This window comes from Glycomyces terrestris (genome assembly GCF_003933745.1).
GTDB lineage: Bacteria > Actinomycetota > Actinomycetes > Mycobacteriales > Micromonosporaceae > Glycomyces > Glycomyces terrestris.
In genome coordinates this window covers 616,744-671,502 of the sequence record NZ_RSEB01000001.1, presented here as the reverse complement: position 1 = coordinate 671,502, position 54,759 = coordinate 616,744, and the positions used below count along the sequence as shown (strand labels likewise).

The 54,759-nt window shown below is 71.9% G+C and carries 60 protein-coding genes (1 of these 60 only partly in view); 39 read left to right on the top strand and 21 right to left on the bottom strand.

All coding sequences use genetic code 11. The features are described 5' to 3' along the window. Positions 1–16: 16 nt before the first annotated feature. Genes EIW28_RS03185 through EIW28_RS03175 form a run of 3 tightly spaced genes read left to right on the top strand, consistent with a single transcriptional unit; the run spans position 17 to position 1,710 of the window. Entirely contained in the window at positions 17–370 is a 354-nt protein-coding gene (locus EIW28_RS03185) for a YbaB/EbfC family nucleoid-associated protein (protein ID WP_125246253.1), read from the top strand. Continuing rightward, on the top strand, positions 371–691 hold the full coding sequence (locus EIW28_RS03180) for a type VII secretion target (protein ID WP_125246252.1): 321 nt from the start codon (positions 371–373) through the stop codon (positions 689–691). Continuing rightward, complete coding sequence (locus EIW28_RS03175) at positions 688–1,710, top strand: hypothetical protein (RefSeq protein WP_125246251.1); 1,023 nt, start codon at positions 688–690, stop codon at positions 1,708–1,710. The genes EIW28_RS03180 and EIW28_RS03175 overlap by 4 nt, the downstream gene beginning before the upstream one ends. A gap of 57 nt (positions 1,711–1,767) precedes the next feature. Here the strand turns inward: EIW28_RS03175 and EIW28_RS03170 are convergent, their stop codons facing one another. The 3 genes from EIW28_RS03170 to EIW28_RS03160 are packed head-to-tail and all read right to left on the bottom strand — an operon-like array spanning position 1,768 to position 5,128. Further along, positions 1,768–2,802: a HAMP domain-containing sensor histidine kinase gene (locus EIW28_RS03170; RefSeq protein ID WP_125246250.1), complete on the bottom strand. Its 1,035-nt coding sequence runs from the start codon at positions 2,800–2,802 to the stop codon at positions 1,768–1,770. After that, positions 2,799–3,467 carry a response regulator gene (locus EIW28_RS03165; RefSeq protein WP_125246249.1) on the bottom strand — a complete coding sequence of 223 codons (669 nt, stop codon included), beginning with the start codon at positions 3,465–3,467 and terminating at the stop codon, positions 2,799–2,801. The genes EIW28_RS03170 and EIW28_RS03165 overlap by 4 nt, the downstream gene beginning before the upstream one ends. 11 nt (positions 3,468–3,478) lie before the next feature. Further along, positions 3,479–5,128 (bottom strand): serine hydrolase domain-containing protein, encoded by a 1,650-nt coding sequence (locus EIW28_RS03160; protein WP_125246248.1) that lies wholly within the window; start codon positions 5,126–5,128, stop codon positions 3,479–3,481. A 265-nt stretch (positions 5,129–5,393) separates the two neighbouring features. Between EIW28_RS03160 and EIW28_RS03155 the strand changes: the two genes are divergently transcribed. From EIW28_RS03155 to EIW28_RS03135, 5 genes are all read left to right on the top strand, one after another. Next, the gene (locus tag EIW28_RS03155; protein WP_125246247.1) at positions 5,394–7,631 is read left to right on the top strand and encodes a rhamnogalacturonan lyase family protein; all 2,238 of its coding nucleotides are present in this window, start codon (positions 5,394–5,396) and stop codon (positions 7,629–7,631) included. Positions 7,632–7,819: 188 nt separating this feature from the next. Beyond that, positions 7,820–8,557, top strand: a complete 738-nt coding sequence (locus EIW28_RS03150) for a GAP family protein (RefSeq protein WP_125246246.1) — start codon at positions 7,820–7,822, stop codon at positions 8,555–8,557. Positions 8,558–8,652: 95 nt separating this feature from the next. Then, positions 8,653–10,353 carry an ABC transporter ATP-binding protein gene (locus tag EIW28_RS03145; RefSeq protein WP_125246245.1) on the top strand — a complete coding sequence of 567 codons (1,701 nt, stop codon included), beginning with the start codon at positions 8,653–8,655 and terminating at the stop codon, positions 10,351–10,353. After that, positions 10,350–12,062, top strand: coding sequence for an ABC transporter ATP-binding protein (locus EIW28_RS03140; protein ID WP_125246244.1), 1,713 nt, complete (start codon positions 10,350–10,352; stop codon positions 12,060–12,062). Before EIW28_RS03145 ends, EIW28_RS03140 begins: the two co-directional genes overlap by 4 nt. Before the next feature lie 83 nt (positions 12,063–12,145). Further along, positions 12,146–12,748 carry an RlpA-like double-psi beta-barrel domain-containing protein gene (locus EIW28_RS03135; RefSeq protein WP_197717036.1) on the top strand — a complete coding sequence of 201 codons (603 nt, stop codon included), beginning with the start codon at positions 12,146–12,148 and terminating at the stop codon, positions 12,746–12,748. 45 nt (positions 12,749–12,793) lie between these two features. On the opposite strand, the gene EIW28_RS03130 is transcribed toward EIW28_RS03135, so the two are convergent. From EIW28_RS03130 to EIW28_RS03115, 4 genes are read right to left on the bottom strand one after another with little or no spacing between them, the layout of a single operon-like run. Beyond that, complete coding sequence (locus EIW28_RS03130; RefSeq protein ID WP_125246243.1) at positions 12,794–13,072, bottom strand: DUF397 domain-containing protein; 279 nt, start codon at positions 13,070–13,072, stop codon at positions 12,794–12,796. Next, positions 13,066–13,440: a DUF397 domain-containing protein gene (locus EIW28_RS03125; RefSeq protein ID WP_125246242.1), complete on the bottom strand. Its 375-nt coding sequence runs from the start codon at positions 13,438–13,440 to the stop codon at positions 13,066–13,068. The genes EIW28_RS03130 and EIW28_RS03125 overlap by 7 nt, the downstream gene beginning before the upstream one ends. Before the next feature lie 30 nt (positions 13,441–13,470). Beyond that, positions 13,471–13,767: a DUF397 domain-containing protein gene (locus tag EIW28_RS03120; protein ID WP_125246241.1), complete on the bottom strand. Its 297-nt coding sequence runs from the start codon at positions 13,765–13,767 to the stop codon at positions 13,471–13,473. Positions 13,768–13,780: 13 nt separating this feature from the next. Continuing rightward, positions 13,781–14,581 (bottom strand): helix-turn-helix domain-containing protein, encoded by an 801-nt coding sequence (locus tag EIW28_RS03115; protein ID WP_125246240.1) that lies wholly within the window; start codon positions 14,579–14,581, stop codon positions 13,781–13,783. A 164-nt stretch (positions 14,582–14,745) separates the two neighbouring features. On the opposite strand from EIW28_RS03115, the gene EIW28_RS03110 reads away from it, so the two are divergent. The 13 genes from EIW28_RS03110 to EIW28_RS03050 all read left to right on the top strand — a co-directional run bounded on the left by EIW28_RS03110 (position 14,746) and on the right by EIW28_RS03050 (position 22,159). After that, positions 14,746–15,069 carry a hypothetical protein gene (locus tag EIW28_RS03110; protein ID WP_125246239.1) on the top strand — a complete coding sequence of 108 codons (324 nt, stop codon included), beginning with the start codon at positions 14,746–14,748 and terminating at the stop codon, positions 15,067–15,069. Beyond that, positions 15,062–15,418, top strand: a complete 357-nt coding sequence (locus EIW28_RS03105; protein ID WP_125246238.1) for a hypothetical protein — start codon at positions 15,062–15,064, stop codon at positions 15,416–15,418. Before EIW28_RS03110 ends, EIW28_RS03105 begins: the two co-directional genes overlap by 8 nt. Before the next feature lie 301 nt (positions 15,419–15,719). Then, entirely contained in the window at positions 15,720–16,172 is a 453-nt protein-coding gene (locus EIW28_RS03100; RefSeq protein ID WP_125246237.1) for a hypothetical protein, read from the top strand. Between the two features lie 11 nt (positions 16,173–16,183). Next, positions 16,184–16,840, top strand: coding sequence for a hypothetical protein (locus tag EIW28_RS03095; protein WP_125246236.1), 657 nt, complete (start codon positions 16,184–16,186; stop codon positions 16,838–16,840). A 159-nt stretch (positions 16,841–16,999) separates the two neighbouring features. Then, positions 17,000–17,422, top strand: a complete 423-nt coding sequence (locus tag EIW28_RS03090; protein WP_125246235.1) for a hypothetical protein — start codon at positions 17,000–17,002, stop codon at positions 17,420–17,422. A 2-nt stretch (positions 17,423–17,424) separates the two neighbouring features. Beyond that, entirely contained in the window at positions 17,425–17,754 is a 330-nt protein-coding gene (locus EIW28_RS03085) for a hypothetical protein (protein WP_125246234.1), read from the top strand. A gap of 1 nt (position 17,755) precedes the next feature. Beyond that, a complete protein-coding gene (locus EIW28_RS03080) occupies positions 17,756–18,250 on the top strand; it encodes a WXG100-like domain-containing protein (RefSeq protein WP_125246233.1) in 495 nt (164 codons plus the stop codon). 3 nt (positions 18,251–18,253) lie between these two features. After that, complete coding sequence (locus tag EIW28_RS03075) at positions 18,254–18,892, top strand: hypothetical protein (protein WP_125246232.1); 639 nt, start codon at positions 18,254–18,256, stop codon at positions 18,890–18,892. A gap of 24 nt (positions 18,893–18,916) precedes the next feature. Continuing rightward, positions 18,917–19,576, top strand: a complete 660-nt coding sequence (locus EIW28_RS03070) for a hypothetical protein (RefSeq protein ID WP_125246231.1) — start codon at positions 18,917–18,919, stop codon at positions 19,574–19,576. A 2-nt stretch (positions 19,577–19,578) separates the two neighbouring features. Continuing rightward, positions 19,579–20,109, top strand: coding sequence for an SUKH-4 family immunity protein (locus tag EIW28_RS03065; protein ID WP_125246230.1), 531 nt, complete (start codon positions 19,579–19,581; stop codon positions 20,107–20,109). Then, the gene (locus EIW28_RS03060) at positions 20,109–20,636 is read left to right on the top strand and encodes an SUKH-4 family immunity protein (protein ID WP_125246229.1); all 528 of its coding nucleotides are present in this window, start codon (positions 20,109–20,111) and stop codon (positions 20,634–20,636) included. Before EIW28_RS03065 ends, EIW28_RS03060 begins: the two co-directional genes overlap by 1 nt. 60 nt (positions 20,637–20,696) lie before the next feature. Continuing rightward, a complete protein-coding gene (locus EIW28_RS03055; RefSeq protein ID WP_125246228.1) occupies positions 20,697–20,999 on the top strand; it encodes a GNAT family N-acetyltransferase in 303 nt (100 codons plus the stop codon). Positions 21,000–21,160: 161 nt separating this feature from the next. Then, positions 21,161–22,159, top strand: a complete 999-nt coding sequence (locus EIW28_RS03050; protein ID WP_125246227.1) for an LLM class flavin-dependent oxidoreductase — start codon at positions 21,161–21,163, stop codon at positions 22,157–22,159. 51 nt (positions 22,160–22,210) lie between these two features. Here EIW28_RS03050 and EIW28_RS03045 read toward each other — a convergent pair whose 3' ends face one another. The 4 genes from EIW28_RS03045 to EIW28_RS03030 form a co-directional block, all read right to left on the bottom strand. Beyond that, positions 22,211–23,104, bottom strand: coding sequence for a carbohydrate ABC transporter permease (locus EIW28_RS03045; RefSeq protein WP_125246226.1), 894 nt, complete (start codon positions 23,102–23,104; stop codon positions 22,211–22,213). After that, positions 23,101–24,084, bottom strand: a complete 984-nt coding sequence (locus EIW28_RS03040) for an ABC transporter permease (RefSeq protein WP_197717035.1) — start codon at positions 24,082–24,084, stop codon at positions 23,101–23,103. Before EIW28_RS03040 ends, EIW28_RS03045 begins: the two co-directional genes overlap by 4 nt. After that, a complete protein-coding gene (locus EIW28_RS03035; protein WP_125246225.1) occupies positions 24,081–25,751 on the bottom strand; it encodes an extracellular solute-binding protein in 1,671 nt (556 codons plus the stop codon). Before EIW28_RS03035 ends, EIW28_RS03040 begins: the two co-directional genes overlap by 4 nt. A 240-nt stretch (positions 25,752–25,991) precedes the next feature. Next, positions 25,992–26,684, bottom strand: coding sequence for an NADPH-dependent F420 reductase (locus tag EIW28_RS03030; RefSeq protein WP_125246224.1), 693 nt, complete (start codon positions 26,682–26,684; stop codon positions 25,992–25,994). 441 nt (positions 26,685–27,125) lie between these two features. Here EIW28_RS03030 and EIW28_RS03025 point away from each other — a divergent pair, with 441 nt between their 5' ends. The 5 genes from EIW28_RS03025 to EIW28_RS03005 are packed head-to-tail and all read left to right on the top strand — an operon-like array spanning position 27,126 to position 31,868. After that, positions 27,126–28,166 carry a LacI family DNA-binding transcriptional regulator gene (locus EIW28_RS03025; protein ID WP_158630273.1) on the top strand — a complete coding sequence of 347 codons (1,041 nt, stop codon included), beginning with the start codon at positions 27,126–27,128 and terminating at the stop codon, positions 28,164–28,166. 40 nt (positions 28,167–28,206) lie between these two features. Further along, complete coding sequence (locus tag EIW28_RS03020; RefSeq protein WP_125246222.1) at positions 28,207–28,977, top strand: ThuA domain-containing protein; 771 nt, start codon at positions 28,207–28,209, stop codon at positions 28,975–28,977. Continuing rightward, entirely contained in the window at positions 28,974–30,086 is a 1,113-nt protein-coding gene (locus tag EIW28_RS03015; protein ID WP_125246221.1) for a Gfo/Idh/MocA family protein, read from the top strand. The genes EIW28_RS03020 and EIW28_RS03015 overlap by 4 nt, the downstream gene beginning before the upstream one ends. Positions 30,087–30,102: 16 nt before the next feature. Next, positions 30,103–31,245: a Gfo/Idh/MocA family protein gene (locus EIW28_RS03010; protein ID WP_125246709.1), complete on the top strand. Its 1,143-nt coding sequence runs from the start codon at positions 30,103–30,105 to the stop codon at positions 31,243–31,245. A gap of 59 nt (positions 31,246–31,304) precedes the next feature. Beyond that, entirely contained in the window at positions 31,305–31,868 is a 564-nt protein-coding gene (locus EIW28_RS03005) for a 3'-5' exonuclease (protein WP_125246220.1), read from the top strand. 46 nt (positions 31,869–31,914) lie between these two features. Here the strand turns inward: EIW28_RS03005 and EIW28_RS03000 are convergent, their stop codons facing one another. After that, positions 31,915–34,926 carry an alpha-mannosidase gene (locus EIW28_RS03000; RefSeq protein WP_125246219.1) on the bottom strand — a complete coding sequence of 1,004 codons (3,012 nt, stop codon included), beginning with the start codon at positions 34,924–34,926 and terminating at the stop codon, positions 31,915–31,917. Positions 34,927–35,208: 282 nt separating this feature from the next. Between EIW28_RS03000 and EIW28_RS02995 the strand changes: the two genes are divergently transcribed. Beyond that, positions 35,209–36,576: a hemolysin family protein gene (locus tag EIW28_RS02995; protein WP_125246218.1), complete on the top strand. Its 1,368-nt coding sequence runs from the start codon at positions 35,209–35,211 to the stop codon at positions 36,574–36,576. Further along, complete coding sequence (locus EIW28_RS02990; protein WP_125246217.1) at positions 36,573–37,601, top strand: hemolysin family protein; 1,029 nt, start codon at positions 36,573–36,575, stop codon at positions 37,599–37,601. The genes EIW28_RS02995 and EIW28_RS02990 overlap by 4 nt, the downstream gene beginning before the upstream one ends. Positions 37,602–37,640: 39 nt before the next feature. On the opposite strand, the gene EIW28_RS02985 is transcribed toward EIW28_RS02990, so the two are convergent. After that, complete coding sequence (locus EIW28_RS02985) at positions 37,641–38,243, bottom strand: dihydrofolate reductase family protein (RefSeq protein ID WP_125246216.1); 603 nt, start codon at positions 38,241–38,243, stop codon at positions 37,641–37,643. After that, on the bottom strand, positions 38,240–39,043 hold the full coding sequence (locus EIW28_RS02980; RefSeq protein ID WP_158630272.1) for a class I SAM-dependent methyltransferase: 804 nt from the start codon (positions 39,041–39,043) through the stop codon (positions 38,240–38,242). The genes EIW28_RS02985 and EIW28_RS02980 overlap by 4 nt, the downstream gene beginning before the upstream one ends. 114 nt (positions 39,044–39,157) lie before the next feature. Between EIW28_RS02980 and EIW28_RS02975 the strand changes: the two genes are divergently transcribed. The 3 genes from EIW28_RS02975 to EIW28_RS02965 all read left to right on the top strand — a co-directional run bounded on the left by EIW28_RS02975 (position 39,158) and on the right by EIW28_RS02965 (position 41,918). After that, complete coding sequence (locus EIW28_RS02975; protein WP_158630271.1) at positions 39,158–40,003, top strand: helix-turn-helix domain-containing protein; 846 nt, start codon at positions 39,158–39,160, stop codon at positions 40,001–40,003. A 71-nt stretch (positions 40,004–40,074) separates the two neighbouring features. Beyond that, positions 40,075–40,584, top strand: coding sequence for a SigE family RNA polymerase sigma factor (locus tag EIW28_RS02970; RefSeq protein ID WP_125246213.1), 510 nt, complete (start codon positions 40,075–40,077; stop codon positions 40,582–40,584). Further along, positions 40,584–41,918 (top strand): hypothetical protein, encoded by a 1,335-nt coding sequence (locus EIW28_RS02965; RefSeq protein ID WP_125246212.1) that lies wholly within the window; start codon positions 40,584–40,586, stop codon positions 41,916–41,918. Before EIW28_RS02970 ends, EIW28_RS02965 begins: the two co-directional genes overlap by 1 nt. Before the next feature lie 47 nt (positions 41,919–41,965). On the opposite strand, the gene EIW28_RS02960 is transcribed toward EIW28_RS02965, so the two are convergent. Next, positions 41,966–42,544: a TetR/AcrR family transcriptional regulator gene (locus tag EIW28_RS02960; protein WP_125246211.1), complete on the bottom strand. Its 579-nt coding sequence runs from the start codon at positions 42,542–42,544 to the stop codon at positions 41,966–41,968. A 117-nt stretch (positions 42,545–42,661) separates the two neighbouring features. Between EIW28_RS02960 and EIW28_RS02955 the strand changes: the two genes are divergently transcribed. The 3 genes from EIW28_RS02955 to EIW28_RS02945 all read left to right on the top strand — a co-directional run bounded on the left by EIW28_RS02955 (position 42,662) and on the right by EIW28_RS02945 (position 44,641). Further along, complete coding sequence (locus EIW28_RS02955; RefSeq protein ID WP_158630270.1) at positions 42,662–43,063, top strand: nuclear transport factor 2 family protein; 402 nt, start codon at positions 42,662–42,664, stop codon at positions 43,061–43,063. Between the two features lie 99 nt (positions 43,064–43,162). Continuing rightward, complete coding sequence (locus EIW28_RS02950) at positions 43,163–43,996, top strand: helix-turn-helix domain-containing protein (protein WP_187350561.1); 834 nt, start codon at positions 43,163–43,165, stop codon at positions 43,994–43,996. A 66-nt stretch (positions 43,997–44,062) separates the two neighbouring features. After that, a complete protein-coding gene (locus EIW28_RS02945; RefSeq protein WP_125246209.1) occupies positions 44,063–44,641 on the top strand; it encodes a dihydrofolate reductase family protein in 579 nt (192 codons plus the stop codon). A 106-nt stretch (positions 44,642–44,747) separates the two neighbouring features. Here EIW28_RS02945 and EIW28_RS02940 read toward each other — a convergent pair whose 3' ends face one another. Further along, entirely contained in the window at positions 44,748–45,452 is a 705-nt protein-coding gene (locus tag EIW28_RS02940) for a GH12 family glycosyl hydrolase domain-containing protein (protein ID WP_125246208.1), read from the bottom strand. A 264-nt stretch (positions 45,453–45,716) separates the two neighbouring features. Between EIW28_RS02940 and EIW28_RS02935 the strand changes: the two genes are divergently transcribed. Next, a complete protein-coding gene (locus EIW28_RS02935) occupies positions 45,717–46,604 on the top strand; it encodes a CPBP family intramembrane glutamic endopeptidase (RefSeq protein WP_197717034.1) in 888 nt (295 codons plus the stop codon). 12 nt (positions 46,605–46,616) lie between these two features. Further along, the gene (locus tag EIW28_RS02930) at positions 46,617–47,246 is read left to right on the top strand and encodes a TetR/AcrR family transcriptional regulator C-terminal domain-containing protein (RefSeq protein ID WP_125246207.1); all 630 of its coding nucleotides are present in this window, start codon (positions 46,617–46,619) and stop codon (positions 47,244–47,246) included. 131 nt (positions 47,247–47,377) lie between these two features. On the opposite strand, the gene EIW28_RS02925 is transcribed toward EIW28_RS02930, so the two are convergent. After that, the gene (locus EIW28_RS02925; protein WP_125246206.1) at positions 47,378–47,869 is read right to left on the bottom strand and encodes an SRPBCC family protein; all 492 of its coding nucleotides are present in this window, start codon (positions 47,867–47,869) and stop codon (positions 47,378–47,380) included. A gap of 134 nt (positions 47,870–48,003) precedes the next feature. Here EIW28_RS02925 and EIW28_RS02920 point away from each other — a divergent pair, with 134 nt between their 5' ends. Beyond that, positions 48,004–48,810 (top strand): hypothetical protein, encoded by an 807-nt coding sequence (locus EIW28_RS02920; RefSeq protein WP_125246205.1) that lies wholly within the window; start codon positions 48,004–48,006, stop codon positions 48,808–48,810. Between the two features lie 132 nt (positions 48,811–48,942). Here the strand turns inward: EIW28_RS02920 and EIW28_RS02915 are convergent, their stop codons facing one another. Then, positions 48,943–49,605 (bottom strand): NADPH-dependent F420 reductase, encoded by a 663-nt coding sequence (locus EIW28_RS02915; RefSeq protein WP_125246204.1) that lies wholly within the window; start codon positions 49,603–49,605, stop codon positions 48,943–48,945. A gap of 180 nt (positions 49,606–49,785) precedes the next feature. Here EIW28_RS02915 and EIW28_RS02910 point away from each other — a divergent pair, with 180 nt between their 5' ends. Continuing rightward, a complete protein-coding gene (locus EIW28_RS02910; protein ID WP_125246203.1) occupies positions 49,786–52,935 on the top strand; it encodes an AfsR/SARP family transcriptional regulator in 3,150 nt (1,049 codons plus the stop codon). Positions 52,936–53,029: 94 nt separating this feature from the next. On the opposite strand, the gene msrA is transcribed toward EIW28_RS02910, so the two are convergent. Continuing rightward, positions 53,030–53,584: a peptide-methionine (S)-S-oxide reductase MsrA gene (gene msrA, locus EIW28_RS02905; RefSeq protein ID WP_125246202.1), complete on the bottom strand. Its 555-nt coding sequence runs from the start codon at positions 53,582–53,584 to the stop codon at positions 53,030–53,032. Positions 53,585–53,683: 99 nt separating this feature from the next. Between msrA and EIW28_RS24070 the strand changes: the two genes are divergently transcribed. Beyond that, the gene (locus tag EIW28_RS24070; RefSeq protein WP_158630269.1) at positions 53,684–53,830 is read left to right on the top strand and encodes a hypothetical protein; all 147 of its coding nucleotides are present in this window, start codon (positions 53,684–53,686) and stop codon (positions 53,828–53,830) included. Here the strand turns inward: EIW28_RS24070 and EIW28_RS02900 are convergent. Together EIW28_RS02900 and EIW28_RS02895 are read right to left on the bottom strand one after the other, a co-directional pair. Beyond that, on the bottom strand, positions 53,808–54,362 hold the full coding sequence (locus EIW28_RS02900; RefSeq protein WP_125246201.1) for a hypothetical protein: 555 nt from the start codon (positions 54,360–54,362) through the stop codon (positions 53,808–53,810). The genes EIW28_RS24070 and EIW28_RS02900 overlap by 23 nt on opposite strands. A 332-nt stretch (positions 54,363–54,694) precedes the next feature. Next, a protein-coding gene (locus EIW28_RS02895) for a cellulase family glycosylhydrolase (RefSeq protein WP_125246200.1) crosses the window boundary here: on the bottom strand, positions 54,695–54,759 show its final stretch. It continues 1,993 nt past the right edge of the window; 65 of the gene's 2,058 nt are visible here — the last part of the coding sequence; its start codon lies beyond the right edge, outside the window; the stop codon is at positions 54,695–54,697.

Genomic DNA, 54,759 nt, shown 5'->3' with positions numbered 1-54,759 from the left:
ACCACGGAGGACGATTGTGCGCACGCCAGAAGAGATCATGCAGGACCTCGAGTCCCGCGTGGCCGTCATCCAGGAGCGGGCCGGGCGCGCCGAGGAGCTCCTCGCCGACTCCGCCGTCACGCTCGCCGACGAGGACGAGCTCGTCACCGTCACCGTCAACGCCGGAGGCAACCTCACCGGCCTGCGCTTCTCGCCCCAGGCGCGCGGCCTCTCCGGCACCGGCCTCGCCGACCTGGTCCTCCAGGTCTACAACCAGGCCCTGGAGGAGTCCGGCCGCAAGACCGCCGAGATCATGTCCACGCTCCTCGGCGAGGACTCCGAGGCCATGAGCGTCATCACCGGCTTCACCTCGCCCCGGACGGAGTCCTAGATGGTCAAGGTCGATCCCCAGACGCTCCGCGACCACGCCTCGCGCCTCGTCAACGGCCCCATGCCGACGGTCGTCCAGGCCGCCGACGCGGCCAAGACCGTGCGCCTGGGCGACGTGAACGCCTACGGCATCTTCTTCGCGCAGCTGATCCCGCCCGCGCTCGACCTGTTCCTCGACGACGGCTCCGAGACCCTCGACTCGATCGACGACCTCGGCACCGGGTTCACCATGGCGCTCCAGGCGACCGCGCAGCAGTACCAGACCGTGGACGAAGAGGTCGCCGCGATCTTCGACGCCCTCCAGAAGGAGCTCGACCGGTGAACGCGAACCCCCTCATCGAGGGCGAGACCCCGACGACGTTCCCGCAGAGCGCCAAGATCTTCTACGGCATCAGCAAGGCCGGCCAGGCCTACGGGAACGCGATCACCCAGGGCCAGGTCGACGTCGGCGACATCGCCTCCTCGACGTTCTCCCTCGGCCTCGACGTGCTCTCGTTCGTCTCCAACCCCTTCAAGCACCTCGTGCAGGCCGGCGTCTCCTGGCTGTTCGAGCACATCTCGTTCCTGCGCGAACCCCTCGACCTGCTCGCCGGGAACCCCAACGCCATCGAGGGCCTGGCGCTGACCTGGAACAACATCTCGATGGCGCTGCACGACGCGGCCACTGCCTGGGACGCCGAGCTCCAGACCGCCACCGACTGGGAGGGCGCGGACGCCGACGCGTACCGCCAGAGCGCCGCGGCCTTCGGCGGGGTCATCGCGGGCGCGGCCGACGGCGCCAAGTGGACGGCGAACCTCATCACCGGCGCGGGCGTCATCGTCGCGATCTTCCGCACCATGTTCCTGGAGATCATCTCCAACTTCATCGCCGAGGCGATCCTGTGGATCCTCTCCGCGCTCGCCACGGCCGGGTTCACCTTCGGCGCCACCGTGGCCGCCGCGGTGGCGCGCGTGGTCTCCAAGGCCGTCTCCGTCTTCGCCAGCCTCGTCGGCAAGCTCGGCCAGCTCACGTCGAAGCTCGGCCGCTGGGTCGCGTCCCTGCGCAAGTTCGGCGCCGAGTCGACCGGCCTGAAGAAGGCCCTCGACGGCGCCACCGACCACATGCTCAAGGGCGTCTCGACGGGCCTCATGCGCGGCGGCGGCAAGATCATGGACGGCGCCCAGAGCGCGCGGAACTTCTCGAACGTGCCGCTCATGAAGTCGCTCGACCCGCTCAAGAACAGTTGGAAGAACCCGATCGACAAGATGAAGACCGTCAAGTACACCGGGAACTCGACGGCCCAGGGCGAGAACATGATCAGCCAGATGGAGCAGGAGCGCGCCGCCAACGGCGGCCCGTGACGCCCCGCGACCGCACCCCCGGCCGGGGCCCCTCGCGGGCCCCGGCCCCTCCTTCCCTCAGCGCCCCTTGGGGAGCGTGAGCCGGAACCGGCAGCCTTCGCCCCCGTCGAGGAGCGCGACGTCGCCGCCGTGCGCCTGCGCGATCTGGCGCGCGATCGGCAGCCCGAGCCCGGTGCCCGGCGCGGACTCGCCGCGCCAGAACCGCTCGAACACGCGCTCGCGGTCGGCCTCGGGGATGCCCGGGCCCTCGTCGGACACCGTGAGCGACACCGCATCCGGGCCCGCGGCGACCTCCACCACCACGTCCGTCCCCTCTGGAGCGTGCTTGACGGCGTTCCCGACGAGGTTCGCCACCGCGCGCCGCACGCTCGGGCCGTCCACCGCGGCATCCGCGGCCGCATCGCCGGTCACGACCACCGGCGCGGGCGCGAACTCCGCGGCGACCTCCCGCGCCAGCGCCGCCAGGTCCACCGGCCGGCGGTCGATCACGCGGGCCCGCCCGCGCGCGTCCACGAGCAGCTCGTCCACGACGTCGCGCAGCCGGTGCGCGGCGCCGCGGCTGCGCTCCAGGCCCTCCCGGTACAGCTCAAGGTCCGGTTCGGGGTGGGCGAGCACCACGTCGGCGCCGGTGATGAGCACCGCGAGCGGCGTGCGCAGCTCGTGGCTGGCCTCCTCGATGAGCTGCCGCTGCACCGCCGCCGAGCGTTCGAGGCGGTCGAGCATCGAGTCGAACGCGGCCGCGAGCGCGACGGCCTCCGTCGTCCCCTGCGCGCTGCCGACGCGCAGGCCGAGGTCGGTGCCCTCGATCCGCTCGGCGGCGGCGCGGACCCGCGCGAAGGGCCGCACCGCCCGGCCGGCCCACCACCACGCGAGCGCGGCGGTGGCCGGCAGGAGCAGGACCACCGTGAGGACCGCCCAGCCGGAGGGGACGATCCCGGTGCGGGAGACGGTGCGCTCGACCCCGTCGGCGCCGACCTCGCCGTAGGACTCCTGGTTGATCGCGGTGACCGCGAAGACCAGGACCACCGGCAGGTAGCTGGCGAGGAACCCGGTGAGCGCCAAGCGGACGCGCAGCGACTTGAACACGGTCACCTCGCCTCCAGCCGGTAGCCGACGCCGGTCACCGTCGCGATGGGACCGGGCTCGCCGAGCTTGCGGCGCAGGCGGCTGAGGATGACCCGCACCGAGGCGGTGAACGGGTCGGCCTGCGCGTCCCACACGTGCTCCAGAAGGTCCTCAGTGGACAGGGTCTCGCCGGGGTGGTGCATGAAGTAGCGGAGCATCGAGAACTCCCTCGCGGTCAGTTCGAGCGCGGTCCCGCCGCGCCAGGCCCGGTGCGCGGCGGCGTCCAGGCGCAGGTCGCCGACCTCCAGGACGGCGTCGCGCACGTCGGCGCGGCGCGCCAGGGCCCGCAGCCGGGCGGCGAGCTCGGCGAAGCTGAACGGCTTGACCAGGTAGTCGTCGGCGCCGGAGTCGAGCCCGGCCACCCGGTCGTCGACCGCGTCGCGGGCGGTGAGCACGAGGACCCGCCGGGGCCGGCGCAGGTGCGGGTCGGACCCGAGCCGCCGCAGCAGCTCCAGGCCGTCGCCGTCCGGCAGCCCCAGGTCGAGGCAGGCCACGTCGAAGTCGTTGGCGCACAGCAGCTCCTCGGCCTCGGCGACCGAGGCCGCGAGGTCGACCGCGTACGCCTCGTTGCGCAGGCCCAGCGCGATCACCGGGCCCAGGTCGCGGTCGTCCTCGACCAGCAGAATCCGCACTCCGGCTCCTCTCAGTCCCGGGCGGCGGCGGCCTCGCCGGCCGGGCCGGCGACGGTCATCAGGTCCGCCTCGAAGACGACCCGCACGCCTTCCTCGACGCCGAACAGGTCGCGCCGGTACTCGCCGGCGCCGGTCGGGACCAGCCTAAACGTCGGCGGGTCGGCGTCGATGGCAAGGGCGCCGACGCCGCCGTGCTCGTCGAGGGCGTACCAGGCGAGCACCGGGCCCGACGCGGTCGCGAGCTCGACGTAGGTGCGCAGCTCGTCCTCGCCGGCCGTCCCGGCGAGCTCGACGCCCTCCACGGCCCCGAGCTCCGCCTCGATCGCCTCCAGCTCCTCCCGGCCGATCGCGGTCTCGCCGTTGAGGAGCGCGAGCACGGCCTCCTCGTGCGCGGCGACGTCCTCGGGCGCGAAGTCGGGGGAGGCGAACATGGCGGCCACCGCGTCGGCGCCCGCGGCGGCGACGTCGAGGCCGTCCTCGGCCGCGGTCACGGTGTACGTGCCGCCGGTGTCGAGCGTGTAGACGCCCTCCAGGGCCGCCAGCTCCTCGGGGTCGGCCTCGATGCGCGGCTCGGGCAGCGGGACCGGCTCGCCGGCCGCGACGGCGGGCACGATGAGCTCGGCGAGCTGCCCGGCGTTGATCCGCTCGGTGTTCGAGGTGACCGCGATGCTCACGCCCTGCTCGGGCAGCCAGGCGGCGACGGCGTTGTGCCCGGTGTCCCCGCCGCCGCCCGAGGCGGTGACGAGCGGGGTGCCGAAGACCTCGGCGCCGACCGCGACCCAGCCGGGGATCTCGGCGGTGCCGTCGCCGTAGTCGAAGCGGGTGGACTCCAGGACCTCGACGGCCGCGGGGTCGATGACCTCGCCTTCGAACAGCGCCCGCGTCCACTCGGCGAGCTCGCCGGTGGTCATCGCGAGGTCCCCGTTGCCGTCGAGCGCCCAGTGCGGGCCCGCGAACCCGCCGTTCTCGGTCGCGGGCGCGCCGTCGACCTCGCCGACCGCGCGCGGCCCGGGCGCGGCGGGCTCGCCGTCCCAGAACCCGCCGATCCGCTCGCCGCCGATGGTGAGGACCTCGGCGGCCATGTGGTCGCGGTAGGAGCCGGTGACCTCGTCGACGATGAGCGCCAGCAGCGTGTACCCGGCGTTGGAGTACATGAAGTCGCTGCCGGGCTCGAACGCCGATTCCAGCTCGCTCAGGTCCGCGATCGCCGCGTCCCGCTCGAGCGGCCGGTGGTCGCCGTCGCCGTGGTCGCCCGCGAGGCCGCTGGTGTGCAGCAGGAGCTGCTCGACGGTGGCGTCGGCGGCCGGGCCCGACAGGCCCGGCAGGAGCGCGCCGGCGGTGTCGTCCAGGGACAGCGCGCCCTCGTGCGCGAGGCCGAGGACGGCGGCCGCGGTGAAGCCCTTGCTCACCGAGCCGATGGCGAACACCGTCTCGTCGGTGTTCGGCGCGGTCCCGTCCGCGCTGCCGAACGCGGCCCGGCACTCCTGGCCGCCGCCGCTGATCGCGACCGCGCCGGCCCACCCGGCCTCGGCCCACTGCCCGAGGGCGCTCACCAGGTCCGGGTCGCAGTCCGCCGGCGACCCGCTCGGGCCGCCCTCCTCGACGGACGTGCACCCCGCGGCCAGCAGGGCGGCCGCGATCATCGCTGAAACTCGTCTCATGCCCCGGACCGTAGGCGCCGCGGTGTAAACCGGGGTTGAACGAGCGGGCCCCCGCTGCCGCCCGGCCCCGACGATCCCGGTAGAAATTCATATCCTTCGATGGATTGCGTTTGAAAGCGGATTCCGACTACACTGCCCGAAGGCAAATGAATCGATTCACTTCAATACATCTATGACTGCGCACCGTGTCGACCCGGCATGCACGCGGTGCGCCGACCGCCGCCCCGGCGGCCTCCACCCTCACCTCTCGACACGCGGAGCCATCATGCGCACCATCCGAAACCGGCGGCTGCGGAGCCTCTCGCTCCTGGCGGCGGCGGCCCTCGCGGCCACCACCGCCGCGACCGTCTGGGGCGTCGCCGACGCCGCCACCGTCCGCTACGAGGCCGAGACCTCCCCGGCGACCTGCGCCGGCACGATCGACTCGAACCACGCCGGGTACTCCGGCAGCGGGTTCTGCAACTCCAGCAACGCCGTCGGCGCGGCACTCCAGTTCACCGTCAACGCCCCCAGCGCCGGGACCGCGAGCCTCGCGATCCGCTACGCGCACGGCGGCACCGACACCCGCTCGGCCGACATCGCCGTCAACGGCGCCACCGTCCAGGCCGCGAGCGCGTTCCCCGCGACCGGCGCGTGGACCGCCTGGTCGACCAAGACCGTCAGCGTCCAGCTCAACGCCGGGTCCAACACGGTCCGGCTCGCCGCCGCCACCGCGGCCGGGCTCGCGAACATCGACTACCTCGAGGTCACCGACGGCGCGCCGCCGCAGCAGCACGGCCGCTACCAGGTCGAGGAGCTCACCCGCGGCGTCACCGTCGTGCCCTCGGGCGGCGGGAGCCTCGTCTCCTGGCGCCTCCTCGGCACCGACCCGTCGAACATCGCGTTCAACGTGTACCGCAACGGGACCCTGCTCAACGCCTCGCCGCTCACCGGCGCCACCAACTACCTCGACTCCGGCTCGGGCGCCTACACCGTGGCCCCGGTCGTCAACGGCGCCGTGGGCGCCCAGGTCGCGGCCGAGGCCGCCTTCAACTCCAGCGGCTACCGCGACCTGCCGCTCCAGCGCCCGGCCGGCGGCACCACGCCCTCCGGCGAGTCGTTCACCTACGAGGCCAACGACATGAGCGTGGGCGACCTCGACGGCGACGGCCGGTACGAGTACCTCGTCAAGTGGTACCCCTCGAACGCGAAGGACAACTCGCAGTCCGGGTACACCGGGAACACGCTCATCGACGCCTACGAGCTCGACGGCACCCGGCTGTGGCGGATCGACCTCGGCCGCAACATCCGCTCGGGCGCGCACTACACGCAGTTCCAGGTGTACGACTACGACTCGGACGGCCGGGCCGAGATCGCGATGAAGACCGCCGACGCGACGGTCTCCGGCACCGGGCAGGTCATCGGCTCCGCCACCGCCGACCACCGCAACTCCTCGGGCTACGTCCTCACCGGACCGGAGTACCTGACGGTCTTCAACGGCCAGACCGGGGCCGCGATGGACACCGTGACCTACAACCCGCCGCGCGGCACGGTCTCCTCCTGGGGCGACAACTACGGCAACCGGGTCGACCGGTTCCTCGCCGGCACGGCCTATCTCGACGGCGCCACGCCGTCGATGATCTTCGCGCGCGGCTACTACACGCGCTCGGTGATCTGGGCGGTGGACTGGAACGGCACCGACCTCACCACCCGCTGGACGTTCGACTCGAACTCGGCGGGCGGCCAGTACGCCGGCCAAGGGGCGCACAGCCTCTCGATCGCGGACCTGAACGGCGACGGGAACCAGGACGTCGTCTACGGCGCCATGGCCGTCGGCGCGAACGGGCAGGCGCTGTGGAACACCGGCTTCGGGCACGGCGACGCGCTGCACGTCTCGGACTTCGTGCCCGGCCGCGCCGGCCAGGAGGTGTTCATGGTCCACGAGTCGAGCAGCCAGCCGTCCTCGCACCTGAACGGCTCGAACGGCCAGATCCTGTTCCAGACCGGGGCGAGCGGCGACAACGGCCGCGGCGTGGCCGCGAACGTCCTCGCCTCCAACCCCGGCGCCGAATACTGGTCCTCGAACGTCTCGGGCCTGCTGAACGCCTCGGGCGCGAACATCGGATCGAAGCCCGCCTCGATCAACTTCCTGTCGTGGTGGGACGGCGACGGCGAGCGCGAACTGCTCGACGGCACCGCGATCACCAACTACCCGTCGGGGACGCTCCTGTCGGGCTCGGGGGTGCTGTCGAGCAACGGCACCAAGGCCACGCCGGCGCTGTCGGCGGACCTGTTCGGCGACTGGCGCGAAGAGGTCGTCTGGCGCACCGGCGACTCCTCCGCGCTGCGGATCTACGCCACGCCGCACCAGACGAACCTGCGCATCGCCACACTCATGCACGACGTGCAGTACCGGGTCGCGATCGCCTGGCAGAACACCGCCTACAACCAGCCGCCGCACCCGTCGTTCTACATCGGATCGGACGTGACGGCCTACCCGTGGCCTGACGTCCACACCCCCTGACCCGATGCGGGCCCGAGGCTCCGGCGCCCTTCCCGGAGCCTCGGGCGCTCAGGCGCCGCGGACCTTATCGGAAAGCGTTATCCAGCGCTAGTCCCACCTTCGGTCTGCCACCAAAGGCGCAGTCGCCCTTCCGAAGATCGATCCTGCGAACGAAGCGCGCCCGCCCCCCGCGTCCCTACGCTCGCACCATGGACCTCGCCATGGCCGCCTCGCTGGCCGCTCTCGCCCTCATCGACTCGACGAGCTTCGGGACGCTGCTCATCCCGATCTGGCTGCTCCTGGCCCCCGGCCGCGTCAAGGCCGGCCGGATGCTCGTCTACCTCGGCACGATCGCCGTGTTCTACTTCGCCGTCGGCATGCTCATCGTCCTCGGCGCGACCGCGTTCGTCGACGACCTCGGCGCGCTCCTCGACACCCGGCCCGCGATGTGGGCCCAGCTCGCCGTCGGCGTCGGCCTCGTGATCCTCAGCTTCCGCTTCGACTCCAAGAAGTCCAAGGAAGGCGGCGGCCGCATGGGCCGCTGGCGCGAGCGCGCCCTCGGCGTCGAGACCGCCGGCACCACCCGCACCCGCACCAGCGCCCTCCCGCTCGTCGGCCTCGCCCTCGGCGCGGCCACCCTGGAGGTCGCCACGATGCTCCCGTACCTCGCGGCCATCGGCATCGTCACCGCCTCCGGCATCGGCCCGGCCGCCACCACCGCCACCATGGCCGGCTACTGCCTCGTCATGGTCCTGCCCGCCCTGGCCCTCCTGACGGCCCGCCTCGTCGCCCGCAACGCCGTCGAACCCCTCCTGGTCCGCATCAACGACTGGATGACCAGGAACGCCGCCTCCACCACCGGCTGGATCGTCGGCATCGTCGGCTTCCTCGTGGCCCGAGACGCCGCCTGGCGCCTCGGCCTCCTCGAACAGCTCCTCAACCGCTGACCCGGGCCGGGAGGGGCGTGGGGCGGTTCACCTTGTGCTGGAAGTTAGCGTTGCCTAATATTCGGTGAACGTCCGCGTCCCCCAGACAGGAACTCATGAGGCTGCCCGTCCTGCTCCAGGCCCCCGCCGATCCCATTCCGGTGCGGCCCATCCGTATCGATGCCGACACCACGCCCAGGCGGCTGACGCTGCGGGTGATGGCCGCCGCGCCCCGGCAGATCTGGCCGGCGTCGATCCTGCTGGTCATGCACCAGATCGGCGAATCGCTCGTGCCGGTCATCATGGGCTTCGCCATCGACCAGGCCGTCGCCACCGGCGACCCCGTGCGGCTCGCCCTGTGCGTCGCCCTCCTCGGGGCCGACTTCGCGCTGCTCAGCTACAGCTACCGGTTCGGCTCCCGCTTCGGCCTGCTCGGGATCGAGGCCGTCCAGCACCGCCTGCGGACCCTCGTCGCCGACCGGCTCCTCGACCCCAAGGGCGTCAAGGGCCGCGCCGGGCTCCCCGGCGTCTCGCTCTCCATCGCCTCCTCCGACGTCACCAACCTCGCGCGGGCCGTGTCGATCGTGCCCTGGCCCGCGGGCGAACTCGCCGCCGTCCTGCTGTGCGGCACCGTGCTCATGGTCCTGTCCTGGGAACTCGGCCTCATCGTGCTCCTGGGCGTGCCGCTGCTGCTGTTCATCATGGACCGCGCGGGCGGCCCGCTGCGCCGCCGCAGCCACGACCAGTCCGCGCTCGCGGGCGAGGCCTCCGGCAAGGCCGCCGACCTCCTCGCCGGGTACCGGGTCCTCTCCGGCCTCGGCGCCCAGGCCGCCGCCGCCGACCGGTACCGCAAGGCCAGCCGCGACGCCCTCGACGGCAGCCTCCACGCCGCCGGCGCCCAAGGCGTCTACACCGGCTCCATGAACCTCGCCTCCGGCCTGTTCGTCGCCGGGCTCGCGCTCGTCGCCGGCCTCCGCGCCTGGAACGGCGACCTCACCATCGGCCAGCTCATCACCGTCGTCGGCCTCACCCAGTTCATCATGGGCCCCTTGGGCACCCTCGCCAAGAACGCCGGCACCGTCTGGGCCGCCGCCCTCGCCTCCGCCGAGCGCGTCCTCTCGATCCTCCAGCTCCCGCCCCACGACGCCGCCCACGGCACCGCGATCCCCGAACCCGGCGACGGCAAGCTCAGCCTCGCGGGCGTGCGCACCGCAAACCTCGACGGCCTCGACCTCGACGTCGCCCCCGGCGAATGCGTCGGCCTCCGCGCCGCCCCCGCCGCCGCTGCCGACCTCGCCGCGCTCCTCTCCGCCTCCGCCGAACCCGACGCCGGGACCGTCACCTGGCAGGGCCGGCCCTTCAGCGAGTACGACCTCGAAGCGCTCCGCCGCACCGTCCTCGTCGTCCCGCACCACGCCGCCCTCTTCGACGGCACCATCCTCGACAACGTCGGCCTCCTCACCGCCGACCGCGCCGCCGTCGACAAGGCCCTCGACGCCGCCGACTGCGCCGAGATCATCGACGCCGCCCCCGACGGCCTCCAGACCGAGGTCGGCGAGGACGGCCTCCGCCTCTCCGGCGGCCAGCGCCAGCGCATCGCCCTCGCCCGGGCCCTCGCCCAGGAGCCCCCGCTCCTGGTCCTCCAGGACCCGACGACCGCCGTCGACTCGGTCACCGAGTCGCGCATCGCCGAGCGCCTCCGCGAGGCCCGCGGCACCCGCTCGACCCTGCTCATCACCGACGCCCCCGCGCTCCTCGCCGTCTGCGACCGCGTCGTCGACCTCCGCACGCCCGACCTCCCCGAGGAGACCGCATGAGCGACGACACCCGCGAGACCCTCCCGCTCGCCACCGCCGCCCAGGTCCGCTCCGAGGTCCGCCTCGCCCTCAAGGGCGGCACGTGGAAGGTCGTCGGCGTCGTCGTCCTCCTCACCCTCGGCGCCACCGCCGGCCTCGCCACCCCCTGGGCCCTCGGCGACCTCGTCGACGTCGTCGCCGAATCCCAAGGCGCCGAACGCATCTGGCTCCTCGCCGCCACCATCGCCGCCGGGGCCCTGTTCGCCGCGCTCTTCGACGGCCTCGGCCAGGTCGGCGCCACCCGCCTCGTCGAGCGCGTCCTCGCCTCCACCCGCGAGCGCATGGTCGCCCGCGGCCTCGCCCTCCCGCGCGCCGCCCTCGAACGCGCCGGCGCCGGCGACCTCGTCTCCCGCGCGGGCGACGACGTCGCCGTCATCGCCGAGTCCGCCCCGCTCGTCGTCCCCGCCGTCACCGGCTCGGCCTTCACGATCGCGACCACCGTCGTCGGCATCGCCGTCCTCGACTGGCGCTTCGCGGTCACCGCGCTCGTCCTCGTCATCCCCGTCTACGTCTGGACGCTGCGCTGGCACCGCCGCAACGCCCCGCAGGTGTACGAGGCCGAGCGCGCCGCCATGGCCACCCGCGCCCAGCACCTCCTCGCCTCCCTGCGCGGCATCGAGACCGTCCACGCCTTCGGCCTCGCCCGCCCCCACGGCAAGCGCATCCTCCTCGCCTCCTGGGCCGTCAGCATCTGGTCCGTACGCGCCCGCACGATCATCAACGGCTTCTTCGCCCGCATCAACCTCGCCGAGTTCCTCGGCATGAGCTCGATCCTCGTCGTCGGCTTCTGGCTGGTGCGCGAAGGCCAGGGCAGCGTCGGCGCGGCCACCACCGCGATGCTGTTCTTCCTGCGCCTCTTCGGCCCCATCAACGAGCTCATGTTCGTCGTCGACGAGCTCCAGTCCTCGCTCGCCTCCATGCGCCGTATCGTGGGCGTCATCCACGCCGACGAGTACACCGCCGCCGAACGCCCGCAGCCGCAGGACGCCGCCGCCGACGCCTCCGGCATCCGCTTCGAGTACGTCCCCGGCCACCCCGTGCTCGACGGCGTCTCGCTGCGCATCGGCCCCACCGAGACCGTCGCCCTCGTCGGCTCCTCCGGCGCCGGGAAGTCCACGCTCGCCGCGATCGTCGCCGGCGTCCTCGACCCCGCCGCGGGCCGGGTCGCGGGCACGGCCGCCCTCGTCACCCAGGAGGTCCACGTCTTCGACGGGACCCTCCGCGAGAACCTCGACCTCGTCAAGCCCGGCGCGAGCGACGCCGAACTCGAAGCGGCCCTGCGCCGCGTCGGCGCCGAATCGCTCCTGAACCTCCCCGAGGGCCTCGACACCGGCATCGGCGACCGCGGCACCGAGCTCACCCCCGCGCAGGCGCAGTCGCTCGCGCTCGCCCGCGTCGTGCTCCTCGACCCGCCCCTCGCGGTCCTCGACGAGGCCACGTCTGAAGCGGGCAGCGCCGACTCGGCGGCCCTTGACCACGCCTCCGCGGCCGCCCTCGACGGCCGCGCCGGCCTCCTCGTCGCGCACCGCCTCGACCAGGCCGCCCGCGCCGACCGCATCGTGGTGATGGAGAAGGGCCGCATCGTGGAAGAAGGCGCCCACGACGACCTCGCAGCGGCCGACGGCCCGTACGCCCGCGCCTGGAGCCTGTGGACGAAGGGCCGCTCCTGACCGACGCCCCGGTGCGCCTGCGGCGGGGCCGCGCGAGCCCTCGCGCGGCCGCGCGGCTTGCGGCCGGGGGCCATACTCCGGTCATGCGACCCCTGATCCCGACCGCGCTTTTCGCGCTGGCCCTGACCGGCTGCACCGCAACGGAACCCGAACCGGGCTGGGAGGTCACGGTCTACTACACCGCCGTCGAGTCCTTCCACGACGGCGCGCCGGTCGCGGTCACCGGGTGCCCCACGATCGAGTGCGAGGGCGGTGACGACCCCCTCGGCAGCTACCCGGAGGACTTCGTGCAGGCCGTCGAGGACGAGGGCACCGGCCGCATCACCAGCGGCGAGCACGCGGGGGACTACCTCAACTGGTCCTACGACACCGGCTATTGGCTCGACACCGAGCCGCGCAATTCGCACGGCGACCCCTTGCGGCCCTTCGTCTCCGCCGCCGCCGACCCCGATGTGCTCCCGGAAGGCACCCGCCTGCGCATCGCCGACTGCGGCGACGCCGAGGACGTCACCGCCGAGGTGTGCGAGGAGCTTCAAGCCGCCGACTGGATCATCGAGGACGAGTTCACCCCCGGCCTCGGCGGCGAACACCACATCGACGTCTACCTGGGAGAAGAGGACCAGGCCGACTTCACCGAGACCGACTGGTACACCACGCTCGTCAACGCCCGCATCGAGTTCCCCTGACGTGGCCGAACGGGCACGGCCGAGGGGCGCCTCTACCGCGATGACTTATCGCCACCCCCAGACCGGGTGCCGAGCCTTGCACACTCTGTCTAAGCGTGTCGCCGCGACGAGGAACGCCGTCCAGTCGGCGGCCGAGGTCTCCAGGATCGGGGAGGACTCCCCGAGCTTGGTGTCCCGGACCTGGGCCACACCCTCGTGAGCGCGGGCTTCGACGCAGGCACCACCTTGGCCATTGCTGCGCGAGGACTTCTTCCACCGCGCTTCGAGGCACTGGCCCCCTTGGCCATTACTGCGCGAAGACTTCTTCCAGTTTTCGGTCAGCATCGCTGGTCTCCACTCATGTCAGCCGCTCGGCCATCGCGAGCGTGTCCGAGAATATGGCACCGACCCGATCCGTGGGCGGGATGTAACGCCCAACGGCCCCCGGTGACGCGGGGGCCGTCGGTCTTAATTCTGCCTAAGCGTGTCGCCGCAGCGAGGAACGCCGTCCAGTCGGCGGCCGAGGTCTCCAGGATCGGGGAGGACTCCCCGAGCTTGGTGTCCCGGACCTGGGCCACGCCCTGGTGAGCGCGGGCTTCGACGCAGGCGCCACCCTGGTTGTTGCTCTGTGAGGACTTCTTCCACCGTGCCTCAAGGCAGGCGCCACCCTGGCTGTTGCTTCGGGAGGACTTCTTCCATTCGTCTGTCAGCATCGCTGGTCTCCACTCATCTCAGCCGCTCCGTCATCGCGAGCATGTCTGAGAATATGGCACTGACCCGGTCCGTGGGCGTGGATGTAACGCCGGTTGGAAGCCGAACGGCCCCCGGTGACGCGGGGGCCGTTGGTCTTGCACTCCGTCTAAGCGTGTCGCCGCAGCGAGGAGCGCCGTCCAGTCGGCGGCCGAAGCCTCCAGGATCGGGGAGGACTCCCCGAGCTTGGTGTCCCGGACCTGGGCCACACCCGAGTGGGCGCGGGCTTCGACGCAGGCGCCACCTTGATTACCGCTGCGGGAGGACTTCTTCCAGTTTTCTGTCAGCATTGCTGGTCTCCACTCATCTCAGCCGCTCGGCTACTGCGAGCGTGTCTGAGAATACGGCACGCACCCGGTCGATTTCCTTCTTGGTCGCCTCGTAGTGCGCGCCGAAGGGACCTTCGTGGTACGCCACATCGCGCTCCTCTCCAACCTCGAACCCGATGATCATGTAGGGCCCTTCCATTGAGGGGTGAAAGCCATGCGGCGGCAGAAGGTAAACCTCGACATTCGCTCGCCTGTTGTCTTCCTGGAGCTGCTCTAGCTGGTCGTCGTAGACATCAGTCCCTTGCATCAAGTCGAGCGACTGCTGAGATTGAATCACCCTCAGCTTTGCCGGATTTGCGCTCTCCAGAACTGCCTCGCGGCGCTTGGCGCGAAGGTCGAGAGACGCTTCGATTTGTGTCAGCGTCAACTGGCCCCCGGTTTCCATGATGGCGCGGCCGTAGGCACGAGTCTGCAAGAGGCCCGTGACATAGGTGTCCTCGAAGATGTCGATCGAAGTCGCCAGCGGCTCAAGCTGTCGCAGCCGTTCGAACCATCTTGGCCCGTTGGACCGCCAGGTGTTAGACGAGCCCATCCGGATCTGCTTGGCCTTCGCTTCGGCCTCGGAGATCACGTACTCCGGCGCGCCGTACTTCCGGAGGAGCCAGCCGACGATCATCGGCTCCATGTACTGGAGCTTCCCAGTCTCGTATGAGCCGATGATGTCCTTTGTGGTTCCGATGTCGTATGCGGCCGCCTCCCGGCTGGTGTAGCCAGCTCTGATGCGCCAGCGAGTGAGGAGATTGCTGAGGTCGTCGTGCAAGAACCCTGCGCCCATGCGCATATTTTTCCAGTGTCGAATTCGTGGATGTCAAGCGCGAACCAAGGTGGAATTTCCACCAAGAATTCCACTTGGCCTGCCCGCCAGGATATTTCGGGCTGGAAGTCGTCGCTGACCTGCGCTTATGTTGGTCTTCACTGGTGGCTGAGAGGAGCTGTCCAATGGCTGACAAGGAAGTGCGGCGCGGTTCATTCGCCAAAGACGGATCGTGGTTCGACGTCTGCGCCTCGAACGCGGTCGCGCCCGAGGCGATGCGCGTCTACCCCGCAGGCGACCGGACCACCATCGCGCTCGTCGTCTCCGGCCTCAATTCCGGTGACCTGAAAGCGAGTTGGGGAAGCGGCTGGGGTGCCTACCCCGAGGAGTGGCGCGAGGAGTTCGAGGAACTGGCCTATCGCGCCTACGTCTCCCGCGACACCAGGCCGCGCCCCACACCGCGCGCCACACCGCGACCGGATCGTGTTGTGCGGGTGTGCAATGGCTAGTTCGACCGTGCCCGATGAGGACCCGTACAACCTCAGATCCGATGGGAAGCCCGGAATCGACGGCTACATCGGCGACTTCATCCGCGGCCCCGCCGTCTTCACGCTCTACTGCCTCGGCTCGCATCCGGCCGACCCCGCCAAGACCACCGAGTACCTGCTCGATGTGGACGACGGGGCCGGGCCCCGCGAGTGCTGCCGCTTCACCGACGAGGCCGAGCCCGTGACCGAGTGGGCCCCGACCTGGCGGGGCGACCCCTGGTGCCCGGACCTCTTGAAGCGCTGCAAGGAACTCGTCGCCGAACACGGGAAAGGCGACGAGGGCTCGGCGCGCTGGCGTCCGAGCGATTAGACCCGGCAGGGCGCGTCCCCCCAGGACCGCGCCCCGCCTCCCGCGCTCCCGCCGGCGGGCCTTCCCGCGCCGGCGAGGGAGCGCGAGAACCGAGCCAATGGTGGATGGCTCGGTCGGGGTCCCGCTGCATTCACTCGGCAGCTGGGACCAGGGCCGCGGCCTGCGGTGACGAGCAGGCCGCGGCCCTCTGCGCATCCCGGCCGCGATTCGGGCGGGAGGGGTCCCGGCCGGTCGGCGGTACAAAGGCGTTCCAGCGCAACGCGTCGGTGCACCACCGGCGACCCGCCCCGAGGAGCCCGCCATGACCAACCTGCCCCGAGAGGCGATCCCCAGCCTGCGCCGCATGCCCGGGACCGTGATCGCCGCGATCGTGCTCCTCAGCTTGAACGCCCTGTTCAGCCTGTTGAGCGGCCTGACCTGGCTCGCCCTCAGCCTCGTCCTCGGGGGCGTCCTCTTGGCCGGCGGCATTTTGTCGGTGGTGTTGATCGTGGGCCTGTCCCGCCGCAAGCGGTGGGCCCGAACCGCCGGGCTGGTCTTCGCCGCCGTCCTGACCGCGTTCTTCTTCGTCGAGGCCATGCGGACCGTCGGCACGGACCCGTCGAGCACCTCCGCGCTGTGGTTCTACTGGCTGCTGGTCTTCGTGTCCCTCTACCGGCGCAACACGATGCACTGGTGCGACGGCGGCGGCCCGGCGCAGACCCCGATCGCGGCCGCGGAGCGCGGGACGCCGAAGACCGAAGACGACGAAGCGTGAAAGGAACCGCCATGAGAACCGCCCTGTCCGCCGCAGCCGCCGCGGCGCTCCTCCTCACCGCCGCCTGCGGTGCCGAGGAGTCGCCGCCGAACATCGCCGGGGAGTACGTCGAGTCGAACGACGTGAAGAACGACGTGTACCCGACCGCGTCGACCGCCGAGGACCGGATGGCGAACCTCGCGTCGATGGGGCCGCCCGAGCAGATCATCGGCAGCCTGTTCTTCCCGGCCCCGTGCGCGGAGACGGACATCGAGGAGTGCTCGCCGGGCACCGACGCCTACGAGGCGATCGAGGACTTCGCGGGCAGCGATCCCGAGTTCTTCATGCGCTTCCTCCTCGTCAGGTACGAGGACACGAGCCTGGAGTTGATGCCCGTGTACGTGGCCCGGGACGGCGACGGCGAGACCGCGCTCATCGACATCGAAGGCGGGCGCTACGAGGACCTGGACGACTTCCGGCAGTCCAACGACCTGTTCGGCTCCGGCGACTGGATCATGACGGCGAAGGACATCACCGACGTCGAGGCCGACATCGACGTCGTCACGGTCACCGGCCGCACCGCCCCCGCGTGGATGCCGTGGCTCGTCGGCGCCGGCGCGGCCGCTGTCTTGGCCCTCGCCGCCGCGATCCTGGTCCGCAAGTTGCGGCACCGGGCCGGACCCGAATAGTCGCGCCGGTCGCTGCCGCTCGCCCCGCAGCGACCGGCGCCGCCCCTCCGGCAGCCCCGGTGACCTGGCCTCCCGCTCCACCTGGGCCGCTTCTGGACCGTGGCCGAGACGGCACCGGATGTGTAGGATGACATCCCGGCACATCAGTGAGGGAACATCATGGCGCAGTCGACTCCGGGGAGCCCGTTCGCGGACCTCCTCAAGCAGACCTTGGAGCTGTCCAAGCAGGTACAGGAGAGCCAGGACGCCGCCGCCGACGCCGAACCCGTGGTCGTCGAGCGCGCCGAAGGCCAGATCCAGGTCACCGCCAAGACCAACACCGAGATCGCGATCTACCTCAACCCGATCGCCTTCCGCATGGGCTCGGAGATCCTCGCCCAGGAGCTCGCCGCCGCGGTCAACGAATCGCTCACCACCCTCAAGGACCGCCAGCTCAGCGTCGGCAACCTCGACCTCGAAGCCGTCAACCAGCAGGTCGAGGAGATCAGCAGCCAGGCCACCGCGCAGCTCACCAACTTCATGGACGGCCTCATGCGCGCCCACACGGCCGCGGGCGAGGCCGAGCAGAGCCGGAAGGAGTAGCCGTGGCCGGCGGCATGCAGATCGACCCCGACCTCCTGGAGGACATCGGCACCAAGCTCGGCGCCCTCGGCGGCGAGTTCGCCACGATCGCCCAGGACTTCGTCGCGACCATGGAGGGCCTCTCCGAGGCGTACGGCTCCGACGAGACCGGCGGCCTCATCCTCGCCATCCACCAGGACATCCTGACCGCGTTCCAGGAATGCCTCCAGGACGCGAGCGCCGACATCGAGGCCGGGGCCCAGACCCTCGCCGACATCGGCGCCACCACCCGCGAACTCGACGACGCGGTCGCCAGCGCCTTCAGCGACATCCTCGGCGAGCTGGGGGCCTGACATGGTCATCAACCTGCCCTCCGAACTGGGGGAGATCCTCAACATCCTCGGCTTCGACTGGCCCATGTCCAATGAGGACCAGCTGTTCGAGATGGGCCAGGAGTGGATGAACGTCGCCTCCCGCATCGGCGACCAGCTCCAGCAGGCCGCCACCAGCGCCCAGGAGGCGTGGGTCCAGAACACCGGCGAGAGCATCGAGGGCTTCAAGCAGTGGTGGGAGTCCGACGACTCCCCGGCCGAAGCCCTCTACAAGGCGGTGGTCGGCGCGAACCTCGGCGGCGCGGCCCTCATGGTCTGCGCCGGGATCGTGCTCGCGTTGAAGATCGTGGTCATCGTCCAGCTCGTGCTGCTCGCAATTCAGATCGCCACCGCGCTCGCCGCCGCCGCGGCCACCTTCGGCATAGCCGGGGCGGCCCTGCCCGCCATCTACGCCTTGGGCCGCAAGATCATCGGCGACCTCATCCAAGAGGCGATCATGCGCCTGGCGATGGGCTAGCCGATGGCACGACGCAGCGCCGGCACCGCCGCCACCGCGATCGCGCGCCCCGCGATCCAGAAGCTCCTCAAGGGCCGCAGCCTCGAGTTCAAGCCCCGCGGCCACGCCGACCGGCCGGTCTTCAAGAAGGTCACCACCAACAACTACGCCGACGTGCCCAAGCCCTTCAAGAACGACAAGGGGCGCTGGGTCCTCCACGTCAAGCGGCACGAGGGCTGGAACCAGGCCGACTACCGCAGCAAGGTCGACTCGATGCGGCAGGCCGGCCAGAACGGGCAGCTGCGGTACGTCAAGGACACCAGCGCGAAGCGCACCGGCGCCCAGGGCAAGAAGCGCGACCTCGAAGAGGAGAACGCCGTCCGCGAGGCGATCCAGAAGGAGGACGCCGGCGACCTCCCCGGCGCCCAGGCCCACCTCGACGAGCGCCTGCGCACCCTCGACCGCCAGGAGGCCGACCACATCATCGAGCTCCAGATCGACGGCAAGGACGAGCTCGCCAACCTCAAGATGATCGACGCGACCACCAACCACGGCATGGGCGGTCAGCTCCGCAGCCAGATCGTCGCCGCGACCAACCAGGGCATGCAGCCCGGCGACCTCGTCGAGATCGTCGAAGTACCGGGTACGCTCCGCAACAGATAGCGGCAGGCTCGTCGAAGGGGGACCATGAGCACCGACCTCGCGCGCATCCGGCGGAAAGTGGACTACCTGCTCGCCCGCGACGACGTCGCCTTCGCGCGCAACGTCCTCGCGGACTGGGAGCCCGACGGCCTGCGCGAAGCGCTCGCCGACGAGGCCGCCCCGCCGGCCGACCGGCTCCTCAACGCCGTCGCCGGCCGCCGGTTCGGGCAGCTCTGGTTCTACCCCGAGGCCGACCGGCACGACCGGCTCGTGGACGAGTCCGAGACCCGCTGGCAGGGCGACCACGCGAAGTGGACCTGCGTCGGCGAGTCCGCGCTCGCCACCACCACCGCGATCCTGCTCCACGCCGAGACCGGCGCGGCCGTCCTCTACGACTCCGACGCCTGGGACTGGGACCTCCAGGACAACTTCGTGATCGTGCGGGACTCCCTGGCCGCGTTCGTGGACGAGGTCGCGCTCGACCTCGACTACCGGCGGCTGTACTACCAGAACTGGACCGAACTGGCGGTCGTCACGCACTCCGACGACCTCGAGTTCCCCGGGATCTACGGGGACCCTTGGTACCATCTGGTCCGGGAAATGCGAGCGGACCTCTTCGGCGGCCAGGCCGTCTCCAGGAGCAGGCGGGCCGAGCTGCTCCGCCGCATCGACGAATACTTCAGCGACGACGAGGACGAGGACTGAGCATGCCGACCCGCGAGCAGTACCTGGAACTGTGGGGCGAGGACAACACCGTCGTGCCGCCCCTCGCCGAGTGGCGGTCCTCCTTCTCGGCCCCGTCCTCCGCCTGGCCCGAGGTCGACCTCCTCCCGCTCGACATGTCGGTGGCGTTCACCGCCTACCTCGACGGCGAGTACGAGCTGTTCGACCAGTTCGAGGTCCGCTACGAGGAGGAGGGCGACTCGCAGGTCTTCGTCATCCTCGGCAAGCAGCCCGGGACCGCCACGAACTTCTTCGCGCTCGACCCCGACACCGGCATCGTCCACCTCATGGACCCCGAGGCCGTCACCCTGGAGCAGGTGAACGCCAGCTACGCGGTGTTCATGGAGTTCCTCTACCGCTTCGCGCAGTTCGTGGAGGCCGACGACGGCGAGGAGACCCGGCCCGCCCGCGCCGAGGTCCTGGAGCAGGAGCTCAGGGTCCTCGACCCGACCGCGTTCGCCGACCGCGAGCACTACTGGCCGATGCTGATGATGCTGCTCAAGGGCGAGCTGTAGTGGAGCTGTCGGACAAGTCGGCGTACGTCTGGTCGCCCGAGGACGTCATGGAGCTGCCCCGCCAGGGCCTCCTCGACCTCGGCGTCCCGGCCCGCGACCTGCCCGACGAGGACTGGGTGCCGCGCCGCCTCCTCGGGGTCTACGACGCCGACGCCGTCCCCGCGCCCCTGAAACCGTTCTCGGTGATCCAGCTCAAGGCCGGGACCGCCACGATCCCCATGAAGCTGGTGCTCCTCGGCGTCTTCCCCGTCTCGCCCGAACTGCTCTACGTGCTCGACCCCGACTCCTCCGAGGTCCTCCAGTTCGACCGCCGCAACCACGGCGTGCGCGGCGTCAACTCCTCGTACCGCTGGTTCGTGGAGTTCCTGTGGCAGTTCGAGTACGCGAAGAAGCAGGCCGGCGGCGCGAAGCTCCCCGAGGTGCTCAGCCCGGCGCTGCGCGCCATGCTCGGGTCGATCGACCCGTTCGCGTTCCAGGCCGAGCAGTGGTGGCCCGCGGTGTGGAGGGAACTGGCTCCTTCTGGGTAACCCGTGCGGGAAACCGCACTAGGGTGGTCGCAAAGACGCCCGCGACTCGAAGGAGCACTCATGGCCGTGGAAGTCACCGACGCCCCGGACCGGCAGCGCTGGGAGGCGCGCATCGACGGTGAACTCGTCGGATTCGCGCAGTACAAGCGGCACGACGGCGTGATCACCTTCTTCCACACCGAGGTCGAGCGTGAGGGCGCCGGGATCGGTTCCGCGCTCGTGCGCGCCTCCCTCGCCGCCGCGCGCGAGGCCGGCGAGCAGGTCCACCCGGTGTGCCCGTTCTACGCGGGCTGGATCGAGCGCCACCCCGACCACAAGGACCTCGTCCACGAGTCCGCGCCGCGCCTCGGCGAAGAGGACTGACCCCGGAACCGCTGCGCGGCAGCGGTTCTCGATCTCCCGTCTGATTCCCGGACCGGCCCGGTGACGAGCGTCATGCCGGAAGCGGACTCCGGTCCGGGATTGCGCGGGCGCCCCGGAGCGTTGCCCCAAGGGCGAACCCAAGCTCTGAAAGGCGGCCGTCCATGCCAGTAGCCCTGTCGATCCTCGACCTCGCCCCGATCGCGCCGGGCCGCACGGCCCGCGACAGCTTCGCGGCGAGCGTGGAGCTGGCCCGCGCCGCCGAGCGGAGCGGGTACCGGCGGGTCTGGTACGCCGAGCACCACAACATGCCGACGATCGCGTCGAGCGCGACGAGCCTGGTCATCGCCCACGTCGCCGAGCACACCGACGCGATCCGGCTCGGCGCGGGCGGCATCATGCTGCCCAACCACTCGCCGCTGGTGATCGCCGAGCAGTTCGGCACCCTCGAGACGCTGTTCCCCGGCCGCATCGACCTCGGCCTGGGCCGAGCGCCCGGCACCGACCGCCAGACCATGCGCGCGATCCGCCGCGACGCCACCTCCGCCGACACGTTCCCGCAGGACGTGCTCGAACTCCAGGGCTACCTGCGCGGCGAGTCCCGCGTCGAGGGCGTCCAGGCCGTGCCGACCGCGCCCACCGAGGTCCCGCTCTACCTGCTCGGCTCCTCCCTCTTCGGCGCCCAGCTCGCCGCGCAGCTGGGCCTGCCGTACGCGTTCGCCTCCCACTTCGCGCCCGACGCGCTCCACGAGGCCGTGGCCGTCTACCGCGAGCAGTTCCGGCCCTCCGCGCAGCTCGCCGAGCCGTACCTGATCGCGGGCGTCAACGTGTTCGCCGCCGAGGACCACGACGCCGCCGAGGCCCAGCGCCGCATCAGCTACCGCAACCGCGCCCGCGCGTTCATCAAGCGCGGCCCCGCCGGCGGGGGCGAGTTCAGCGACGACGAGATCGACGAGTTCCTGGCGTCCCCCGGCGGCGAGCAGCTCTCGGCCATGACCCGGTACACCGCCGTCGGGAACCCCGACGAGGTGCGCGCCTTCCTCGAGTCCTTCGCCGCCGCCACCGGCGCCGACGAGCTCATCACCGCCCACCACGCCGAGCGGGTCGAGGACCGCCTGCGCTCGGTCGAGCTGACCGCGAAGGCGCTCGGCGTCTCCAGCTAGCCCGCGCCGCCCCGGGCCGGCGTCCCGTTCGCGCCGGCCCGGGGCGAACGCTCAGCCCTTGACGGCGCCGATGATGACGCCCTTCTTGAAGTGCTTCTGCACGAACGGGTACATGATGAGCGCGGGGATGATCGCGACCATCACGATCGCCATCTTCACCGCGAGCGTCGGCGGCGCGCTGCTCAGGCCCGAGGCCTGCGGCAGCGGCGCCGACTCGACCACGTACGTGCGCAGCACGAGCGCGAGCGGCCACTTCGAGGTGTCGTCGAGGTACAGGAACGCGTTGAACCAGTTGTTCCAGTACGCGACCGCGTAGAACAGCGTCACCACCGCGATCACCGCCTTCGACAGCGGCGCCACGATCTGCCACAGGACCCGGAACTCGCCGGCCCCGTCGATCCGCGCCGAGTCGAACAGCTCCTGCGGGATGCTCATGAAGAACGCCCGCAGCACCACCACGTTGAACGCGGACACCGCCATCGGCAGGATGATCGCGAGGTAGCTGTCCCGCAGCCCGATCGCGCTCACCCACAGGTACACCGGGATGAGGCCGGGGAAGATCACGAACATCAGCAGCACCGAGAACAGCACGGTCTTGTGCCCGAACGAGCCCGGGCGCGAGAGCGAGTACGCGCCGAGGACCGACACGACCACGCTGATCACGGTGCCGACCGCGGTGATCCCCAGCGACACCAGGAGCGACCTGAGCACCACCGGGTTGCGGAACATCTGCTCGTACGCCTCGAACGTGATCCCGTCGCCCGGCCACACCACCAGGCCGCCGGCCCGGTTCACGGTCTCGGCGCTCGACAGGCTCGTCAACGCGATCGTGTAGAGCGGGAACAGGATCAGCAGCGCGATCACCACGATGCTCGCGCCCTTCGCCGCCTGGCCCGCGACCGTGGGCTTCTCCTCCCACGCGGCCCGTTTCACCTTGGCGCTCATGACTTCGAGTACACCCCCCGTTCGCCCAGCAGATGGGCGGCCTTGTTGGCGGCCAGGATCAGCACGAGCCCGACCACGCCCTTGAACAGCCCCGCCGCGGCCCCGTAGTCGAAGTCGCCGGTGCGGATGCCGCTGTAGTACACGAACGTGTCGAACACCTCCGAGGCCTGCGAGCCGACCGCGCTGCGCTGGAGGAAGAACTGCTCGAAGCCGACGTTCAGCGCGTCGCCGAGCCGCAGGATCAGCAGCAGCACGATCACCGGCCGGATGCCCGGCAGCGTGATGTGCCACAACCGCCGCCACCGCCCGGCCCCGTCGACCGCGGCCGCCTCGTACTGGTTCGGGTCGATCGCGGCCAGGGCCGCGAGGAAGATGATCGCCCCGAACCCGGCCTCCTTCCAGATCGCCTGCGAGGTCACCAGCAGGATGAACGTGTCCGGATCGGTCATCCAGTCCACGCCCTCGAACCCGTTGGCGCGCAGCACCTGGCTGAGCAGCCCCGCGCCGCCGAGCATCTGCTGGAAGATCGCGATCACGAGCACCCACGAGAAGAAGTACGGCAGGTACACCACGCTCTGGAGCATCGACCGCAGCCGCGCCGACGCCAGCGAGTGCATCAGGAGCGCCAGCATGATCGGCACCGGGAAGTAGAACACCAACTGGAACACGGTGATCGCCAGCGTGTTCACCAGCGCCCGCGTGAACTCCGGGTCGGCGAACAGCAGCTGGAAATGGGTGAAGCCGACCAGCCGCGACCCGAAGATGCCGCCGGTGAAGGGCTTGTAGTCCTGGAACGCGACCACGTTGCCAAGCGCGGGGATCCACCAGAACCCCCACACCAGCAGCATCATCGGGGCGGCCATGAGCAGCAGCGGCCAGTCCCGGCCCAGCCGGGTCCGCCAGTGCGCCTTCGCCTTCACGGTGCGCTGCGGAGCGTCCCCGGCCGCGCGGGCCGGGGACTCGATCGTCGGGGCGCTCACAGGCGGTCGTTGTCCTCGGCGACCTTGGTGTAGTACTCGCGGGCCGAGTCGCCGACCCGGGCCCGCCAGTCCTCCACGATGGACGCCCACTCGGCGACCTCGCGCTGGCCGCGGTAGATCTCGTGGTGCGCCTCCTTCATCGGCTCGTTCTCGGCCGACAGGTCGGAGGGCATCTCGACGCGCAGGCCCTGGAACGGGCTGGGGTCGAGGAACGCCGCCGCGTTGGTCTCCCACTCGTGGAGCCGCTCGACCATGCCGGGGTACTGGAACTTGTTGTTCGCGTTCGCCCGGCCCGAGAGGAACATGTAGGTCGGCGCGACCTCGGTCTGGCCCAGCTCGGTGCGCTGGGGCACGCCCTCGGCGTCGACGGTGAAGTGGACGCCCTCGACGCCGTCCGAGACCAGGTCGTACTCGACGGTGCCGTAGGGGGCCGAGCACCAGTTGGCGACCCGCAGGCACTCCTTGACGCGCTCCTCGGAGAGGTCCTTCTTGATGAAGCAGAACATGCCGGCGGGGTCGTCGCGCCAGATGGTGGGGGCGGCGCCCGCCTCGCGCGCGAGCGGGTCCACGATCTGGAGGTCGAAGCCCGGCACGCTGCGGTAGGTCGCGAACATCTCGTGCCAGGCGCCGAGGCCGTCCTCGTAGAACACGGCCTGGCCGGAGCCGATGATCTCCTTGGCGTTGGTGTTGCGGTCGGCCACGTAGTCGGGGTGGACCAGGCCCTTGTCGAAGACCTGCCGGGTGAACTCGATCGCGGCGGCGAACGCCTCGGTCTCGAACTTGTGGACGAGCTTGCCGTCCTCGACCTTCCACAGTGTCGGGACGCCCATGGCCTCCTGGACGGTCTGGTCGAGGCTGGCGAACGCCCAGCGGTTGTTCGACGGGTCGTTCACCGCCTCGGCGACCGCGAGCAGCTCGTCGAGGGTCGTGGGGTGCTCGAGGCCGAGCTCGTCGAGGACGTCCTGCCGGGCGAACAGGGCGTTCGTGTACGGCGCCCGCTCCCAGGGGATGCCGAGGAGCTTGCCGCCGAAGACGCCCATCGCCCATGCGGCCGTGGGGTAGGAGGCCAGGAGCGGGTAGTCGGCGGCGGCCTTGTCGCCGGCGAGGTAGGGGGAGAGGTCGGCGAACAGCTCGTTCGCGGCCTCGCCGAAGTCGGAGATGTTGACGATCTCCCAGCCGGGGATCTGGAACATGTCCGGCACGTCGCCGCTGGCGAGCGTGGTGGTGATCTTGTCGAGGTAGTTGTTGCCGTCGGCGATGTTGAAGACGACGGTGCCGCCGAGGATCTCGTTGACGGTGGCGAAGTACGAGTTGTCGGGCAGGCCGGGCGGGGTCGGGTTCCACAGCGGGGTGATCGCGGTGATGTCCTCGCCGGTGGTCATCGGCGGCTCGGTGACGGCCTGGACCGGTTCGGCGGGGCGCGCGAGGTAGCCCGGGGTGACGCTGCCGTCCGGCTGGCCGGGGAGGTCGGGCGCGATCCCGCCCTCGTACGGCGTGTAGGTGGGGAGCAGGTCGGCGAGCTCGTCGGACCCGGCGGCGGTGCCTTCGGGCCCCTCATCGAGCGCGGCGCAGCCGGCGAGCGAGGCCGCGGCGGCGGCGCCCGCGCCGGCTTGGAGGAGTGACCGGCGCTGGAGACGGAACAGGGGTCGGCTCGGGTTGTCGCCCATGGGGAAAGCCTTTCATTGTGAGGGTGCGGTGCGCTCTTCGCCGAAGGCCGGTGGTGCGAAGGATCGGGTGACGTATGTTTGTCGTACGTCCAAACTAATATAACTACCTCGATGAGAGCTGTGCAACAGCGGTCCTAGAACCTGGTATCCGTGCAGCTCGGAGCTGTGCCCGATCGTCTCCAAGGGACGAAAAAGCCCGGGGCGACGCGGTGTCGCCCCGGGCTCGCGGTCCGTATTCGCTTACATGTCTCGATACCGCTTGGCGGCCTTGAGAAGCGGCTCGATGATCTCCGGCGTCACCTGGCGCGGGGCCGGGACGGCGTCGAAGCTGAACTTCTCGGTGAAGAAGACCCCGTATGCGGGGGTGTCGCGCTGGAAGCGCCAGCCCTCGGCGAGCGGGCCGGCGTCGTAGGCGTCGTAGCCGATCGAGTCGAGGAAGTCGGTGACGGCCTTCTTGGCGTCCGCGTCGTCGCCCGCGATGGCGAGCACCGAGCGCTCGGGGTGGCCGGACGGGCGAGCCAGCTCGGCGACGTGGCCCTGGTAGATGTTGTTGAAGCCCTTGACGACGAACGACTCCGGCAGGTGCGCCTGGAGCAGCTCGCTCACCGTGGTCGACTCGTCGTCGAGCTCGGGGATGCTGCCGTCGCGCTGCGGGTAGTAGTTGTTCGTGTCGAAGACGACCTTGCCGCGCAGCTCCTCGACCGGGACGGTCTTGTAGGCATGCAGCGGGATGGTCACGACGACCAGGTCGCCCGCGGCCGCGGCCTCCGCAGGCGTGGCGGCGCGGGCGTTCGGGCCCAGCTCCGCGACGAGGTCGGCCAGTGTCTCCGGCCCGCGGCTGTTGCTCAGGACCACGCTGTGCCCCGCCTTGACGGCGAGGCGCGCGATGGCGCCGCCGATGTTGCCGCTGCCGATCAATCCGATTGTGCTCATACCAGTGAGTAACTAGCGCGCAGCAGCCCGAATTCCCCGGTTGATGGTGTTCTGCGCCATGCCGCGGTGGGGAGGGGGGTGTGGGCGCTGCGGGAGGGCAGCCGGGGCGGGTCGGAGGTGAGGAGTCCTCGATTCGGAGTCGCCCCCGCTTGCAAGCGTGGCGCGGGGGTGTGACAGTCGCTGCCGAGTGGCCGGAGCGGGCGGAGCGGGCGCCGGACGTGAGGGGGCCTCGATCCGCGGTCGCCCCCGCTTGCAAGCGTCCCTCCCGGGTGTGACGCCCGCGGCGGTGGTCGGCGTGGGGGGGCGGGGGCTGGGTGCGGAAACGTGAGAAGAGTGCTTGACCGGCTCTCGTCTTTATGCTTAAAATCGCCCGCGGCGCGACCAGTGGAGATCGGAGGGCCGTTCATGAGCGCAGCCCCCGACGGGCGTCGGAAAGCCAGCATGGCCGACGTCGCCGATCTCGCCGGCGTGTCCGTCATGACCGTCTCGAACGTCATCAACCGCCCCGAGATCGTGACCGAGGTCACTCGCGCCAAGGTCCACGCCGCCATGAGCGAGCTGCGGTACCGGAACAACCTCGTCGCCCGCAGCCTCCGGCTCGCGCAGCCGCGCCAGATCGGCTACGTGCTGCCCGCGCTCGACGCCGTCGGCAACCAGTACATGGACGCGTTCCTCCACGACCTCGCCGAGGCCTGCCAGGCCGCCGACCGCAACCTCACCCTCATCACCCAGCAGCGGGACACCGAGACGCTCATGACCCTCTGTGAGGACCTGTACTTCGGCCAGTCCGTGGCCGGGTTCGTCATCTCCAACGTCGGCCCCGCCGACCCCCGGCCCGTCGAGCTCCACCGGCGCGGCATCCCCTTCGCCGCCTACGGCCGCACTGACCGGGCCTTCGACAGCCCCTGGTCCTGGGCCGAAGGTGATGCGGCCCAAGGCATCGAACTCGCCGTCGACCACGTCTACGAGCGCGGCCACCGCGAACTCGCGTTCATCGGCGCCAACCCCGGCAGCGTCACCATGGTCCAGCGCGAACTCGGCTACCGCGCCGCCTGCCGCCGCCTCGGCCTCGACTCCTCGACCGCCCCCGGCCGCATCGTGCGCTCCGGCGGCGACCTCGCCGCGGGCGTGCGCATCACCGCCGAGCTCCTCGACACCGCGACGCCCCCGACCGCGATCATCTGCAAGGCCGACACCCTCGCCGCCGGCGCGATCATCACCCTCCAGGCCCGCGGCCTCACCCCCGGCCGGGACGTGGCCGTCACCGGCTACGACGACACGCCCCTGACCTCCTTCGGTCCCGTCGGCATCACCTCGGTCCGCCAGGCCTCCGCCCGCATCGCCGCCGAACTCGTGCGCCTCGTCATCGACCGGCCCGAGACTCCCGAGCACGTGCTGCTGCCCTCGGCCCTCACCGTCCGCTCCAGCACGGACCCCGCCGCATGGGCCGAACCGAACCCGAAGCCGCCCACCGATTTATAAGCTCACAACGAACAAAACACTCATAAGGAGCACCCACCGCATGTCAACCGCACCGATCCGCGTCGTCGTCTGGGGCGAGAACCGCCACGAGCAGGTCGAGCCCTCCGTGGCCGAGCGCTACCCCGACGGCATGCACGGCGCCATCGCCAAGGGCGTCGGCGAATGGCTCGGCGACAAGGCCGCCATCACCACCCACACCCTCGACGAGCCCGAGCACGGCCTGACCTCCGACGTCCTCGACGAGACCGACGTCCTCGTCTGGTGGGGCCACGCCGCCCACGGCGAGGTCGCCGACGAGGTCGTCGAGCGCGTCCACCGCCACGTCCTCGCCGGCATGGGCCTCGTCGTCCTCCACTCCGGACACTGGTCCAAGATCTTCACGAAGCTCATGGGCACCACCTGCACCCTGCGCTGGCGCAGCGAGCACGACCGCGAACTGGTGTGGACGGTCAACCCGCAGCACCCCATCGCCCGCGGCATCCCCAACCCGATCGTCATCCCCGAGCAGGAGATGTACGGCGAGTACTTCGACGTGCCCACGCCCGACGAGCTCATCTTCATCTCCGGCTTCACCGGCGGCGAGGTCTTCCGCTCCGGCATGACCTACCGCCGCGGCTTCGGCCGGATCTTCTACTTCAGCCCCGGCGACCAGGACTTCCCCGTCTACCACCACCCGGACGTCAACCACGTCATCGCCAACGGCATCGAGTGGGCCCGCCCCGACCGCGAGCGCGAGACGCCCACGCTCCTGCGCTACGACACCGACGACTTCTTCAACGGCCAGGGCTACCGCGGGGCGTTCGAGCGATGAGCTTCCGCACCCTGGACACCGCAGGGCCCCTGCGACTCGTCGTCGTGGGCGCCGGCGGCATGGGCCGCGCCTGGATGGGCACCATCGAGGCCGACCCGGACACCGAACTCGTCGGCGTCGCCGACCTCTACCCGGCCGCCGCCGAGTCCGCCGCGGCCGACCTCGGCCGCGACCTCGCCACCGGCACCGACGCGGTCGAACTCGCGCAGCGCACCGGCGCCCACGCGATCGTCAACGCCACCATCCCCGAAGCCCACCACCCGGTCACGATCGCGGCGCTCCGCGCCGGGCTCCCGGTGCTGGGGGAGAAGCCGGTGGCCGCCTCGGTCGCCGAGGGCATCGCGCTGGCCGCGGCGGCCGAGCTGACCGGGCACCTGTTCATGGTCAGCCAGTCCCGCCGCTACAGCCGCGGCCTGTTCCAGACCAAGCGCAGCCTCGAAACCCTGGGGCGCATCGGGATCGTCGCGGTGGACTTCTTCAAGGCCCCGCACTTCGGCGGCTTCCGCGACGAGATGGACAGCCCGCTCCTGCTCGACATGGCGATCCACCAGTTCGACATGGCCCGCTTCCTGCTCGACGCCGACCCCGTCGCCGTCGTCTGCGAGGAGTACAACCCGCCGTGGTCCTGGTACGCCGGGAACGCCGCGGCGACGGCCGCCTTCGAGATGGAGGGCGGCGCGCGGTTCACGTTCAACGGCTCCTGGTGCAGCCCCGGCTTCGAGACCTCCTGGAACGGCGCCTGGCGCGTCTCCGCCGAGCACGGCAGCGCCGTGTGGGACGGCGACGGCGAGCCGCAGGCCGAACCGGAGTCGAAGGCCGAGGCCGAGGACCCCGGCGACGGCATCGCCGGGTCGCTGCGCGAGTTCACCGCCGCGCTGCGCACCGGCCGCGAGCCGATGGGCCGCGTCCACGCGAACCTCCTCAGCCTCGCCATGGTGGAGGCCGCGATCCGCAGCGCCGCCGAGGGCCGCCGCGTCCCGATCGACGAGATCCTCGACGGCTCATACGACACCGCAATCGCCACCACGACGGACGCCGATATCCTCGCTGTGTTGCAAGCGTGGCCGTCGGTCCGCGACGGCCTGAACCGAGGGAGCCGCAGTGACTGAGAAGCTTCGCATCGGCATGGTCGGCTACGCCTTCATGGGCGCGGCCCACTCCCACGCGTGGCGCACCGCGCCGCGCTTCTTCGACCTGCCGCTGGCCATCGAGATGACCGCCCTCGCCGGGCGCGACGCCGAACGGGTCGCCGCCGCGGCCGACAAGCTCGGCTGGAACTCCGTGGAGACCGACTGGCGCCGCCTCGTCGAGCGCGACGACATCGACCTCATCGACATCTGCGTCCCCGGGAACCTGCACGCCGAGATCGCGATCGCCGCGCTCGAAGCGGGCAAGCACGTGCTGTGCGAGAAGCCCCTGGCGAACTCCGTCGAGGAGGCCGAGCGCATGACCGCGGTCGCCGAGGCCGCGAAGGCCCAAGGGGCCGTTGCCATGTGCGGGTTCTCGTACCGCCGCACCCCGGCGCTGTCCCTGGCCAAGCGCCTCGTGGACGAGGGCCGGCTCGGCGAGATCCGGCACATCCGCGCCCAATACCTCCAGGACTGGCTCACCGACGAGAACGCGCCCCTGACCTGGCGCCTCGACAAGTCGAAGTCCGGTTCCGGCTCCCTGGGCGACATCGGCGCGCACATCATCGACGCGGCGCAGTGGATCGCCGGCTCGAACGTCACCGGCGTCTCGGCGATCCTGGAGACCTTCGTCAAGGAGCGCCCCGTCGGCGGCGACTTCGTGGGCCTGGGCGGCCACGGCGGCGCCGACGGCCCGAAGGGGCCCGTCACCGTGGACGACGCGGCGGTCTTCACCGCCCGCTTCGACAACCGCGCGGTCGGCGTCTTCGAGGCCACCCGCTTCGCGCTCGGCCGCAAGAACGCGATGCGCGTGGAGCTCAACGGCTCCAAGGCGTCCCTCGCGTTCGACTTCGAGGACATGAACTCGCTGTGGTTCTACGACTCGGCGGACGGGCCGAACTCCGGCTTCCGCAAGATCCAGGCCACCGAGCCCGAGCACCCGTACACCGGGAACTGGTGGCCCGTGGGCCACGGCCTCGGCTACGAGCACGCCTTCACCCACCAGGTGGTCGACCTCGCCAACGCGATCGCCGCCGGCGAGCAGCCGACGCCGTCGTTCGCCGACGCCCTCCAGGTCCAGCGGGTCCTGGCCGCGGTCGAGGCGAGCGCCGCCGACGACAGCCGCTGGACCGCGGTCTAGCGATGCGACCGGGGCCCGTTCGCCGGAATCCGGTGGACGGGCCCCTTACGCTGCAAGGCATGAACCCTTCGGAGACCCTCCTCAACGTCGTCGACGTCGAGGCCACCTGCTGGGAGGGGCAGCCGCCGCCCGGCGCCGTCAACGAGATCATCGAGATCGGCCTCACCGTGGTCGACCTCGCCGCGCGCGAGCGGATCGCCAAGCACCGCATCCTGGTCCGGCCCCGCCGTTCCCGCGTGAGCGCGTTCTGCACCGAGCTCACCGGCCTCACCCAGGCCGAAGTGGACACCGGCGTCGAGTTCGCGGAGGCCTGCCGCCTCCTCGCCGCCGAGCACCGCGCCGACTCCCGCCCCTGGGCCAGCTGGGGCGACTACGACCGCAACCAGTTCCAGCGCCAGTGCCGCGCCACCGGCACGCGGTACCCCTTCTCCGGCCGCCACACCAACGCCAAGGTCCGCTTCACCGAGGCGCGCGGCCTCAAGCGCCGCCCCGGCATGCACACCGCCCTCGAGATCGCCGGCCTCCCGCTCGAAGGCCGCCACCACAGCGGCGCCGACGACGCCTGGAACATCGCCGCCCTCGTCCTCGCCCTCGCCGCCACCGGCGACTGGCCGGGAGCCTGAACCCGGCCGCCAGTGCGAACCCGGCGACCCGCCCGGCCCGCCGCTCCTACGCCCTTGCGATGCGGAGGGTCACGATCTGGAACGGCCGCAACGTGAGCGACACCGAAGCGGCGTCGCTCGCGGCGACCGCCGCCGGCTCGGTCTCGCGCTCCAGGAGGTCCGTCTCGATCACGCGCGACGCCGCGAAGCCCAGCTCCAGGACCGCCGAGGTGCGCGTGCCGTGCGCCTCGTACAGGCGCACCACCACGTCGCCCGAGCCGTCCTCCGCGAGCTTCACCGTCTCCACCACCACCGCCGGGTTCGCGACCGCGACCAGCGGCGCGGCCGCCGCCGCCGCGACCGGCCGCAGCGGCAGGTTGAGCCGGTACCCGGCCCGGACCGCCTCGGCCACGCCGCCCGGCACGAGCGAGGTGCGGAAGACGTGCGCGCCCTGGTCCGCCTCCGGGTCGGGGAACAGCGGCGACTTCAGCAGCGTCTGGCGCACCACCGAGAACGTGCCGCCGCCGCGGCGCGGGTGCCGCGTCACGTCGTGCCCGTAGGTCGCGTCGTTCGCCACGCCCAGGCCCCAGTCCCCTTCGGCCACATGCACCCAGCGGTGCGCGCACGTCTCGAACCGGGCCTCGTCCCAGCTCGTGTTCGTGTGCGTGGCCCGCTCGATGTGCCCGAACTGGATCTCCGAGCGCGCCGACGCGGTGTGCACGTCGACCGGGAACGCGAACTTGAGCATGTGCTGGCGCTCGTGCCAGTCCACCGCGGTCTCGACGTCGACCGCGGCCCGCCCGGACTCCACAATGTACGTCTGCGTGATCGTCGAGGCGCCCCAGGACCGCGCGACGCGCACCACCGCGCGGTCGCCGCCGTCCTCCACGACCTTGACGTCGTCGGCCGCCGCCAGGTCGCGGCCCGAGCGGCGGTACTCCACGTCCACGTCCCACGCGTCGTAGTGCCGCGGCGTGTCGGTGAAGACCTGGAGCAGGCCGCCGCGCTCGCCCGGCGGCACCGTCTCGCGTCCGGTCCCCTTGTCCACCAGCGAGGTGATGAGCCCGTCGCCGTCGAGCACGACCTCGACCGCGTCGTTCGCGACCACGACCGATCCGCCGCGTCGCTCCACGGTGACCGGCGCGCCGGTCCGCCGCGGACCCACGCCGAACGCCGGCACGCCGTCGAGCTCGTACGGCCCCGCGTTCGCGAAGCCCGCACCGCCCGCCCCGAGGGCCGCCACCGCGCCCTCGATCACCGGCTCCAGGTCCGCCTCGATCTGCGCGTACTCCTTCGCGGCCTGGTCGTACACCCAGCCGATCGAGGACCCCGGCAGGATGTCGTGGAACTGGTTGAGCAGCACCGTCCGCCACGAGCGCCGCAGCAGCTCGTACGGGTACGCCGCGCCGGCGCGCACCGCCGCCGTGGCCGCCCACAGCTCCGCCTCGTGCAGCAGCGCCTCGCTGCGCCGGTTGCCGCGCTTGGTGCGCGCCTGCGACGCGTACGTGCCGCGGTGGTTCTCCAGGTACAGCTCGCCGCTCCACACCGGCCGCGACTCCAGCTCCGCCTCGGCCTCCTCGAAGAACACGATCGGCGGCGCGATCCGCACTGTCGGCGACCCCTCCAGGTCGGCCGCCCGCCGCGCCGCCGCCGTCATCTCGCGGGTCGGCCCGCCGCCGCCGTCACCGAACCCGAAGGGCACCAAGGACATGGTCGCCCGGCCCTGGTCCGCGAAGTTCCGCTCGGTGTGCGCCAGCTCCTTCGGCGAGAGCCGCGAGTTGTACGTGTCGACCGGCGGGAAGTGCGCGAAGATCCGCGTCCCGTCGATGCCCTCCCAGTCGAACGAGTGGTGCGGGTACCGGTTCACCTCGTTCCACGACAGCTTCTGCGTCAGGAAGTACCCCGCCCCGGCCGCCCGCGCGATCTGCGGCAGCGCCCCGGTGTACCCGAACGAGTCCGGCAGCCACACCTCGCGGGTCTCGACCCCGAACTCCTCCAGGAAGAACCGCTTCCCCTCCACGAACTGCCGCGCCATCGCCTCCGCGCCCGGCATGTTCGTGTCCGACTCGACCCACATGCCGCCGACCGGCACGAAGCGGCCCTCCGCCACCCGCTCCGCGATGCGCGCGAACAGCTCCGGGTAGTGCTCCTTGACCCACGCGAACTGCTGCGCCGACGAGCACGCGAACACCAGGTCCGGGTCGGCGTCCATCAGCTCCAGCACGTTCGCGAACGTGCGCGCGCACTTGCGCACCGTCTCGCGCACCGGCCACAGCCACGCCGAGTCGATGTGCGCGTGCCCCACCGCGAACACCCGGTGCGCGCTGCGCGCCGCCGGAGACGACAGCACCGTCCGCAGCGCCTTGCGCCCGGCCACGGCCGTGCCGTGCACGTCGTGCGGGTGCACCGCGTCCACCATCGCGTCCAGGGCCGCGAACAGCTCGGCCCGCCGCGGCGAGCCCTCCGGCAGCTCCAGCGCCAGGCCGCGCACCGTCTCGACGTCCTGCACCAGCTCCCACACCGTCGCGTCCCGCTGCACGACCGCGATCCGGCCCAGCCGGTACAGCGGCGCCTCGCCCGCGGTCTCCCAGCGGCCCAACGGGGTCGGCGCGTACCGCTCGCCCGAGGTGAACACGTCCGGGTTCGCGGCGGCCTCGACGTACAGCTCGAACGACCCGCCCGGCGCCAGGCCCAGCCGCACGTAGTCGTTCTTCGGCTCGATCGCCTTCAGCGCCCGCCCGCCGGCGTCGAACACCAGCGCCTCGACCTGGAACCCGGCTCCGTCCCCGACGAACCCCGGGTCCACGACCAGCTCGACCTCCCCGGGCGCGGCCTCCCACTCGGCCGGGACGGTCCCGGAGACGCGGAACCACACGGTGCTCCACGCCCGGCCCCACGCGTGACCCTCCTCGACCAGCGTGTACGACTGCGCCACCGCCTCGGCGAACGGCACCGGCTCCCCGGGCGCCGCCCACGCCTCCACCCGGACCGGCGCGCTCGCCCGCGTCTGCGCCGGCCGGAGCCGCTCCCGCATGAACCGGTCGACGCGTTCCTTCACGGCGTGCTGCTGCTGATGCAATTGAGACTCCTTGGTGGAGAACGGGAACGAGCATTCGCGTGCCGGGCCGGCCCCGGACCGGTGCGCCCGCGGCCGATGCGAGTCTAAGCCCTCCGCCCCGGTCCGCGAAACGGTCGAGACCGGGCAGAATCCGACACGGCGTGTGATCCGGTCGCCGACACCCTGCAAAACGCGCCCGGGCACCGCTATCCTCGTCGGCATGGACGATTCACCCAGCCATAAACCCTGGCTCACCTCGACTCGACGGCCGCCGGCCCCGGCGGCCCCGCAGCGAGGTGAGCGTTGAGCACCGAAGTCTGGGGCATCCTCGCGGGTGTCGTACTCACGATCGGTACCGGACTGTTCGTCGCCTCCGAGTTCGCCCTCGTCAACCTCGACCGGGCCGAACTGGAGCGCCGTCAAGCGCGCGGCGAGAAGGGCCTCGGGCCCACCATCAAGGCGCTGAAGGTCACCTCCACGCACCTCTCCAGCGCGCAGCTGGGCATCACCCTCACCACCCTCCTCGCCGGCTACACGTTCGAGCCGGCCATCTCCTCGCTCCTGCGCGAACCGCTCCTCGGGCTCGGCGTCGCCGCGTCCGCGGTCAGCCCGATCGGCGCGGTCATCGGCGTCGCGCTCGCGACCCTGTTCTCGATGATCCTCGGCGAGCTCGCGCCCAAGAACTTCGCGCTGGCCGTCCCGCTCGCCACCGCGAAGCTCGTGGTCCCGTTCCAGATCGGGTTCACGTACGTCTTCAAGCCGATCGTGCTGCTGTTCAACGGCACCGCGAACCGCACCATCCGCGCGATGGGCATCGAGCCGAAGGAAGAGCTGTCGGGGGCGCGCAGCGCCGAGGAGCTGAGCTTCCTCATCCGCCGCTCGGCCACCGAGGGCGCGCTCGACCGCGACGAGGCGGCGATGCTCCACCGCACGCTCACCTTCTCCACCCACACCGCCGGCGAGGTCATGACCCCGCGCGTGAACGCGGTGACCCTCGACGGCACCGCGACCGCCGCCGACGTGATCGCCGAGGCCGCCCGCACCGGGCACTCGCGCTTCCCCGTCCTCGGCGAGGACGTCGACGACGTCATCGGCGTCGCCCACGTCAAGACCGCGTACGGGATCGAGCCCGGCCGCCGCGGCGCCGTCCCCGTCACCGAGTTCATGTCCGAGCCGCTCAAGGTCCCCGAGACCGCCGGCGTCGGCTCGCTCCTGGGCACGCTGCGCGGGCGCGGCTTCCAGATCGCGGTCGTCGTCGACGAGTACGGCGGCACCGCCGGCATCGTCACGCTCGAAGACCTCGTCGAGGAGCTCCTCGGCGAAGTCCACGACGAGCACGACCGCCGCCAGAACCTCGTCGTCAAGCACGCCGACTCGATCGTGCTCGCCGGCTCGCTCCGCCCCGACGAGCTGTGGGAGCGCGCGGGCGTGCGCATCCCCGAAGGCGAGGACTACGAGACCGTCGCCGGCTACGTCCTCGACACGCTCGAGCGCATTCCCGAACTGGGAGAGGAGATCCGCCTCGACCGCGGCCTCCTGCGCGTGGACCGCCTCACCGGCTCGCGCATCGACCGGCTCCGCTACCTGCCCGACGACCCGGCCACCGACCCGGCCTTCGGCGGGACTCGCGAGCGCATCATGGAGACGTTCGAGCAGGAGACCGACCGATGAGCGAATACCTTCCCGGACTGATCTGGCTGGTGGTCCTCCTGGTCGCCAACGCCTTCTTCGTGGGCGCGGAGTTCGCCGTCATCTCGGCCCGCCGCTCCCAGATCGAGCCGCGCGCCGCCGCCGGCTCCCGCGCGGCCCGGACCACCCTGTGGGCCATGGAGCACGCGACGCTCATGCTCGCCACCAGCCAGCTCGGCATCACCGTCTGCTCCCTGGTCATCCTGAACGTCTCCGAACCGGCCATCCACCACCTCCTCGAATACCCGCTCGGCTGGACCGGCCTCTCGCCGACCGCCGTCACGGGCGTCGCGTTCGCGGTGGCGCTGCTGCTGGTGACGTTCCTCCACGTCGTGTTCGGCGAGATGATCCCGAAGAACATCGCGTTCTCCGTCCCCGACCGGGCCGCGCTCATCCTCGCGCCCCCGCTCGTCTTCGTCTCCCGCCTCGTGCGACCCCTGATCTGGGCCCTGAACTGGGTCGCGAACGCGATCCTGCGCCTGTTCCGGATCGAGCCCAAGGACGAGGCCCAGAGCGCCTACACGATCGACGAGGTCGCGACCATCGTCGAGGAGTCCCAGCGCGAAGGCACCCTCGTGGACGACTCCGGCACGCTCACCGCGGCCTTCGAGTTCACCGAGAAGACCGTCGCCGACGTCGAGGTCCCCATGAAGGACCTCGTCCTCCTCCCCGCCGACCCGACGCCCCGCCAGGTGCAGGAGGCGGTCTCGGCCTCCGGGTACTCCCGGTACGTCGTCCGCAACGGCGAGGCCCCGCACGCCTACCTGCACCTCAAGGACGTCCTCGACCTCACCGACCTCGACGAGCCGATCCCCGCGGACCGCCTCCGCGACCTCCCGACCGTCGAGGCCGCCGCCGAACTCGAGGACGCCCTCGCCCAGATCCGCTCCCGGAACGCGCACGTCGCCCTGGTCGCGGCCGCGGGCGGCACCGTCACCGGCGTCCTCTTCCTCGAGGACATCATCGAAGAGCTGATCGGCGAAGTCCAGGACGCCGCCAGCGCCTGAACGGCCCCGGCCGCGCGGCGTCCGCCGCGCGGCCGGGGATCAGTCCGCGTACACCGGGCGCCCGGCCGGCCGGTAGGTCTGGGCCACGATGCCCTTCGGGAACGAGCGCGACTCGACCAGGTCGAGCGCGAGGTCCGGCCCGTCCTCGGGGAACAGGCGCGTCCCCTGGCCGACGATCACGGGGCAGACCAGCAGCGTCAACTCGTCGACCAGCCCGTGGGCGAGCAGCCAGCGGACGAAGGTGCCGCTGCCGTGCACCTGGAGCTCCCCGCCGGGCGCGGACTTCAGCTCCCGCACGGCGGCCGCGACGTCTCCTGAGAGGACGGTCGTGCCCGCCCACCGGGGCGCCGCGAGCGTGGTCGAGGCGACGTACTTCGGCCGCGCGTTCAAGGCGTCGGCGATCGGGCTGCGGCCCGGTTCCATCACGCCCCAGTAGCGGGCGAAGAGGTCGTAGGTCCGCCGCCCGAACAGGAACGCGTCCGCGCTCCGGTACGTCCGGTCGACCATCTCCATCGCCTCGTCGTCGAACGGCGCGATGGCCCAGCCGCCGCGGTCGAAACCGCCGCTGCGGTTCTCGCCGCGACCGCCGTTCCCCTGGACCACGCCGTCGACCGTGACCTGCGTGTATGTCGTGAGTTTCATGGCATTCCATCCGTTTCCTCAGCAGTGGCACCTCGCCCGGCGAGGTGCAAGCGGAAGACCAGTCCCATGCGGACCGTCCCGTCGGGTCCCGTGCGCGGCGCGAAGAACGCCCGCAGCGCCGACTCCACCGCGGCGCGGCCGGAGCGCCGCACCGCGGCCGCCACCGGTCCGGCCGGGAGCTGGGCGGCGACCGCCTCGTCCGCGTTCGCGAACCGGACGTCGAACGCGACGTCCTCCGCCGCGACGGAAGCGAACCCGGCGTCGAGCAGCACTGCACGGACCGCCGCGGTGTCCGCCAGGTCGAGCCCGCCGGGGCCGGGCACGTCGCCGCGGGCGGCGAGCGGGTTGATCACGGCCGCGCTCGCGGCCTGCTCGGGCCCGGCGCCCACGGTGACCACCGCGCGGCCCCCCGGCCCGGTCACGCGCGCGATCTCGGCGAGCGCGCGGCGCGGGTCGTCGGCGTACAGCACGGAGTTGAACGCGGTCACGACGTCGAACGCGCGGTCCGGGAACGGCAGGCGCTCGATATCGCCCACGGTGAACCGGGCCGCGGTCCGCCGTCCGCGCGCGTACTCGACGAGCCCCGCCGCCGCGTCCAGCCCCACCACCTCGGCGCCGCGGCGCGCGGCCAGTTCCGCGAACAGGCCCGACCCGCAGCCGGCGTCCAGGAGCCGCAGCCCCGGCCGCGCCGGGCACCGGTCGAGCACGTGCTCGTACAGCGGCCGGATGCGGCCCTCGGCCGTCTCGGCCCAGGCCCGCGGGTGACTGCTCCAGAGCTCGCCCTGGACCGACGCGCTCACCGGGCGACCCGGCAGATGAGATCCGACATGAACGCAGCCTATGGCCGCACCCGCGGCCCGATCTTGAACGAACCGGGCGTCCTTCCGCGGCCGTCCCCGCGCCATACTGGACCCATGACCCGGTTCCCCGCGCCGCCCGCGGGCGGGCAGAGCCACACCGAGCGCCCGCCCGACCCGGCGCTGCGCGGCCTCGTCTCCGCCGTCTGGGTCCAGCAGGTCGCGCCCGACGCCGCCCCGTACCTCCACCGGCGCATCCCCAACGGCGCCGCCGAACTCGTCTGCGAACTCGGCTCGCCCCCGCGGGTCGTCGGCCCGCTCACCGCGCCCCTCGCCCACGTCCTCGCCCCCGGCGCGGTCGTCGTCGGCATGCGGTTCCACCCGGGCGCCTTCGCCGCGGTCGCGAGGCGACCCGCCTCGGACCTGACCGGTCTCGCGATCGACGCCGCCGACGTGTGGCCCGCGACCGCCCCGCTCGCCGACGCGGCCGACCCGCGAGCCGCGCTGGCCGCCATGCGACGCCACGTCCTCGCCCACGCCGCCGGTCCCGATCCGCTCGTCTCCCAGGCCGTGCGAGGCCTCATGCCGTGGCGCGCAACCGATGTGACCTCCCTGCGCGCCTCGCTCCACCTCTCGGAGACGCAGCTGCGCCGCCGCTTCCGGGCCGCCGTCGGCCTCGCCCCCAAGACCCTGCACCGGCTGCTGCGCTTCCAGGGCCTCCTCGCCCTCGTGCAGCGCTCGATCGCCCAGGGCCGCAAGCCCACCGGCGACGGCATCGCGGACCTCGCGCTCCGCGCCGGCTACGCCGACCAGCCCCACCTCACCCGCGAATGCGTGCGCCTCACCGGCCTCCCGCCGCGCGCCTTCCTCGCCGAGACCCGGCGCTCCTGCGCCTGCGGCCACGACCACGCGGCCTCGTTCGCCCCGCTGCTGCGCGCCGAGGCGGCCGCGTCCCGGGCCTGAACCGGATCGCATGCAACCCCGGGGAGCGCCCGTTCCGTAGAAACGGCGTCGGACGCGACGAAAGGCGACCCATGACCCCCGAATCCGAGCGCGAGTTCCGCGACTACGTCGAGAACCACCGCGCGGCCCTGCTCCGAACGGCGTACCTCACCTGCGGCGACTGGCACCACGCCGAGGACGCCGTCCAGACCGCGCTGGTGAAGCTGTACGGCGCGTGGAACCGGGCCCGGCGCGAGACCGTCGACGCGTACACGCGGCGCATCCTCGCGAACGCCATCATCGACCAGACCCGCCGCGGCTGGTTCCGCCGCGAGAACGCCTACGCCGACCCGCCCGACCGGCCCGCCGAGCCGGCCAGGGGGGACGGCGGCCAGGCCGAGGCCGCCGCCCTCCTCGCCCGGCTGCCGCTCAAGCAGCGGGGCACGCTCGTCCTCCGGTTCTGGGAGGACCGGTCGGTCGAGGAGACCGCCCGCATCCTGCGGTGCAGCGCCGGCACCGTCAAGAGCAACACCTCGCGGGGCCTGAAGACCCTGCGCGACCACTACGCCGCCTCCATTCTCGCCGACCAAGGGAGCAGATGATGAACGAAGACGAGGTGCGGCGCCTGCTCGGCAGCGCCGCCTCCGGCCCGGTCGACGTCGACCGCGTGGACCCCGACGCCATCGTCCGCCTCGGCAGGCGCGGCGCGGCCCGCAGGCAGCTCGGCATCGCCGTCGCCGGCGCCGCGGCCGCCGTGCTCGCCCTCGGTGCGGCCGTGGGCATCCCGATGTCGCTCCGCGACGACGCCGAACCGGCCCCCGCCGGCGGCGCCCCCGACGACCTCCCCGCGACCCCCGCCGACGAGGCGTTCCTCGAACGCTGGTCCCGCAGCGACCACGGCGACTGCCCGCTCCCCGAAGACCAGACGGACGAGCAGCTGCGCACAGCCGCCGCCTACAACCGGGTGCTCTTCGACGCGCTGGCCGGACTCGGGGCCGAACCGCTCGGCTCCTGCTACACCACCCGGCCCGACCACGACGGCTTCCACGCCGTGGAGGGGACCGGCTACGTCCTGGACGAATCGGTGGCGTTCGGCGACGGCGCGGACTGGGCCCGCCTCACCGGGAGCGTCCTGGAGACCGGCGGCGGCGACGCCGAGTCGCAACTGGAGCAGGAGGAGTGCGAGTACAACGAGAACGCCGAGTGCGCCTGGGAGGACACCGAAGCCGGCCGGGTCCTGACGGTCGAGGGCACCCGCACCTCGTTCCTCGACCCCGAGACCGAGAGCGGCGGGGGCGAGTACCCGGCCGTGGGCGCGTACCTCTTCCGCGACGGCGTCGTCGTCTCCCTCACCTTCACACTGCACTTCGAGTCCGACCGGCCCGCGCCGACCACCGACGAGATCATCGACATCCTCACGTCCATTCCCGCCGCCGACGCCCCCGAGGCCGAGCCGCCCGCCTGGGACGACCTCACCGACGACCTCGCCGCCGCGGCCGAGCACGCCCTCCCGGGCATCGCGGTCGAGACGGGCACGGCCGAGATCGTCCGCCTGGAGGCCGGCGTCGCCGAGTACGGCGGTCCGGTCTACGGCAGCGAGTCCACCCGCATGGCCTTCGTCCTCGCCGAACTCGACTCGGGCGAGGCCGTCCGGATCTACCTCCAGGCCGAGCCGATCGCGGACCCCGGCGAGGACCCCGAAGCGGTCGCCTCCGCGGCCGCGCAGTGCGCCGTCGCCGCATGCGACATCGCGACCACGGGACGCGACATCTCGGTCCACCGCACCGTCGGCGACGACCGTCCGAGCCTCACCGCCCTCGAATACCGCACGGGCGACGGCTGGCTGATCGGCGTCGGAGTCGAACCGGTCGAAGGCGCCGAGCTCCCGCCGGTCGACTTCACCGCTCTGGACGCCGTCCTCGACGAGATCCGCTGACCCGCAAGGCAGGGCGGGCCCGGCTCCGGGCCCGCCCGCCGGGCGCCCTAGCCCGCTGGACGCAGGCCGTCGAACAGGAGGTCCAGCACGCGCCCGCGGAACGGCTCGGTCCAGTCGGCGGCGATCGCCTCCTGGCACAGCGCGCCGAGGACGGCGGTGAACTCCTCGGGGAGCAGGTCGCCGCGGACGGCGCCGGCGTCCTTGGCCCGGTCGAGCAGGACCGCGATCGACGGTTCGAGGCGCGCGAGCGCGTCCGCCACCCGGACCTGGACGCCGGTCTCGGAGAGCCGCTCGAACACGGCCCGGTTCCGGGCCCCGATCGACATCACGAGCGCGGCGAGGTCGAACAGGGCCCCGGCCGCGTCCCGGTCCTCGACCATCGCGTCCACTTCGGCGACAAGGTGGTCCAGCAGACCCATCACCACGGCCTTGAGCAGGTCGGGCTTGGTGGGGAAGTGCCGGAAGACGGTGCCGATGGCGACCCCGGCCCGTGCGGCGACGGCGTCGGTCGCGGCGGCCGCGCCCTGCTCGGCGAACACCGCCTCGGCCGCTTCCAGGATCCGCGCCCGGTTCCGCCGGGCGTCCGCCCGCACCGGCCGCTCGCGGTTCGCGCCGTCTGGTGCCATGGAGCCGTCCCCCCTTGTCAAAATGAGTCACACTCATTATATTCGAAGTCGAGTTCCACTCATCTTACTTCGGGAGATCCGGTCATGGCGCTGTCCGCACGAGAGGTCTACGGCCGCATGCAGGAAGCACTGATGCGCCCCGAGGACGCCACCCTCCTCCCCGCCGAGCTCCTCGCCGAGGACGTGGTGGTGGAGACCCCGTTCTCGCCCCCGGGTCTGCGCCGCCACGAGGGCCGCGACGCCTGGCTCGCGTTCTACCGCTCCAGGCCGCTCCCGATCCGCTTCACCCGCTTCACGGAGCTGTCCACACGCGAGACCGCCGACCCCGGGACCCTCGTCGTCGAGTACGAGCTCACCGGCACCGTCACCACCACCGGCACGACCGCCTCGGCGACCTTCATCGCGGTCCTCCAGGTCCGCGACGGCCTCGTCCGCCTCTGGCGCGAGTACCAGGACGTCCTCGCGATCACCCAGGCGCTGAACCTGCGACCCGAGGCCCTTGGCACTGCGAGCTCCTAGCGCCGCGGACTCACAGCCGAGCGGCGGCCGCGCCGGACGGCCGACGCGGGTCGCGCCGTCCGGCCGCTCGATGTCGGCGGGGTGAGCGATGCTGGGCGCATGGAGTACGTGTCCCGAGTGCCGCGGCCGCCGCTGAACGGGCTGATCGACGACCTCTACTTCCTGGAAGGCACGGCGCCCTACCCGTGGTTGACGCTGCCGCCGGCCCCGTCGGCGCTGCTCATCGTCAACCTCGGGGCGCCCTTCCAGATCCGGAGCGGCGGCGAGGCGGCCGAATACGCCGACGGCTGCGTGGTCACCATGCCGACGCGCGCGTACGAGTTCTCCTATCCCCGCTGGACCCGGTCCGTGGGGGTGCACTTCAAGCCGTGGGGCGCGGCGCCGTTCCTGGCGATGCCCGCGGCCGAGCTGTGCGACCGGCCGGTGACGCTCGAACAGGTCTGGGGCCGACCGGCCGCCGCCGAGCTGCGGGACCGGCTGGCCGCGGCGGCCGGACCGCACGCGATGCTGGCGCTGCTCGAGCACGAGCTCACGCGGCGACTGCGCGACAGTGCCGGCCTCGGCCTGGTCCGCCGCGCGAGCGGACTCATCGCGGCGAACGGCGGCGCGGTGGCGATCGGCGACCTGAGCGCGGCGGCCGGCGTCAGCTCGACGCATCTGGCGCAGCGGTTCAAGGAGCTCGTCGGCGTCACGCCCAAGCGCCTGGCCCGCATCCACCGCTTCGCCGCCGCCGTGTTCGCGATCGATCCCGCCGGGCCGGTCGACTGGGGCGAGCTCGCCGTCCGCGCGGGCTACTTCGACCAGGCGCACTTCGGCCACGAGTTCCGGGCGTTCACCGGCTTCACGCCCACCCGCTACCTCGAGGTGCGGCGGCGCTTCCTGCGCGACCACCCCGGCCACGTCTTCGACGGCTGGCCGCTCCCGGCCGATTGATTTCTTACAAGACCGGCGGCCCGCCGCGCGTTACGTTGAGGGCAACCCAGAGCAGAGGAGAGCCCGGTGGGCAGAGTGGTCATGTACAGCACGGTCTCGGTCGACGGCTTCATCGCGGACGAGCACGACCAGCCCGGACCGCTCTTCGAGTGGTTGACCAGCGGCGACGTGCCGCTGGACGAGAGCGGCGCGCTGAAGGTGTCGCAGACGTCCTACGACTACACCCGGGCGTACTGGGACGAGATCGGGGTGACCGTCGCCGGCCGCCGCGTCTTCGACCTGACCGACGGCTGGGACGGCGTCCCGCCGGCCGGGGTCGACCACGTCGTCGTCGTGACCCACCGGCCGCCGCCCGACGGCTGGGACCCCAAGGCGCCGTTCCACTTCGTGAACGGCATCGAAGCGGCCGTGGCCAAGGCGCAGGAGCTCGCGGGCGACCGCCTGGTCGAGATCGCCTCCGGCGACGTCGGCGGCCAGGCGCTCGCCGCCGGCCTGGTCGACGAGGTGCGGATGGACGTCGCGCCCGTCGTCCTCGGCTCCGGCAGGCGCTACTTCGGATCGGTCGACGCGCAGCACCTGCTGGAGGACCCCGAGGTGGTCCAGGGCCACCGGGTCCTCCACCTGCGCTACCAGGTGCGCCGCTGACCGAGCCGACGCGAGGAACCCCTTGGGGCGCGGCAAGTGCTTGCGCCCCAAGGGGTTTTGTCTCTGCTCCGGGTGCTCTCGCCCGGCATCCGGGGTCTCCCCGTCGCTACGTCCACAGCCCGTAGCTGTTGAGGTTGAAGTTGCGGCCCCCGACCGACGAGGTGATCTCGAAGCCGAACGCGATCTCGCCGATGGTGACGCGCGGCATGCGGCCGTTCGCCACCAGCCACTGGGCGTGCGCGGTGATGTCGACCCAGGTGTCGGTGCTGTGGTTGCGCGCCAGGAAGCTGTAGACCGCGTTCGATCCGTTGCTGCCCTGGTAGAAGGCCCAGTTCTGGCCGCCGAGGCTCACGTCGGTGACGTACGAGCCGATCGGGCCGACCGCGCCGTGGTACTGCGTCCAGATCATGATCTCGTAGTCGTGGCCGTTGCCCCACACGTCGTAGGTGGTGCAGTAGGCGAGGTTCGAGCCGGTGGGCACGGTGACGTTGGTGTTGGCGGAGACGCTGCCCATGTTCCAGACGTCGCGTCCGAGCTGGTAGCTGACGTGCGGGTAGGACTTGACGCCCCCGGTGTTCGGGTGGTCGGCCCACACGCCCCAGTTCGAGTAGGAGTTCGCCCAGATCGACTGGGCGCCGGCGCCCGAGCCCCAGACGTGGTTGTTCACGGTGTACGCGCCGTCGGTCCACTTCCCCCAGTCGTCCTCCGTGTACCAGGCGGCGGCCTGCGCGGGGGACTGGAGGGCGCCGACGGCGCCGGCGGTGGCCAGGGGGGCGGCCAGGGCTGCGGTGAGGAGCGATCTGCGTCGCATGGAGGACCCGCCTTTCTCGGTTCATCCTTCGACATTCATAGATGTATGAATGCCGATGAGTTGATTAGATCATGTAACAAACATGAAGTCCATACCCGGACCGAACCTGACAAAGCAGTTTCATCAGATAACAAAGAAACTCGCTCAATCGATCTGACGGGCCGCTCGAACGCCAACGCGCGGAACCGAAGTGCGGACTGGACGCGTGACCCGTGCCGCGTCCGTGCCACATCCGTGCAGCAGGGCTCTACGGTGTAGAGGTAAATGTTCTACACCGTAGAGGAGCCCCTCATGACCGCGCCCACGCTCACGATCGACTCGCGCGGGATCGACCCCGTCGCCGAGCGCTACGACCGCCCGTTCCTGTTCTACGGCCTGGCCACCGCGATCCCCTGGGCGTGCTGGTTCGCCGCCGCCTACCTCAGCCACCTCGAACCGCAGACCGCCGGACTGCGGTGGTGGACGGCCGCCCTCAGCGTCGCCGGACTCGTCGCGCCCGTCGCGGTCCTCGCCGCCCTCGTGGCCCGGCGCCCCGAACTGAAGACCGATGTGCTGCACCGGCTCCGGTGGCCGCGCCAGGCGCCGGCCGCGTTCCTCGCGCTCGCGTTCCTCCTCGCCCCCGCGAGCATCCTCGCCGCGACCGCCGTCTCCCTCCTCTTCGGATACAGCCCCGAGCAGTTCCTCCTGCGCGGCGGCTACACCTTCACCGCCGGCCTGCTGCCGGTCTGGGTGACGCTCGCCGGCGCGGCCGTCCTCGAGGAGATCGCCTGGCACGGCTACGGCACCGACACCCTCGTCCGCCGCATGCGCGTCTTCCCGGCCTCGATGCTCTTCACCGTGATCTGGGCGCTCTGGCACCTGCCGCTCGGCTTCATCGAGGGCTACTACCACGAAGAGGTGGTCGAGCTGGGGTGGATCCACACCCTCAACTTCCCGGTGTCGATGGTGGCGTTCGTGATCGTGATGAACTGGCTCTACTACCGGGCCGGCCGCAGCATCCTCGTGCCCGTCGCCTTCCACCTCACCGCGAACTTCGCCAACGAAGTCCTCCTCACCGACCCCGACACGAAGCTCATCCAGACCGGGCTGCTCCTCGCGTTCGCCGCGGTCGTGGTCGTCAAGGACCGGGAGCTGTTCTTCGGACGCCCGTGAGACAGTGTGCGGATGACCGAGGACCGACCGCCACTGACGCGCGAAAGGATCATCGAGGCCGCGTTCGCGATCGTCGACGAAGCGGGCGTCGACCGGCTGACGATGCGGATGCTCGGCGAGCGGCTCGGCGTCGACCCCATGGCCGTCTACCACCACCTCCCGAACAAGGCGGCCGTGCTCGACGGGATCGTCGAGCACCTGTGGGGCGGCGTCGAGCTGCCCGCGCCGTCGGACGGCGAGTCGTGGCAGTTCGTGATCGGCGAGGTCTTCCGCGCCTTCCGGAGGCGGCTGCTCGCCCATCCGCGCGCCGCCCCCGTGGTCGGGACGCGCCCGGCCGTCTCGCCCGCGATGCTCGCGCTCGTCGAGGGCATCCTCGCCCGCCTGCACCGGGCGGGATTCGCAGGCCGGGACGCGATGGTCCTCATCGACTGCCTCGCCGGGTACACGATCGGGAAGGTGCTCGCGGAGACGAGCGCCGCGCTCGGCGACGAGGCCACCGGCCCCGTCGCGGCCGCGCTGGCGACGGTCACGCCGCAGACGCACCCGTTCCTCGTCCGCGAGATCGCGGGCGGCTACGCCCTCGCCCCCGACGACCAGTTCGAACGCGGCCTGGCCGCCCTCATCGGCGGCTGGAGCGACTGACGGGTGACGGCCCGGGAGCCGGCGTCCCGGGCCCGCTCAACCCGAAGGCAGCCGGTGGTCGAGCGGTGCGGCGTCGAAGTCGGCGCAAGAGGCGACGTTCCCGGCCCGCAGCGTCTTCAGCGCAGCGGAATTCACCACCGCGGCGCGGGACCCAGCAGGCGGCGGCACAGCCGGACCCAGGGCCCCCTGCGGTGGGGCCGCGCGACCGGGCCGGCGGCATGGCGCTCGGCGTTGTCGAGCAGCTCCTCCAGCAGGTCGTCGTGCATCCAGCGCAGCAGCACGGGCCAGAGGACGACACCGAGGCCGCGCGGCCGGGCGCGGATCTCGTGGGTGATCACGGAGGCGTCGTCGCCGTCCGCGGCCACGGTGAACTCGTGGTAGCCGTCGAGCGGCGCACGCGGGGCGAACGTGAAGCGGACGCGGCGTCCCGGCTCGTATTCGCCGAGGCGGTACCGGATCGGGCCGTGGCCGCCGGCGGCCCCGACCCGCAGGCCCCCGTCCAGTCGGAGCGGCGGCCACGCGGGGCTCGGCCACAGCCGGTCGCCGTCGCCGGCCAAGGTGTCGAGGAGGGCGCCGACCGTCCCGGCGGGGGCGCCGATCCTGCGCGAATGGACGTTCCGCATCGCAACCTCCAGCGTCGTCGTGAGCACTGCCAGCGCCACCGTAGCGATCGGCCGCACGAGTCGGGCACGGCGGAGGCACGGGGGCGCGAATCGGCGCCCGCCGACGCGGGACGCGCGTTGTTACTATCCGCGGCATGGCAGGACAGCAACCCCGAAGAAGACCTCCGAAGACCGCACGCGCCTGGCTCGCGACGCACTACAGCGTCCCGGCGCGGATCGTCGCCGTCCTCGGCACCCTCGCCAGCGCCTGGGGCCTCGTCATCGCGGTCGGCGATCCCGACGGCGAGAACCCCGCGAGCTGGCTCATGTTCCTCGGCCCGGCCGTGGCCGGCGCGTTCCCGACGCTCGAACTCGCCTGGGCCCGGGACCGCGACCTGTCGATGCGCTCGATCCAGGCGAGATGGTTCGCCTTCCCGTTCTTCGGGGCCGCCGGCGCCGTGGTCGCCATGCTCGCCACCGAGCTCACGCTCCACGCCACCGGCGCGATCGCGGCCGCGCAGGCCGCGGACAAGTGGCACTACTGGTTCGCCGCGGACGGTCCGCCGCTGCCCTCGATCATGTTCGGCCTGCTCGGCTATGTCGCGGGCCTCCTGCTCGCCCTCGCCTTCTTCGTGGTCGTCCTGTGGCCGCTGCAAGTGCTGCTGCGCCCCCGCCAGGCGATGGCGGAGCACTCCTTGGACACCTCCGAGGCCAACTTCCGCCGCAACCGGGCGGCCCTGCTCCTCATGCCGTTCCTCGTGATCAACGCCGTCGTCATCGCCATCGCGCTCACCTTCGGCATCGGCTGGCTCGCGGTGGCGTCGATCCTGCTCGAGGTCGCGCTGGTGGTCGTCACGGTGACGCTCCAGCGCGTGGACACCAAGCGGCGCAAGGCGTCCGGCGTCCGGACCGGTGTCGAGAACGGAGTCGAGGCCGGGAACCGGCGGCGGCGCGAATACTGAACCGCCGCACCGACTTCGACGTCAAGCGCCGCTGACGGCCGCGGGCCGGGCGGTGCGCGTCCCGGCCCGCGGCCGAGGAGCGGCCGGGCTTCCGCCCCGCCGCCCCGCTCGTGCGCGCCGCGGCCCCGGCCGTCAGCGGACCACCTTGAAGTTGAACGCGGCGGTGCCGAGCGCGCCCATGGTCCGCAGCCAGACGGGCAGGAGCATCTCGGCGCCGCGGGCGGTGGTGATGTCGCCGAGGTCGATGACGTCGGTGTGCCCGAACTCCTTGAGCAGGCCGGCGACCGTGGTCTTGGCGCCCGCGTCGTCGCCGGAGACGAACACGGTGCCGGCGTCGGGCAGCGATCCGGGGCGGACCATGAGCTCGGCGGTGAGCGTGTTCAGGGTCTTGACCACGCGGGCGTCGGGAAACGCGCGCTGGATGCGCTCACCGAGCGAGTCGTCGTTGCAGTAGAGCAGCGCGGGCGGCCCGCCGTCGGGGAAGTCGAGCGGGTTGGCGATGTCGATCAGGATCTTCCCGGCGAGGTGCTTCGCGCCCGCCTGGGCCAGGACGCCGAGGCTGGCCGCGCCGCTGGTGGCGTTCACGACCACCTCCGCGGCCGCGGCGGCGTCGGCGAAGGTCGCCGTCGCGGCGCCCACCCGTGCGGCCCAGTCGCGATAGGACTCGCCCGCGGCGGCGCGGGCCGCGGTCGCCTCGGGGTCGCGGGTGCCGGTCGTGACCTGATGGCCGAGTTCGAGCAGCCGGGCGGCGACGGTGCGGCCGACCGTCCCGGTGCCGAGGACGGCGATGCGCATGGGGGCTCCTTCGCGGTGCGGGGACGGTTCGCGGCGCGGGCGGCGCCGCGGACCTTCCGCCCAGCGTGGCGCCTCCCCGCACGAACCCGGCACGGAATCGGCACGGCCGTCCCGTGCGCCGCGGTCGCCGGGGCGAGGAGACCTCGCCTTATAGAATCGGATCACTAAGGAGGTCGGACCATGTTGGATTTCCGAATACTCGGTCCGCTCGAAGTCCGCACGTCGCACGGCCCGTTGGCGATCGGCGGCCGACACCACCCCCGGCTGCTCGCGGTCCTGCTCGACGAGGCGAACCGGACCGTCCCCACCGACCGGCTCGTCGCGGCCCTGTGGGAAGGCCGGCCGCCGACGACCGCCGTCAGGCAGGTGCAGAACATCGCGGTCGCGCTGCGCAGCCGGCTCGGCCCCGCCGGCGACCGGCTCGAGAAGTCCGATTCCGGCTACCTCATGCGCGTCGAGGACCATGAGCTCGACACCCTGCGCTGCGAGCGCAGCGCGGCCGAAGCGCGCCGCCTGCGCGCCTCGGGACGGCTCGTCGAGGCCGAGGCGGCGCTCGGCGACGCGCTGGCCGAGTGGCGCGGGCCCTCCCTCGCCGGGTTCACCGGCCGGGAACTGGAACTGGCGGCGCGGCGCCTGGACGACCTCCGGCTCGCCCTCACCGAGGAGCGCATCGACATCGGGCTGGAACTCGGCCGCCACGCGTCACTCCTCAGTGGACTCCAGCGGTTGCGGACCGAGCACCCCCACCGCCAGCGCCTGGCCGAGCAGCACATGCTCGCGCTGTACCGCTGCGGCCGCGGGCCCGAGGCCCTCCGCGTCTTCGCCGAGGTCCGCGACTGCCTCGCCGACGAACTCGGCACGGACCCCGGCAAGTCCCTGCGCGACCTCCACACCGCCGTCCTCCGCGAGGACCCGGCGCTCGACCTCGCCACCGACCACGCGCTTGATCCCGCGCTCGAACCCGCGCCCGACCCCGCCCCGGCGCCGGTCACCCTCCCCACCGGGACCGCCGCCTTCACCGGCCGCGGCGACGCGCTCACGGCACTCGACGAATCGGTCCAGGCCGGCGCGACCCCGTTCGTCATCCTCGCGGGGCCGGGCGGGATCGGGAAGACCGTGCTCGCCCTCCACTGGGCCCACGGGGCCGCCCGCGAGTTCCCCGGCGGGCGGCTCTACATCGACCTGCGGGGATTCGCGCCGAACGCCGCGGCGATGACGCCCACCGAAGCGGTCCGGCAGCTCCTCGGCGCCCTCGGCGTCGAATCGCGCCGCATCCCGGCCGACGTCGACGCGCAGATCAGCCTCTACCGCACCGTCGTCGGCAGCGAACGCCGCCTGCTGATCCTCGACAACGCCCAGGACGCGGCCCAGGTCCGCCCGCTCCTGCCGAACTCGCCGCAGGTCCACACCGTGGTCATCAGCCGCAGCAGGCTCGTCGGGCTCGCCGCCTCCCACGGCGCCCGCATCATCGAACTCGGCACCTTCACCCCGGGCGAAGCCGCCGACCTGCTCCGCCGCCAGCTCGGCGACGAGCGGCCCGGCGCCGAACCTGCGTCGGTGGACCGCATCCTCGCCGCGTGCGCCGGCCTGCCGCTGGCGCTCGCGATCACCGCCGCCCGCGCGGCCACCCGCCCCGACCACCCGCTCGCCGCCATCGCCGACGAGCTGGAGACCACCCGCCTCGACGCGCTCGCGGGCGACGAGGACGCCGCGGACCTCCGGGCGGTCTTCTCCTGGTCCTACCGCGCCCTCGACCCGGACACCGCCCGCCTCTTCCGGCGCCTCGCCCTGACCCCCGGCCCCGACTTCGGACCCGACAGCGTCCTCCCGCTCGTCGGCGGCGCGCCCTGCGAGGCGTCGAACGCGCTCCGCCGCCTCGTCGACGCCCACCTGGTCGAGCACGGGCGCCCGGGCCGGTACCGCCTGCACGACCTCGTCCGCCTCTACGCCGCCGAACTCCTGGACTGCGAAGAGCCGCAACCGGACCGGGACGCGGCCGCGACGCGACTCCTCGACTGGTACCTCAGCTGCGCCCACGCGTGCAGGTCGCTCCTGTGCCCCGAAGAGGTCGGCCTGCCGCGGCCCGCCGACGCCGCCGCGGCCCCGATCACGACCACCGCCGAGGCCGCCGAGTGGCTCAAGGCCGAGTGGAGCAACCTCGTGGCGGCCGTCGAGTTCGCCGCCCGGGACGGGAAGCCCGCGACCGCCTGGCGGCTCGCGGACATGCTGCGCGGCCACGTCTGGCGCGGCATGCTCGGCAGCGACGGGCTCCGCCTGGGCCGCGCGGCCCTCGCCGCGGCCGAGGCGGCCGGCGACGTGCCCGGCCTCGCCGCCGCCGAACTCGTCATGGCCTGCGCCCTGATCCGGTCGAACCGCACCGGCGAGTCCACTGCGCACGGCCTCGCCGCGGCCGCGCACGCGAGGCTGTGCGGCTGGACCGCCGGCGCGGCGGCCGCCGAGTTCAACCTCGGCGCGGGCGCGTTCTACCTCGGGCGCATGCGCGAGGGCCTGCGCCACCTCGACGCCGCGCTGCGCGACAACCGGGCCGTCGGCGAGCGCCACGCCGAATGCGTCAACCTGCACTGGCTCGGCATCCTCCACTCGCTCCTCGGCGACCTCGAACCCGGCGTCGCCTACTTCCACCAGGCACTGGAGGTCGCCGACGAGATCGGCGCCGACTCCGTCAAGCCCGTCGTGCTCATCCACCTGGCCGAGATCGAGCTCTTCCGCGGCCGGCCCGAGGCCGCCGCCGCCCGCCTCGCCGCGGCCGCCGAACTCGAACGCTCGGGACCCGGCTACGACAAGTCCGGCGACCTCCAGGGGGCCACCGCGCGCCTGCGCCTCGCCGAAGGCGACGTCGCGGCCGCGCTCGAACTCGCGGAGCACGTGGTGGACACCAGGACCGACGCGGCCGACCACCGGATCCGGACCCATGCCATGGTCACCCTCGCCGCGGCCCGCGACGCCGCGGGCGAGTACGACGCCGCCATCGCGGTGTACGACCGCGCGCTCGCGATGACCGAGCAGGACGCCACCGCGTTCCACCGCGTCGAAGCGCTCATCGGCCGCGCCGGCGCACTCCTGCGAAGCGGCCGTCCCGAACCCGCCCGCGCCGCGGCGGCCCGGGCCCTCGACGCGGCCGAGGCCGGCGAGTACCGCTTCCTGGAAGCCCAGGCGCACAACCAGATCGCCGCCATCGAACTCGCCCAGGGCCGCCCGTCCTCCGCCGCGGCCTCAGCCTGGCGGGCCCTGGAACTCTGCAAGGAGACCGGCCACCGCCCAGCCGAAGCCGCAGCCCACCGCATCCTCGCCGCAGCCGAATCCCGCTGACCCCGAGTGATCGGGGCGTCAGGAGCGTCACCGGGTCGTGCGCCCTCGCCCGCACCAGGGCTCGCCGCGTCGACCGTGACGCCCCGTCAGCGTGTCACTCGGCGCTCGCGGTGCGGGCGGGCAGCACCCAGTCCGGGCGCGGGAAGTGGCAGGTGTAGCCGTTCGGGTAGTTGAGCAGGTAGTCCTGGTGCTCGGGCTCGGCCTCCCAGAACGGGCCGGCGGGCTCGATCGTCGTGACGGCCTTGCCCGGCCACAGGCCCGAGGCGTCGACGTCGGCGATCGTGTCGCGCGCGATCCGCTCCTGCTCGGGGGTGAGCGGGAAGATCGCCGACCGGTAGCTGGTGCCGAGGTCGTTGCCCTGGCGGTTGAGCGTGGTGGGGTCGTGGATCTGGAAGAAGAACGCCAGGACGTCCCGGTAGGTGGTCTGCGCCGGGTCGAAGACGATCTCGACGGCCTCGGCGTGCCCGGGGTGATTGCGGTAGGTCGCGTGGTCGTTCGTCCCGCCGGTGTAGCCGACGCGGGTCGCGAGCACGCCCGGCTGGCGGCGGATGAGGTCCTCCATCCCCCAGAAGCAGCCGCCGGCCAGCACGGCCGTCTCGGTGCCCGGCTGGCGGGTGATGGCTCCGGTGTCGGTGATACCGCTGGTCATCGCTGTGCTCCTTCGTGATGCTCCGGCGCCTCGGACGGCGCTCACTGGGCACAACACCCCCGGACCCCGATTTGGTCCCGCCCCCGAGAACCACGGCCTGTGACGTTCGAACGGCACGACCAGGCCGGCTTCGACCGGCCCTTCGACCTCGACGCCACGAGCGTGTTCCTCCTCCTGCGGGCCCTGCCCTCGACCAGCGAGATCTCCCCGCGCCGGCGATCGGCTACGGCGCGATTCGGTGACTGAGATCGGCGTTGCGGAGATGTTGTCTGATCAGCAGGATGCCCACGAGCGGCAGTCCGAAGAGTGTCGTGAGCGCGGGCATCCCGTCAGTCAGCGCGACCCACGGCGGCGCTGCCGAGTGCAGCATCCTCGTGAGTTCGTAGCCGACGAAGCTGCGACTCAGGCCCTGGGCCACGGTCAGGTAGAGGACTACGAGGGTGCCGACCATGCAGAACACTCCCAGGGCCACGACCGACCACCGCGGCCCGATGCGGGAGGCGACCGCGAGCGCCGCGAACGCGACGGCGAGGACGAGGTAGAGGACGCCCGAGAAGACGAATCGGACGCCGACGATGAAGTCGAGATCGGGGAGGTAGTTCACGCCGAAGTCATCGCCGTGCTTCAGGATCTCCGCGACGGCGTCCCTGGCGGGGCCGGCGGCGTCCAGCAGGACGATCGCGTAGGCGAGGAGGATCGCCGCCAGTGTGAAGGAGAGGATGACCGCGGACTCGGAGCGGTTCGGCTTCGGCTGCGGGGTGCTCGGGTTTCGGCTCATGAGGGTCTCCGATCGACGGATGCCAGACTTCCGATCATAGGTGCCGGACACCACTGCGGTCACGAGGAGGAAATCGTCGGCGTTCACGGCCCTGCCGGGAGGGCATAGGATGCTCGTCCATGGCTGAAATGTCCGAACACCTCAGCGCCACAACGGAAGGTGCGGAGGGCCTGGATCGCGTTCTTGCGGTACACCTCGTCGCCGGTGGTGACCCACATGAGGGACTGGGTGAGCGCCCCCGATAGCGCCTGCCGGAACGGAACCCGGGCCGGGACGGATACGGCGCAGAGCCCGGCGGAAAACCGCCGGGCCCCTCACCTGAAGAGACCGTCCTAAGAGGCCGTTCCGATCACCGTGCCGCCAGTCTTGGTGACCGTGTAGGTGACCGAGTCGCCTC

Coding starts and splice junctions, on each gene's coding strand:
- EIW28_RS03010 (WP_125246709.1), top strand. CDS start 30,103: ATGGTCGGCTACGCCTTCATGGGCGCGGCCCACTCCCACGCGTGGCGC.
- EIW28_RS03160 (WP_125246248.1), bottom strand. CDS start 5,128: ATGAGACGAGTTTCAGCGATGATCGCGGCCGCCCTGCTGGCCGCGGGG.
- EIW28_RS03180 (WP_125246252.1), top strand. CDS start 371: ATGGTCAAGGTCGATCCCCAGACGCTCCGCGACCACGCCTCGCGCCTC.
- EIW28_RS03070 (WP_125246231.1), top strand. CDS start 18,917: ATGAGCACCGACCTCGCGCGCATCCGGCGGAAAGTGGACTACCTGCTC.
- EIW28_RS03075 (WP_125246232.1), top strand. CDS start 18,254: ATGGCACGACGCAGCGCCGGCACCGCCGCCACCGCGATCGCGCGCCCC.
- EIW28_RS02960 (WP_125246211.1), bottom strand. CDS start 42,544: ATGGCACCAGACGGCGCGAACCGCGAGCGGCCGGTGCGGGCGGACGCC.
- EIW28_RS02900 (WP_125246201.1), bottom strand. CDS start 54,362: ATGAGCCGAAACCCGAGCACCCCGCAGCCGAAGCCGAACCGCTCCGAG.
- EIW28_RS03125 (WP_125246242.1), bottom strand. CDS start 13,440: ATGCTGACAGACGAATGGAAGAAGTCCTCCCGAAGCAACAGCCAGGGT.
- EIW28_RS02915 (WP_125246204.1), bottom strand. CDS start 49,605: ATGCGCATCGCCGTCCTCGGCACCGGGACGGTCGGCCGCACCGTCGCC.
- EIW28_RS03035 (WP_125246225.1), bottom strand. CDS start 25,751: ATGGGCGACAACCCGAGCCGACCCCTGTTCCGTCTCCAGCGCCGGTCA.
- EIW28_RS03105 (WP_125246238.1), top strand. CDS start 15,062: ATGGCTAGTTCGACCGTGCCCGATGAGGACCCGTACAACCTCAGATCC.
- EIW28_RS02920 (WP_125246205.1), top strand. CDS start 48,004: ATGGCAGGACAGCAACCCCGAAGAAGACCTCCGAAGACCGCACGCGCC.
- EIW28_RS03150 (WP_125246246.1), top strand. CDS start 7,820: ATGGACCTCGCCATGGCCGCCTCGCTGGCCGCTCTCGCCCTCATCGAC.
- EIW28_RS03130 (WP_125246243.1), bottom strand. CDS start 13,072: ATGCTGACCGAAAACTGGAAGAAGTCTTCGCGCAGTAATGGCCAAGGG.
- EIW28_RS02990 (WP_125246217.1), top strand. CDS start 36,573: ATGAGCGAATACCTTCCCGGACTGATCTGGCTGGTGGTCCTCCTGGTC.
- EIW28_RS02965 (WP_125246212.1), top strand. CDS start 40,584: ATGAACGAAGACGAGGTGCGGCGCCTGCTCGGCAGCGCCGCCTCCGGC.
- EIW28_RS03020 (WP_125246222.1), top strand. CDS start 28,207: ATGTCAACCGCACCGATCCGCGTCGTCGTCTGGGGCGAGAACCGCCAC.
- EIW28_RS03145 (WP_125246245.1), top strand. CDS start 8,653: ATGAGGCTGCCCGTCCTGCTCCAGGCCCCCGCCGATCCCATTCCGGTG.
- EIW28_RS03110 (WP_125246239.1), top strand. CDS start 14,746: ATGGCTGACAAGGAAGTGCGGCGCGGTTCATTCGCCAAAGACGGATCG.
- EIW28_RS03065 (WP_125246230.1), top strand. CDS start 19,579: ATGCCGACCCGCGAGCAGTACCTGGAACTGTGGGGCGAGGACAACACC.
- EIW28_RS02955 (WP_158630270.1), top strand. CDS start 42,662: ATGCAGGAAGCACTGATGCGCCCCGAGGACGCCACCCTCCTCCCCGCC.
- EIW28_RS03080 (WP_125246233.1), top strand. CDS start 17,756: ATGGTCATCAACCTGCCCTCCGAACTGGGGGAGATCCTCAACATCCTC.
- EIW28_RS02925 (WP_125246206.1), bottom strand. CDS start 47,869: ATGCGGAACGTCCATTCGCGCAGGATCGGCGCCCCCGCCGGGACGGTC.
- EIW28_RS03045 (WP_125246226.1), bottom strand. CDS start 23,104: ATGAGCGCCAAGGTGAAACGGGCCGCGTGGGAGGAGAAGCCCACGGTC.
- EIW28_RS02970 (WP_125246213.1), top strand. CDS start 40,075: ATGACCCCCGAATCCGAGCGCGAGTTCCGCGACTACGTCGAGAACCAC.
- EIW28_RS03030 (WP_125246224.1), bottom strand. CDS start 26,684: ATGAGCACAATCGGATTGATCGGCAGCGGCAACATCGGCGGCGCCATC.
- EIW28_RS03090 (WP_125246235.1), top strand. CDS start 17,000: ATGGCGCAGTCGACTCCGGGGAGCCCGTTCGCGGACCTCCTCAAGCAG.
- EIW28_RS03100 (WP_125246237.1), top strand. CDS start 15,720: ATGACCAACCTGCCCCGAGAGGCGATCCCCAGCCTGCGCCGCATGCCC.
- EIW28_RS03005 (WP_125246220.1), top strand. CDS start 31,305: ATGAACCCTTCGGAGACCCTCCTCAACGTCGTCGACGTCGAGGCCACC.
- EIW28_RS02935 (WP_197717034.1), top strand. CDS start 45,717: ATGTTCTACACCGTAGAGGAGCCCCTCATGACCGCGCCCACGCTCACG.
- EIW28_RS02940 (WP_125246208.1), bottom strand. CDS start 45,452: ATGCGACGCAGATCGCTCCTCACCGCAGCCCTGGCCGCCCCCCTGGCC.
- EIW28_RS03120 (WP_125246241.1), bottom strand. CDS start 13,767: ATGCTGACAGAAAACTGGAAGAAGTCCTCCCGCAGCGGTAATCAAGGT.
- EIW28_RS03050 (WP_125246227.1), top strand. CDS start 21,161: ATGCCAGTAGCCCTGTCGATCCTCGACCTCGCCCCGATCGCGCCGGGC.
- EIW28_RS02985 (WP_125246216.1), bottom strand. CDS start 38,243: ATGAAACTCACGACATACACGCAGGTCACGGTCGACGGCGTGGTCCAG.
- EIW28_RS03095 (WP_125246236.1), top strand. CDS start 16,184: ATGAGAACCGCCCTGTCCGCCGCAGCCGCCGCGGCGCTCCTCCTCACC.
- msrA (WP_125246202.1), bottom strand. CDS start 53,584: ATGACCAGCGGTATCACCGACACCGGAGCCATCACCCGCCAGCCGGGC.
- EIW28_RS03135 (WP_197717036.1), top strand. CDS start 12,146: ATGCGACCCCTGATCCCGACCGCGCTTTTCGCGCTGGCCCTGACCGGC.
- EIW28_RS03115 (WP_125246240.1), bottom strand. CDS start 14,581: ATGGGCGCAGGGTTCTTGCACGACGACCTCAGCAATCTCCTCACTCGC.
- EIW28_RS03055 (WP_125246228.1), top strand. CDS start 20,697: ATGGCCGTGGAAGTCACCGACGCCCCGGACCGGCAGCGCTGGGAGGCG.
- EIW28_RS03015 (WP_125246221.1), top strand. CDS start 28,974: ATGAGCTTCCGCACCCTGGACACCGCAGGGCCCCTGCGACTCGTCGTC.
- EIW28_RS02910 (WP_125246203.1), top strand. CDS start 49,786: ATGTTGGATTTCCGAATACTCGGTCCGCTCGAAGTCCGCACGTCGCAC.
- EIW28_RS03140 (WP_125246244.1), top strand. CDS start 10,350: ATGAGCGACGACACCCGCGAGACCCTCCCGCTCGCCACCGCCGCCCAG.
- EIW28_RS02975 (WP_158630271.1), top strand. CDS start 39,158: ATGACCCGGTTCCCCGCGCCGCCCGCGGGCGGGCAGAGCCACACCGAG.
- EIW28_RS03155 (WP_125246247.1), top strand. CDS start 5,394: ATGCGCACCATCCGAAACCGGCGGCTGCGGAGCCTCTCGCTCCTGGCG.
- EIW28_RS03025 (WP_158630273.1), top strand. CDS start 27,126: ATGGCCGACGTCGCCGATCTCGCCGGCGTGTCCGTCATGACCGTCTCG.
- EIW28_RS02950 (WP_187350561.1), top strand. CDS start 43,163: ATGGAGTACGTGTCCCGAGTGCCGCGGCCGCCGCTGAACGGGCTGATC.
- EIW28_RS02930 (WP_125246207.1), top strand. CDS start 46,617: ATGACCGAGGACCGACCGCCACTGACGCGCGAAAGGATCATCGAGGCC.